Genomic DNA, 55,142 nt, shown 5'->3' with positions numbered 1-55,142 from the left:
CCGGGCAGCAGGGTCGAGACCACGCCGACACGCTTGATGACGTAAGGCGCGATCTTCAGAACGTCGCGGCCCGCGGCCTTCACCGCGGCATCACGCAAATTTCCTTCGACGCCGAACGGGATGATTTTGACGGTGCCGACCATCTCGCCCTCGACCACCGGCTTGAAGGCGGAGAGCGTGGCAAAGGTTATGGCCTCGTCGATATTGTTGATGCGGTCAACCGCGGCGCGATCGATCACCAGCACGCCGGGGCGCGCGGCGAACAAATTGGCGCGACCGGTGAAGGCGCGCTCGACATGGATGCCATCGCCGCCGACGGCAAGCGCGATGCTGGCGGCAGCGATGTCCTCGGAGACATCGCCCTCCTCCATCCGCACCACCACGACGTCCTTGATGCCGGCGCGCTCCAGCGCCTCGACCTCGGTGGGCCCGATCGTCGTGCCCTTCTTCAGCACCAGCGGACCCTGGCGCAGGGTGTGGACGGTCACCCCGCCGATCGCATCCCTGGGGCTCGCCGGGCCGAACTTCATGCGGCTTCTTCTTTTTCTTTGGGCGGCAGGCGAAGCACCGCCGTGATCTCGGCCATGATCGACACCGCGATCTCGGACGGCGAGACCGCGCCGATCGCAAGCCCGATCGGCGCGTGGATGCGCGCGATGTCAGCCTCCTTGGCGCCCTGGGCCCGCAGCCGGTCGCCGCGCTTGGCGTGCGTCTTCCGCGATCCGAGCGCGCCGACATAGAAGCAGTTACGTTCGAAGGCGTGCAGCAGCGCGGGGTCGTCGATCTTCGGATCGTGCGTCACCGCGACGAAGGCCGTGTAGGCATCGACGTTGAGCGGAGGCAGCGCCGTGTCGGGCCATTCCGCGACCAGCGGGACGTCGGGGAAGCGCTCGGGGCTCGCAAAGGCCGTGCGCGGATCGACCACGGTGACGTCGTATCCGAGCGAGCGCGCCAGCGGTGCTAGGGCCTGGCTGATATGGACGGCGCCGACGATGACGAGCTTGGCGGTCGGCGCATAGACGTTGAGGAAGAGCTTCTTGCCGCCGGCTTCGACACTGGCGCTCTTGCCCATGCGAAGCTGCTTGTCGAGTTCGGCGCGCAGGGGATCCTTACCGAAGTCCTCGGCCTTCACCAGGCGCTGCTCGCCGCTTTCGGTGTCGGTCACCAGGATCACCGGGCGGCGGGCGGCGCGTTCGGCATTGAGTTCGTGCAGGATTGCGAGCTTCACGGCTAGCCGACCTTCTCGACGAAGACGCGGATGGTGCCGCCGCAGGACAGCCCAACATTCCAGGCAGTCTCGTCGGCAACGCCAAACTCCAGCATCCTGGGCTTGCCGCTCTGGATCACATCCATGGCCTCGGTGACCACGGCGCCCTCGACGCAGCCGCCGGAGACGGACCCCAGGAACGTGCCCTCGTCGTTGATGACGAGGCTCGAGCCTGCCGGGCGCGGTGCCGAGCCCCAAGTCTCCACCACTGTGGCGAGCGCGACGCCACGGCCGGCCTTCTGCCAGTCCTCCGCCGCCTTCAGAATATCCTCGTCGCGATCGAGCATGGCTACCTCTCAGGCTGCGGAGCGGATCAAGCTGCGGTGATGCGGCGGCAGCGGCCCGGAGAGCGTGATGATCAGCTCCTGGATCGAGCTCAAATTATGTACCGGGCGGAATTCGTCAACGTGCGGGAGCATCATTTTGATGCCCTGCGCCTTGGCCTCGAAGCCGCCGAACCGCAGCAGCGGGTTGAGCCAGATCAGCCGCCGGCAGGAACGGTGCAGCCGGTCCATCTCGAAGGCGAGCTTGGAATCGGCTTCCCGCTCCAGCCCGTCGGAGATCAGCAGCACGATGGCGCCCTGGCTCAGCACGCGCCGCGCCCACAATTTGTTGAAATTGTGCAGGGAGGCCGAGATCCGGGTGCCGCCGGCCCAGTCCTCGACCGAGGCCGAGCAGCTCGCCAGCGCCTCATCAGGGTCGCGCTGGCGGAGCGCCCGGGTCACGTTGGTGAGCCGGGTGCCGAACAGGAACACCGAGACACGCTTTCGCGCGTCCCCTATGGCATGCAGGAAATGCAGGAACAGGCGGGTGTACTCACTCATCGAACCCGAGATGTCGAGCAGCGCGACGATCGGCGCCGGTTTCTCGATCCGCCCGAGGCGATGGATGTCGATGATGTCGCCGCCGGTGCGCAACGAGGCACGCAACGTGCGGCGGAGATCGAGGCGCAGGCCGCGGGAATCGGGCCGGTGCCGGCGCGTCAGAAGCTCGGCCTGCGGCAACCGCATTCGCTCCACGGCGCGGAGCGCTTCGGTGATCTCGGCCGCGCTCATCTGCGCAAAATCCTTCTTCTGAAGGATTTCCTTGTCCGAGACCGACAGGCGCAAATCCTGCTCCTGGTGCTGCGGCGTCTCCGTCATGCGCGGCTGCGACATCGCCTCCTGGACGCGGCGGGAGCCTGCCTGCGGCTTCTTCTTGGCCTGCTCCGGCAACGGCACCGAATCCAGCATGTGCTTCCACTCTTCCGAGGCGCGGAAGAACAGATTGAAGGCTTGCTTGAAGATCAGCGCATGCTCGTGGCGCTTGACGAAGATCGCCTCCAGTGTGGTGAAGACGTCGGCGCGTTTGCCGATGTCGATCACCTCAAGCGCGTTCATAGCATCGATGACCGCACCCGGCCCGACCGGCATGCCCGCCGCGCGCAGCGCGCGGGCGAAGCCGACGATGTTGTCGGCGAATTGCTCGGTTTGCTCAGGCGCAAGGTGGTTGATGGCCATGGTCTGCTGTCTCTGCCGTCATTCCGGAGCACGCGAAGCGTGAACCCGGAATCCATTTATCCACAATCCCCGCCGCACAATGGATTCGGGCTCGCGACTTCGGCGTACCCGGAATGACAAGCTAGTCGCTCGTCGCGTCCTTCAGTACCTTCTGCAAAGTGTCGCCCTGCATCCGCGTGATGTCGTCCTGGTATTTGAGCAGCGCGCCCAGCGTGTCGCCAACCACTTGCGGGGTCAGCGAGCGGGCGTCGAGCTCCGACAGCGCGGTGGCCCAATCGATGGTCTCGGCGACGCCCGGCGACTTGTAGAAATCCTGATTGCGCAGTGCCTGGACGAAGCGCACGACCTGCTGCGACAATTTTGCGGAGATGCCCGGCACGCGCGACTTGACGATCGCGAGCTCGCGATCGGCGTCGGGATAATCGACCCAGTGATAGAGACAGCGACGCTTCAGCGCGTCATGGATCTCGCGGGTGCGGTTGGAGGTGATGATGACGATCGGCGGGCTCGGCGCCTTCACGGTGCCGAATTCGGGGATCGTCACCTGGAAGTCGCTGAGGATTTCGAGCAGATACGCTTCGAACGCCTCGTCGGCGCGGTCGAGCTCGTCGATCAGCAGCACCGGCGGCCCGGCGACGTCGGGCTCCAGCGCCTGGAGCAGCGGTCGCTTGATCATGTAGCGATCGGCGAAGATGTCGGACGACAATTGATCGCGATCGGTATCTCCGGCGGCTTCGGCCATGCGGATCGCGATCATCTGCGCGGCGCTATTCCACTCGTAGACCGCCGAGGAGACGTCGAGGCCTTCGTAACATTGCAGGCGAATCAGCTTCCGCCCCAGGGCCGCCGACAGCACCTTCGCGATCTCGGTCTTGCCGACGCCGGCCTCGCCTTCCAGAAACAGCGGCCGGCCCATGCGCAGCGACAGGTAGGTCACCGTGGCCAGCGATCGCTCGGCGAGATAGCCGCGCGAGGTCAGGAGTTCGAGCATTGAATCGACCGATGCCGGCAATACAACTGAAGTATTGGCACCGGACGTATTGGCCGCTGAGGTCATGAAAAAGCCAGTCTCGCTACGCCCTCACCGGGGACAAGTTTGGGCCGATGCGTGAGGATCACTCACTCCTTGGCGTTGGCGGCGTCGAGGGCACGCCGCGTCAGCACGCCGATGAGGTGCGCGCGGTATTCGGCGCTGCCATGGATATCGCTGTTGAGGCCGTCCGCCGGCACCTCGATGCCGTCAAGCGCCTTCGCGGCGAAGCGCTTCTTCAGAGCTTCCTCGAATGCGGTGACACGGAACACGCCTTCGGAGCCGGCGCCGGTGACCGCGACCCGCACGTCGGAGGGACGCCGCGCCACGAACACGCCGACCAGCGCGTAACGCGAGGCCTGATTGCGGAACTTGATATAGGCCGCCTTCTTCGGCAGCGGGAACATCACCTTGGTGATGATCTCGTCGGCTTCGAGCGCCGTCGTGAACAGGCCCTGGAAAAACTCTTCCGCCTTGAGGCGGCGCTTGTTGGTCACGATGGTGGCGCCCAGCGCCAGCACGGCAGCCGGATAGTCCGCGGTCGGGTCGTTGTTGGCGAGCGAGCCGCCGATCGTGCCCTTGTGACGCACGGCGGGATCGCCGATCTGGCCGGCAAGGTTCGCGAGCGCCGGGATCGCCTCGCCGACGATGGCCGAGGTTGCGACCTCGGCATGCCTGGCGGTGGCACCGATCACGAGCGCGCGGCCCTTCATCTCGATCGTGTTGAGCCCATCGATATGGGAGAGGTCGACCAGATGCGGCGGGCTGGCGAGCCGCTGTTTCATGACGGGAATCAGCGTGTGGCCGCCGGCGATCACCTTGGCGTCTTCGTTCTTCACCAGGAGATTGGCAGCCTGCCGAACGGTCCCGGGGCGATGGTATTTGAAATCGTACATCTGAATGTCCTGATCGCAGAGTGCGCGCGCGGTTTACGCGAGATCGGATTTCGCCATCGCCTTGGCGCCGGCGGAGATCGAGGTGACGATGTTCTGGTAGCCGGTGCAGCGGCAGAGATTGCCTTCCAGCTCCTCGCGGATGGTGTGGTCGTCGAGCTCGTTGCCCTTGCGATGGACGATGTCGATCGCGGTCATGATCATGCCCGGCGTGCAGAAGCCGCACTGCAGGCCGTGGTGTTCGCGGAAGGCCTCTTGCATCGGGTGCAGCGGCGCGCCGTCGGCGGCCAGGCCCTCGATCGTCTTGACCTCGTGGCCGTCGGCCATCACGGCGAGCGTGGTGCAGGACTTCACGGCCTTGCCGTCCAGATGCACGACGCAGGCGCCGCACTGCGAGGTGTCGCAGCCGACATGGGTGCCGGTGAGCCGCAGATTCTCGCGCAGGAACTGCACCAGCAGGGTGCGGGGATCGACATTGGCCGTGACAGGATTGCCGTTCACGATGAGGGAGATTTTTGCCATAAGCACTCTCTATCAGCGCCCCGACGGGTCCCGTCGAAGCGGTTCTTATAATTATTCCAACCCATCATATGGGCCATTATGCCCCGGGGCAACATCACCCGGAATGCAAGGCGCCATGACAAAACGCGATATGCCGGAAGGCGCAATGCTTGAGGTATCGGCCTTCAGCCCTGTACCGCCTTGGCGAAGTTCGCGAAAAATTCGTCGGCCAGTTTCTTGGCGGCGCCGTTGATCAGGCGCTGGCCGAGCTGCGCCAACTTGCCGCCGATCTGCGCCTCGACCTCGTAGGACAAAAGCGTGCCGCCGTCCTTCTCCGCAAGCTTGACCACGGCGCCACCCTTCGCGAAGCCGGCCACCCCGCCCTCGCCTTCGCCGGAGATCTTGTAGCCGTTCGGCGGGTCGAGATCGGACAGCGTAACCTTGCCCTTGAAGCGCGCCGACACCGGGCCGACCTTCATTTTCGCCGTCGCACGAAAGCCGCCATCCTCGGTCTTCTCCAACTCCTCGCAGCCGGGGATGCAGGCCTTCAGCACCTCGGCATCGTTGAGCTTGGCCCACACGGCCTCGCGCGGCGCCGCAAGCTGGACTTCGCCGTTCATCGTCATGGCCATTGGGTGCCTCCCGGGATACCGAACTTGGATCGCAACTATAAGGCTGCTCAAGTACCGCAGGGAGGCGGCAAAAGAAAGGGTGGCCTCGGTCACGCGCAATGCATATTCGCAACTGCAAAAAGCTTGCGCCCTCGGTTTGGGATTGGCACAGGCCGGCCATGGTGGTTAGGTCCCGCACAATATGAGCACATCCCTCTCCCCCCTGCTCGCGCCGATGCTGTCGAGCGAGGCCATGCGCGCGGTCTGCGACGACCGGTCGGCCCTCCAGAACATGCTCGATTTCGAGGCAGCCCTGGCCCGAGCCGAGGCGGCCACGGGTGTGATTCCCGCGTCCGCGGTGAGCCCGATCGAAACCGCGTGCAAGGCCGATGCCTTTGATCTGGCCGCGCTGGCGGAGGCCGCCACGCGATCCGGCAATCTCGCGATCCCCCTGGTCAAGACACTGACCGCCAATGTCGGCAGGGCCGACGCCGAGGCCGCCCGCTACGTGCATTGGGGCGCGACCAGCCAGGACGTCATCGACACCGCGACCATGCTCACGCTTCGCGCCGGCATCGATGCGTTGGACGCCGATCTCAGCCGCGCCATCAAGGGCTTTGCCGCACTGGCGCGCAATCATCGCAACACCGCGATGGTGGCGCGAACCTGGCTCCAGCACGCCCTGCCGATGCCGTTCGGCCTGAAGGCCGCCGAATACGCCGCAAGCCTTGCCCGCGCCCGCTGCCGCTTGAGGCGGCTCTCCCGCGAGGGCCTCGCACTGCAATTCGGCGGTGCGGTCGGCACGCTCGCCGCGCTCGGCGACAAGGGGCTCGCGGTCGCCGAGCGATTGGCGCAGGAGCTGAACCTGCCGCTGCCCGAAGCGCCCTGGCACACCCATCGCGACCGCATCGCGGAAGCCGCATCGAGCTTTGCGATTCTCGCCGGCAGCTGCGGCAAGATCGCGCGCGACGTCTCGCTGCTGATGCAGACCGATGTCGGCGAAGCGTTCGAGCCCGCCGGGGAAGGCCGCGGCGGCTCCTCGACCATGCCGCACAAGCGCAACCCGGTGGCCGCCGCAAGTGCGCTCGGCTGCGCAACCATGGCGCCGCAGCTCGCCGCGACGATATTCGCTGCGCAGGTACAGGACCATGAGCGCAGCGCTGGCCCCTGGCACGCGGAATGGCCGACGCTGCCGCAATTGATGCTGGTCACCTCCGGTGCGCTTGCCGCCATCGTCGACATCGCGGAAGGACTGGATGTCGATGCGGCGCGCATGCGCAGCAATCTCGACGCGACCCACGGCCTGATCATGGCGGAAGCGGTCACCTTTGCGCTGGCCGAGGCGATCGGCAAGAGCGATGCGCATCGCCTCGTCGAGGCCGCGAGCAGGCGCGCGGCCGCCGAGAGGAAGCACTTGCGCGAGGTGCTCGCAGCCGATTCGCAGGTCACTGCGCATCTCTCGCCGGAAAAAATTGCGGCGTTGTTCGAGCCGATGGCCTATCAAGGCGCTTCCCAAGCCCTGATCGACCGCCTGCTCGACAGTCTCGAACGCGAATAGCAGTCCAGAGCGCAAATAAACGGAGACGCCCGCATGCCGATGATCGATGCCGACGGTTGCCTGATCAACGTCTCCGTCGAGGGCCGCGACGGCGGCCCGACGCTGATGCTCTCGAACTCACTCGGCTGCACGCTGCAGATGTGGGAGCCGCAGATGAAGGCGCTGACGCAGATATTCCGCGTCATCCGCTACGACCGCCGTGGCCATGGCAAGTCCAACGTTCCGCCCGGCCCCTATTCGATGGAGCGCTTCGGCCGCGACGTGCTCGCGATCCTCGACGACCTCAATATCGAGAAAGTGCACTGGTGCGGCCTGTCGATGGGCGGCATGGTCGGGCAATGGCTCGGCGCGAACGCGCCGGAGCGCTTCGGCAAGCTCATCCTCGCCAACACCTCCTGCTACTATGCCGAGCCGACCAAATGGCTCGAGCGCATCGAGGCCGTGAAGAAGGGCGGCATTGCCGCCGTCGCCGACGCCGTTATTGCCGGCTGGCTCACCCAGGATTTCCGCGAGCGCGCACCCGACATCACCGCCAGGATGAAGTCGATGCTGCTGGCCTCGCCGGTCGAAGGCTATCTCGCCTGCTGCGAGGCGCTGTCGACGCTCGACCAGCGCGCGCTGCTGCCGAAGATCAAGAGCCCGACGCTGGTGATCGCCGGCCGCCACGACATGGCGACGCCGATTTCGGCGGGTGAATTGATCCGCTCAAACATTCCCGGCGCGAGCATGACCATCATCGACGCCGCCCATATTTCCAATGTCGAGCAGCCACACGCGTTCACCGACGCTGTCGTGGGCTTTTTGACGCAACGCTGATTTCATAACGCCGTCATTGCGAACGCAGCGAAGCAATCCAGAATCCCTCCGCGGCCACACTCTGGATTGCTTCGCTACGCTCGCAATGACGGAGAAGAGGATAGAGCATGGACGACCAGAAACGCCGCGATGCCGGCATGAACGTGCGCCGAAAAGTGCTGGGCAATGCCTGGGTCGACAAGTCGATCGCGGGTCGCAATGCATTCAACACCGATTTCCAGGACATGATCACCCGCTACGCCTGGGGCGAGATCTGGACGCGGCCGCATTTCGACGAGCGCACGCGGCGGGTGCTGGTGATCGGCACCATGGTTGCGCTTGGCCAATGGGACGAATTCCGCCTGCATGTGCGCGCCGCCCTCGCCGAGGGCGGCTTCACGCCCGACGACATCAAGGAAATCCTGCTGCAGCAGGCGATCTATTGCGGCGTGCCGGCGACGAACCACGCCGTCAAGGAAGCCTCAGCGATTGTGCAGGAGCTCGGCCTGCTCAAGACCTAGCGGCGGGGTGGCCTCGACGGGCTGCTGAACGATCTTGGGCGCAGCCACGGGCCGTTCGATCACCACCACGATGGCGGCACCGAGCAAGATCAGGAGCTCGGTGGCGTGCAGCCGCAGCGCGGCCATCTCGCCGACCTTCGAAGCCATGATCATACTCGCAAACGAGATCAGGCTACCGATCGCAAGCGCGATGCCAAGGGCTTCGTCACTGCCGCCGTTCTTGCGGATGCGGGGGATGCAGAGCAGCGCAAGGTAGATCGCAAAGAACGCCACCACCGTCAGTCGCCCCAGTGCCAGCAGCCAGGCGGCGCGGACCGTGTCCATCCCCGCCATCTGGAGATGGTCGCTGAGGAAAAGAGCGACTGCGACGCTCGGCCGCTCATAGAGGCCATGGACCGGCGCCACCATGATGTTGAAGGCAACGAGGGTCCAGACCGGGATGAAATAGGCTGCCAGAAGTGCGCCATTGACCGAACCGATCCGCCAGTTTCCGAACATGCCGCTTCCCGCTTCGTTTGGCCCGCGCCTTCGATGGAAGGCCTTGCCGGGAGCTAACTCGCATCAGACTGTGGCGGCAATTTAAACCCTTTGTTTACCTTAACTGCCTCTCGACAGGCATCCCATTGGGCGCTGGTGGAACTGGTTCCGCCCCTTGCATGGGAACCGGAGGCCCAAATGATCTCTGTAAAAGCCTTGATGCGGAGGCGGGGCCGGTTGCAGCCGCCAGTTCCCTCCTGTTACAAAACGAGAATGCTTAAGGGCTGCCGGGGCCCGAGAAGAAACCAGCACTCTCTCTCGAAGAGCTCCCTTTGAGCCGCGTCAGATTTGGGTACGGCAGCCTATGGATTATTTCGCCCAGCAGCTCATCAACGGCCTCGTGCTCGGCTCGATCTACGGGCTGATCGCGATCGGCTACACGATGGTCTACGGCATCGTCGGCATGATCAACTTCGCCCATGGCGATGTCTTTATGATCGGCGGCTTCATCGCGCTAATCACCTTCCTTCTCCTGGTCTCGACCGGCCTGGCTGCGGTCCCGGTGATCCTTTTGATCGTGATCCTGGTCTCGATGGCGGTCACCGCCCTGTATGGCTGGACCATCGAGCGCATCGCCTACCGTCCGCTGCGCCACTCCTTCCGCCTGGCGCCGATGCTGTCGGCGATCGGCATGTCGTTCGTGCTGACCAACTATTCGCAGGTGGCGCAAGGCGCACGGGTGAAGCCAGTGCCGCCAGTGATCACCGGCGGATATACGCTGCACGAGAGCGCCGATGGCTTCGTCATCCAGCTCTCCAACATCCAGATCGTGGTGGTCATCACCACCATCGTGCTGCTGGCGATCTTCACCTGGCTGGTGTCGCGCACACGGCTCGGGCGCGACATGCGCGCCTGCGAGCAGGACCAGACCATGGCGGCGCTGCTCGGCGTCAACGTCGACCGCACCATCTCCATGACCTTCGTGATTGGCGCTGCGCTCGCCGCGGTTGCCGGGCTGATGTACCTGCTCTACTACGGCCTGGTCGATTTCTTCATGGGCTTCGTCGCCGGCATCAAGGCGTTCACGGCGGCCGTGCTCGGCGGCATCGGCTCGCTGCCCGGCGCCATGCTCGGGGGGCTCGCGATCGGGCTGATCGAGACGTTCTGGTCGGCCTATTTCTCGGTCGAGTACAAGGACGTCGCCGCGTTCTCGATCCTGATCGTCGTGCTGATCTTCATGCCGACCGGCCTGCTCGGCCGCCCCGAAGTCGAAAAAGTCTGACGGTCGCGCGCGTGAAAACTCCCTCGAGCAATACGGCCAAAGCTGCATCGGGCATCCCCGCTCTCCTGAAGACCGCCTGCGTCAACGCCCTGATCGCGCTGGTGCTGTTCTCGCTGATGGTCGGCGTCCGCACCGAGGCCGGTTCCGACGGCCAGCTCACCTATTGGACGCGCTTCGGCGAGGTCGCCTCCCTCGTCGCCGCGGTATTCGGCGGCTCGATCGTGCTCGAGCTGCTCAAGCAATGGATCGGTCCGACCGGCGCCGAGAAGCTGGTGCCCCCGGCGCTGCAGAGCGGAATGTCGTTCCTCGGCCGCTATCTCGCACCGGCGCTCCTGATCTTCACGCTCCTGGTGCCCGTGATCTTCTATGACCAGCGCTACATCCTCGATCTCGCCATCCTCGTGCTCACCTATGTGATGCTGGGCTGGGGGTTGAACGTCGTGGTTGGCCTCGCCGGCCTGCTCGATCTCGGCTACGTCGCCTTCTATGCGGTCGGCGCCTATTCCTACGCGCTGCTTGCGACCAATTTCGGCTGGTCATTCTGGATCTGCCTGCCACTGGCGGGCGTCCTCGCCGCCTTCTGGGGCGTGCTGCTCGGGTTTCCCGTGCTGCGCCTGCGCGGCGACTATCTCGCCATCGTGACGCTCGCCTTCGGCGAGATCATCCGCCTCGTCATCATCAACTGGCAGGATCTGACCGGCGGGCCCAACGGCGTCTCCAGCATTCCCCGCCCCTCCTTCTTCGGCATCCCGCTCGACAATAGCGACAACGGGCTCGCCGCCAGGCTCGGCATCGAATATTCGCCGACCCACCGCATCGTCTTCCTGTTCTACCTGATCCTGGCGCTCGCGCTGCTCACCAACTGGGTGACGATCCGGCTGCGCCGCCTGCCCATCGGCCGCGCCTGGGAAGCCCTGCGTGAGGACGAGGTCGCCTGCCGCGCGCTCGGCATCAACACCACGACCACCAAGCTCACGGCATTCGCCACCGGTGCGATGTTCGGCGGCTTTGCCGGCGCGTTCTTCGCGACCCGCCAGGGCTTCATCAGTCCGGAATCCTTCACCTTCCAGGAATCGGCGCTGGTGCTCGCCATCGTCGTGCTTGGCGGCATGGGCTCGCAGCTTGGCGTCGCGCTCGCAGCGCTCGCCATGATCGGCGGTTTCGAGCTGTTCCGCAGCCTTGAGAGCTATCGCATGCTGGTGTTCGGCATGGCCATGGTGCTGATCATGATCTGGCGGCCGCGCGGCCTGATCGGCCATCGCGCGCCGACCGTGTACCTGACCAAGGCCCACGCGATCTCATCCGACCTCGTCAAGGAGGGACACGGATGAGCCGCGACCAGATTCTCGAGGTCGACCGGCTCACCATGCGCTTCGGCGGCATCGTCGCGGTGCAGGAGCTGTCGTTTGCTGCCGAGCGGAACAAGATCACCGCGCTGATCGGACCCAACGGCGCCGGTAAGACGACGGTGTTCAACTGCATCACCGGGTTCTACAAGCCGAGCGACGGCGCCATCCGCCTCAGCCATGACGACGGCAAGGTGATCGCGCTGGAGCGGCTGAACGATTTCCGCATCGCCAAGCAGGCCAAGGTCGCCCGCACCTTCCAGAACATCCGCCTTTTTCCCGGCATGACCGCGCTGGAAAACCTGATGGTGGCGCAGCACAACGCGCTGATGCGCGCCTCCGGCTTCACCTTGCTCGGGCTCATTGGTGCGCCCGTCTACCGCGACGCCGAGAAGCGCGCGATCGATCTCGCCACCGACTGGCTCAAGCGGGTCAATTTGCTCGATCGCGCCGACGATGCCGCCGGTAATTTTGCCTATGGCGACCAGCGACGACTCGAGATCGCACGCGCGATGTGCACCGAGCCCGCGCTCTTGTGCCTGGACGAACCCGCCGCCGGCCTCAATGCGCGCGAGAGTGCCGCCCTGAGCGAGCTGCTGCTGTCGATCCGCAACGAGCTCGGGACCTCGATCCTGCTGATCGAGCACGACATGTCTGTGGTGATGGAGATCTCCGACCACATCGTGGTGATGGACCACGGGGTGAAGATCTCTGAAGGCTCCCCGCGCGAGGTTCGCGACGATCCAAAGGTGATCGCCGCCTATCTTGGCACCGATGAGGAAGAGGCGGCGGCCGTGATGGAGAGCGGGTCGTGACGTCGCCCACTGCCCTGCTCGCGATCCGCAGCCTTCGCGCCGCCTACGGCAAGATCGAGGCGCTGAAGGGCGTCGACCTCGAGATCAATGCCGGCGAGATCGTGGCGCTGATCGGCGCCAACGGTGCCGGCAAGTCGACGCTGATGATGACGATCTTCGGCAAGCCCCGCGCCCGCGCCGGCCAGATCCTGTACGAAGGCCGCGACATCACCGAAGTGCCCACCCACGAGATCGCGCATTTGCGCATCGCGCAATCGCCGGAAGGCCGCCGCATCTTCCCGCGCATGAGCGTGGCGGAAAATCTCCAGATGGGGGCGGACGCCACCGAATGCACCGACGCCGAACGCGAGGCGACGCTACAACGCGTGTTCACGCTGTTTCCGCGGCTGAAGGAACGCTACGCCCAGCGTGGCGGAACCCTGTCCGGCGGCGAGCAGCAGATGCTGGCCATCGGCCGCGCACTGATGAGCCGTCCTCGCCTGCTCCTGCTCGACGAGCCCTCGCTCGGTCTGGCGCCGCTGATCGCGCGCCAGATTTTCGATGCGATCCGCACCCTGAACCGCCAGGACGGCCTGACCGTGCTGATCGTCGAGCAGAACGCCAACCATGCGCTCAAGCTCGCCCATCGCGGCTATGTCATGGTCAATGGCCTGATCACGCTGGCCGGGACCGGCGCCGAGTTGTTGCAGCGCCCCGAGATTCGCGCCGCCTACCTGGAAGGCGGCCGGCACGGCTGAGACCCCAACGGCGAACCCATGCTGCCGAATGTGGCGAGATATCTCTGCCGATGCCCGTATTTTGCCGGTGACTTCTCCTCGAATTCATTCAAGAATGGCGCCGGTTTGAACCGGGCCTGCCCGGTAACTTCCACAGGCGACCACCCTCGAGGTATCTCATGAAATCACTGAAGCTCATCGGTCTGGCATTCGGCGCATCGATTGCGCTGTCGAGCGCGGCATTCGCGCAGGATGTCACCGTCGCAGTCGCAGGTCCGATGACCGGCGGCGAGTCCGCCTTCGGCCGCCAGATGAAGAACGGCGCCGAGATGGCCGTAGCCGACATCAACGCCGCCGGCGGCCTCAACGGCAAGAAGCTCGCGCTGTCCGTCGAGGACGACGCTTGCGATCCCAAGCAGGCGCGCTCGATCGCCGAGAAAATCGCCGGCGCGAAGATTCCCTTCGTGGCCGGGCATTATTGCTCGTCGTCGTCGATCCCGGCTTCGGAAGCCTATGCCGACGGCAACGTGCTGCAGATTACCCCCGCCTCCACCAATCCGAAGTTCACCGACAGCGGACTGTGGAACGTGGCGCGCGTCTGCGGCCGTGACGACCAGCAGGGCCTGGTCGCCGCCCAGTACATCGCCAAGAACTACAAGGGCAAGAACATCGCCATCCTCAACGACAAGACCACCTACGGCAAGGGTCTTGCGGACGAGACCAAGAAGGCGCTCAACAAGGCCGGCGTCACCGAGAAGATGTACGAGTCCTACAACAAGGGCGACAAGGACTTCAACGCGATCGTCTCGCGGCTGAAGCGCGACAACATCGATCTAGTCTATGTCGGGGGCTACCATCAGGAGAGCGGCCTGATCCTGCGCCAGATGCGCGACCAGGGCCTCAAGACCGTGCTGATGGCCGGCGACGCGCTCGCCGACAAGGAATACGCCTCGATCACCGGCCCGGCCGGCGAAGGCACGCTGTTCACCTTCGGCCCCGATCCGCGCAACAAGCCGACCGCGAAGAAGATCGTCGAGGCCTTCAAGGCCAAGAACATCGACCCCGAGGGCTACACGCTCTACACCTACGCGGCGATGCAGGTCTGGTCGCAGGCGGCCAAGAAGGCCGGCACCACCGATGCCAAGAAGGTCATGGCGGCCATCAAGGCCGGCAAGTGGGACACCGTGATCGGGCCGATCGAGTATGACGCCAAGGGCGACATCAAGCAGCTCGACTACGTCGTCTACAAATGGGACGCCAAGGGCGGCTACGCCGCGATCAGCGGCAACGGCACCTAAGCACAGTTGCCGGGGGCCTGAAGGCCTCATCCAATCATCGTCGCGCCCCGGCTTGCCCCGGGGCGTTTCTTCCCGCGTCAGGGTCAGACGGCTGCAGGCAGCGCGCCGTCCGCCGCGGCTTGGGCCTTCCGTAGGGCTTGAAGAAGATCGTTCGGCCGAAACGGCTTTTGCAGGCAGACCACGTTGGCGAGGTGGGGCGATTGTTCCATGAAGTCCAGCGCCGTCATCCCCGACACGGCAACGACCGGGAGGCTCGGTGCAAGCTCGCGCAGGGTCGTGATGACCTCGACGCCGCTGGTATCGCCGAGGAAAATGTCCACGATTGCCGCGTCGAAGCAGGCCTCGGTGAAGGCTTTCACCCCGGCTGCGCCGCTATCGGCCTCAACGACGTCGTAACGGTTGACGCGCAGCACAATCGCGACCATCGCCCGGACGTCCTTCTGGTCGTCGATGATGAGAACGCGGGGCATAGGGAACAACTCCCGGATCCTGAATTCAAAATGCCTGATTCAAACCTGGAACCCGTAGCAGCGGGAGAGCATTATGGCACCGTCCAGTAAAGCGCATCTTACCCGATCCCCCGTGCGCGTTCCCTATAAAATTAAGTAAGCTGTAACCTTCGGTTGAGTCGCGACCGGTTTTGTCATGATGCGTGCCCAGAACCCGCTACCATGGACGGAAATTGATTGGGCCAAATGAGATTGGCAAAGATGCTCAAGACGGATCTGCGAGAGCTTCACGTGTCCGCGCCGACCGATCGGAGCACATTCCTTTCGACGCTGCCGGCCACCTCGAAAGACCGCACCGCAGCATTGGCGATCGTCGGCGTCTCGTCGATCCTGTTCGCAGTGGCCGTGCCCTTCGCAGGTCTCCCGCTGCTCCCCGTGCCGGCCTTTGTCGCGAGCTATCAATCCGCCCTTGTGGTCGCGGACATCGTCACCGCGGTCCTGCTGTTGTCGCAGTTTGCGGTGCTCAGGACCAGCGCGCTGCTCGTGCTCGCGACGGGCTATCTGTTCACCGCCGCCGCGGCCGTAGTCCATGCCCTCACCTTCCCCGGACTTTTCTCGCCGACCGGGCTGCTGGGGGCCAACCAGCAGACCACGGTCTGGCTCTACATGATCTGGCACGGCGGCTTTCCGCTCTGCGTGCTGGCCTACGCCTGGCTGAAGGAGGCCGACGGCGGCGCCCGGATCGCCGGCTCGGCAAGCAAGGCGATCTACGCCAGCGTGGTCGGCGTCGTCGCGGTCATGATCGTCTTGACCTGGATCGTCACTGCCCAGCACGACCTGCTTCCGGTCCTGCTGCGCGATGGGCGTTACACGCAGATCATGATCGGGGTGGTGTCCTTTGTCTGGTCGTTGAGCTTCGCGGCGCTGGTCTCGCTGTGGTTCCGCCGTCCACATTCGGTCATCGATGTCTGGCTCATGGTTGTGATGTGCGCGTGGCTGTTCGACATCGCGCTGTCGGCGATCGTCAACGTCGCGCGCTTCGATCTCGGCTTCTACGCCGGTCGTGTCTACGGCCTCTGCGCGGCGACCTTCGTGCTTGCGGTGCTCCTGATCGAAAATGTCCGCCTCCAAGCGCATACGCTGGGCCTCGTCGGCAGGCTGCGCCAGCAGTCGGCATTGGATCGCGACTATTATGGCAAGCGCCTTGCCCTGTACGGCGCCGTTGTCGAATCCGCCAATGACGCCATCATCACGAAGACGCTCGACGGTGTCATCACGGGCTGGAACAAGGCCGCCGAACAGCTGTTCGGCTATGCCGCCGCTGAGGCCGTCGGCCAGCCGATCGACATCATCGTGCCTGAGGATCGCAAGGCCGAGGTCAGGGGTATCCTGAACCGGGTCGGCGGCAACGAAACGATCGCCCAGCACGAGACGGTCCGGATCCGAAAGGACGGCCGGCGGGTCGACGTCGTCCTCAATGTTTCTCCGCTGAAATCAGCCAACGGACAGATCATCGGCGCTTCCAAGATCGCCCACGACATCACGGAAGAGAAGCAGGCACGAGAAAAACTGCGCCGCGAGGTCGAGGAGCGGCAACGGATCTTCGAGACTTCGCAGGACCTGATCCTGGTCACCGACGGTTTCGGCAATTTCATCCAGGTCAGCCCCAGCGTGAAGACCATTCTGGGCTTGAGTCCGGACGACATGATCGGGCACAGCGCCACCGAGTTCATTCATCCCGATGACCTCCAGAAGACGCGCGACGAGATGCGCGCGGCGCGGCGTGGCGCGGTCAAGCGCAGCTTCGAGGCGCGCTACTACCACTACGACGGTCACGAGGTCACGCTGAACTGGATGGGCACCTGGTCCGAGCCGGTCAAGCGCCATTTCTTCATCGGCCGCGACCTCACCGAGAAGCAGGCCGCCGAGGCGCAGTTCAGGCACGTCCAGAAGATGGATTCCATCGGTCAATTGACCGGCGGTGTCGCGCACGACTTCAACAATGTGCTGACTGTCATCACCGGCACGATCGGAATTCTGGCGGACGCGGTCGCTGACCGTCCTGAACTCGCCGCCATTACCAAGCTGATCGACGACGCCGCCGAGCGCGGCGCGCAACTAACCAAGCATCTGCTCGCCTTCGCCCGCAAGCAGCCGCTCCAGCCGCGCGAAATCGACGTCAACGCATTGACGCTCGAGGCCGCAAAGCTCCTGCATCCTACGCTCGGCGAGCAGATCACCATCATGCCGCAGCTCACCGAGGATGCGTGGCCGGCGCTGATCGACCCGGGCCAGCTTTCCACCGCGATCCTCAATCTCGCGCTGAACGCGCGCGATGCCATGCCCGACGGCGGCACGCTGGTGCTGGAGACGCGCAACATCTTCCTCGACGACGGTTATGCCAGCATGAATCCCGACGTGGTGGCTGGCAATTACGTCATGATCGCCGTCAGCGACACCGGCTCCGGAATCCCGCCGGAGTTGATCGACCGGGTTTTCGATCCCTTCTTCACCACCAAGGAGGTCGGCAAGGGCACCGGCCTCGGGCTCAGCATGGTGTTCGGCTTCGTCAAGCAGTCCGGCGGACACATCAAGATCTACAGCGAGGAAGGCCACGGCACGAGCGTGAAGATCTACCTGCCGCGTTCGAGCGGCGTGCAGGAGACCGAATTCGAGGCGCTCCAGAACGCACCCGTCACCGGCGGCCACGAAAAAATCCTGATCGTCGAGGACGACGCGCTGGTGCGCCAATATGTCGTGACCCAGATCAAGAGCCTCGGCTATGCAGCCCTCGAAGCCGGCAACGCGGCCGAGGCCCTCATTATCATCGACGCCGACAAGGACATCGACCTGCTGTTCACGGACGTCATCATGCCGGGCAGTATGAATGGCCGCCAGCTCGCCGACGAGGCGGCTCGCCGCCGCCCCGACCTGAAGACGCTGTTCACCTCGGGCTACACCGAGAACGCCATCGTCCATCACGGGCGGCTCGATTCCGGCGTGCTGCTGCTGGCGAAGCCCTACCGCAAGTCCGAGCTCGCCAAGATGCTGAGGACCGCGCTGGCGAGTTGAGCATCGCAGCGGCTAGTCGCCCAACACGGCTCTGTGGCCCGAGTGGTATTTCAGAACCAAGAAGACTGCGCCGGCCGTCAGGGAGGCGGCGTTTGTCACGAACTTGATCCGCGTCAGTTGACAGGCGATCCAAGCCTCACCCGGAGCGATCTGGGCCTGGACGAAAAGCCGGGCGAGCATCACGTCTTCTGCCACGTCGGAAAGGCCGTACAGCACGGCACTTGTGGTAAGCGCAATGAGCAGATGGCGCGCCGCCCCCGAGGGCTCCAGCAGTCCGAGAACCCAGAGCCAAAGCGCCGCTGAGAAAATCGCCAGCGCAATCGCAAATACTATGTCGTTCCAGTAGAGGACCGGTCGAACATAGATCTCGAGCTGCGTGCGCCCATCCGCCGCGGCGGGCGACCGCAGCCGTTCGGTGATCTCTTGCAGATTGCCCGCCTTGTAGCCTTGAAGCATGCGCTCGGGGACCTGAAGCTTTCCAAGCGCGCGGTTGATGCCAGCCCGATATGGTTCGTTTCGACTGAAGACCGCGCACGCAATGATCAGCCCGGCCAGACTCATCACAAGCCACAGATGCCACATCGGCTTACCCCTGTCGCAATCGTCAGCGACCGCAAACCTTATTGACTGAGCACCGTGGAATCTTGAAGCCCGGGCGAATGATGTCCAGTCCGGTGGGTTGCGCTTCCTCGATTACCGTCAGGCCAGGGTCGGCCGCCGTTGCGTCGATACTCGGGCCGACGCAGGCATCACTAAAGAGCTTCTCGTTCAGCCCTTTTGCGCCCTTGAAGTTCGCCCGGCTCAGATCGGCCCGACAAAAATTCGCCCCCGTCAGATCCGCCTCCCGAAAATCCGCGCCAGCGACAATCGCGCCTTCGAAATTGACGTTGTTCAGATGTGCGGTGCGAAAATCCGTCGTCCAGCATCGATAGCGCTGCCACTCCGTCGGGCCGCCGTCTTTTTCCTCAAGATAAAGCTTATTCCCAATCGTCATCGTCGGGAATCCCGGCGTCTGAAAGTCTTCCAAATGTACACCGCGCATGTCGGCTCCCCTCATGTCGGCACCGTAAAACGAACTGCGGTGAAACTGGGATTGCGACAGCTGGGCGCAGGAGAAATCACGCCTGGACAGGTCCAGATTGTCGAGCGCCATGTGTTCGAGCGCCAGCGCGTTTCGGCGGACAGTAACCTGCCGAAGATCGCATTTATCAGTCGAATAATTCAACCGGCGAGCGGCGAATTCGGGGTCGCCGAGTGCCTGCATCGCGACTCTCAATGGCGACGGAGCTTCATTCCTCTTGTACTCGATTCGCTTCCCATCACCTTGCGAGTCCGGAAACTTTCCAGTCACGTCCCGGCATTCGCCTGATTCCGTCATCACATTCTTGGAATTCCCATCCGCAATGAACGCCGTCAGCACTTCGCTGGCAAGACGATGATATTGGATGGGACCATGTGAGCCCAGCAACTGTAGGCTCGTCAGACCCGCGATCTGCGTCGACGTCGACGCTTCCTTGCTGATCGTCTTGATGGCCTCAGTGTACTGCGTCAGCTGCGACTGCTCGTTCTTGAGTTCGAAATCCGCTGACCATTGCCGAGTCGTGAGCCCGAACTGCACCATCGTTGCGAGAAACGTGCCGCCCAGCCCCACCGCAGTCAGGAGTTGGTAGCTGGTCTGGCGTAGCCGATCCTGAACCTCCAGCCGCTTCAGCTCAGCCTCAGTGAAATGCGGCGGGACCTGATTGCGAGGGACCGCCCACCAGAACCAGAAAAAGACGGCAAGTCCAACAAAAACAGCAAACGCAGCCAGACTGAATAGAATAGTCATGAAGCCCTCGAATTTCAGCTGAGCTTATAATTAAGTGTTTCCAATCGAGTTCTGGCGTCGGCCGCGAAGGCTAGAGCTTCTTGGGGAGCGAGGCGCTTCCCGTCCCAGCCGACGATTCCGATACAGGAACCGGGGCCGTCGTGCTCGATCAGAGGCAGCGCAGCGATCAGGTTTCTTGGCACGTAAGGCCGGTACGAGCGCTGGAAACTGACTCGCTGGCCGAGCCGCAACAGGGCACTGAGATGGATCATCTCCCGGACGGGGTTATTGTGCCGGTCGTAGCAAACGTCTGTCTCCCACCGCCAACGCCGCGCGTTGCCGTATTGATTGCCTATGGTCCGATAAGAGAACGGTCGGGCCGAAAAAATGCTGCGCCTCGCCTCGTGATGAGGCGCCAGATATCCATTCTCAATCGCAGCCGTGGAGACATCCACGGGGAAGTCATCGTAATGCGCCAACAGGCGCTTCTTCATCCAGTCGAGCGTAATGTCGTCGAGCGCAGGCTGCGGCAACTTGTTTCGGTTACGCTCGTCGATATACCCTCCGCCGATGTCCGAGTGTGCCCCTACGAACCACACTTGCTCGGTGTTGTCCGCGCTGATCGTCTCGAATTTAGGCTGACGCCAGAGCGTCGCTTCGAATGCCTCGCGATGCTCATCTATCGCCAGCGCCTGCACGTTGACGTCGCACCACGGCGAAAGCCCGACGTCGTGAAACTCGAACAGATCTCTGTTTTCCCGCTTGAACCACGAGATCGGAACCCCCAAGGCTCCCACAGTGTCGAACACGCCTTGAAATTTAAGCGCAACGTCGCTCATCGGGTAAGCGTAGCGTCGGATCTCGGACCCTTCGGTCGGAAGACGGTCGAACGGGCTCTTGCGATAGTAATACCAGCCACGCGATTCGTTGACCTCCGAACAATTGGACGAACGCAACAGTCCGACGGTGCCGATGTATCCAACCAAAGAACGCGCAGTGTAGGAGCCGCGCGAAAACCCAAAGATAAAGATCTCGTCTCCCGGCTCATAGTTGCGCGATAGGAAGGAGTAGGCCCTGCGAACATTGCGGCTCAAGCCTGCCCCGAAAGCACCGCCCCGGATATTGTCAAGAAAGCCGCCGGTCCCGACGCCACGCTCGTAAAAGACGATGTAGGGCGTCTTCTTTCCGTCCTTCGTGTATGTACGATAACTGACAGACGTCCGAGTCGAAGATGCGGCCGACGTGGCAATCGCGGGCTTAACAGGGTCGGGGCGAGACAGGCTGCTATGTCTTCGCGCAGCCTGACGATGTTGGTGTCGGTCATGCCGACGTCGGCATCGTTCCACGTGCCGTCAAGCAGCAGGACAATACGCTTCAAAGTCATTATCCTTTAAAAAACATCTGGAGATTGTATGAGCATTTTGCTTTCGTCAAGGAGCCACCCGTCGAGGGCGTTGACGCCAACGCGGCGGACGGGATAACTCGGCGGAGCGTTCATTAAGGATCATCCAGAGATACCGATGCTCAGATCGTGAAAAATCTCTTGACCGACATCGCCGGCGTCCGCGTCGGCCATGCCGAGGATGCGAAAGTCGCCACTGGCACGACCGCGATCATCTTCGACACCCCCGCGGTCGCGGCCATCGATGTTCGCGGCGGCGGCCCCGGCACGCGCGAAGACGCGCTGCTCGACCTCGCCAGCACCGTCGATCGCGTTGACGCGATTGCGCTGTCCGGCGGCTCCGCCTTTGGAATCGACGCCGGCGGCGGCATCCAGGCCTGGCTCGCCGAACAAGGCCGCGGCTTGCGGATTCGCGAGGCGGTGATTCCGATCGTCCCCGGCGCGATCGTTTTCGACCTCCTCAACGGTGGCGACAAGGCCTGGGGACGCTTCGCGCCCTATCGCGATCTCGGCTACGCCGCAGCGTTGGCCGCCAGCGACGATTTCGCACTGGGCAGTGTCGGCGCCGGCCTCGGTGCTACCACCGCGACCTTCAAGGGGGGACTGGGGTCGGCCTCCGCGGTCCTGGCCAATGGTATCAAGGTCGCCGCGATCATGGTCGTCAACGCGGTCGGCAGCACAACCGTTGGCGAAGGGCCTTGGTTCTGGGCTGCGCCGTTCGAGGAGAACGGCGAGTTCGGCGGGCGCGGCCTGCCGTCCGCGTTCACGCCGGACATGCTGGCGATGCGCATCAAGGGCGGCCCCGCCGCGAGCGCGCGTGAGAACACCACGATCGGCCTCGTCGTCACCGACGCGATGCTGACCAAGGCCCAGGCCAAGCGGCTTGCGATGATCGCGCATACCGGGTTTGCCCGTGCGATCTATCCGGTGCATGCGCCGACCGACGGCGACGTGCTGTTCGCTGCCGCAACGGGCGAGAAGCCGATCGAGCCGCTGGTCGGCCTTACCGAGCTTGGAACAGTCGCCGCCAACGTGGTCGCACGCGCGATCGCTCGCGGCGTCTACAATGCAACGGCCCTGCCGTTTGCCGGCGCAATTCCGGCGTGGAAGGATCGGTTCGGCTAGAAACGAAACGGCGGACAGCGCGTTACCCTGGCGGAGCAAGGTGCACCGCCATGCCGTCTTCCGTGATCCGGTTTTTCCGCTATGCGCCCGAGACGCGCGAACTGAAGGTGACTTTCGTCAGCGGACGGCTCTATGTCTACGAGGACGTCCCGCCCGAGGTCGCCGCCGCATTCAAGGCCGCGCGCTCAAAGGGCACGTTCTTCAACCACGAGATCCGCGATCGGTATGTCTACCGTGACATCACTCACGAATATGCAAGCTAGCCGTGAGCAAGGTTACACGCTCATCGACGTCGATGAACCGACGGTCGCTGAGGCGCCTTGTCCCTGCCCGCCTTGCCGCTGCATCAACTGCGCGAACAGATCGTACGCCGAATTACGGGAGCTGGAGGCGCCCGGGACCGTCGTCGACATCTTGAAGCCGTCGGCATAGGTGACGGTGGTGGTGGTCGAACCGTCGGCACCGGTCGTCGAAGTCGAGGTCGAGCCGCCCTTGGCCTGGGAGGAGGAATCCGAACCGCCGCCGGAGGCATCGCCCGCACCTTGCGCGTGATGGTGGCCGACATGGCCGCTCTTCAGCGCCTTCGACATCTCATCGAGGCTGACGCTGCCGTCGGAATTCGAATCCAGCTTCGAGAGGACGTTGTCCGCCTGCGCGAGGTTGGTGCCGCCGGCGCCGAGCGCATTCTCGAATTCCGACTTGGTGATCTTGCCGTCGCCGTCGCCATCGATCTGCGAGAACAGATCCTTCAGAGCGGCGTCGCGGCGCGTCGAGGACGAGGATGTCGAACTCGACGAGGTCGAGCTTGCGGCGCTGCTGGTGCTGCCCGAGGATTGGCTCTGCGCGGCGAACAGCGCGTTCATCGTCTCCGGCGAGATCTGCGGGGTTTTGCCCGCATTGACCGACGAGGTCGCGCCGGTCGTCCTGTTGCTGCCGTTGTCGATCGCGAACGGATTCGTCGCCGGCTTTTGCGAGGACCCCGTCTTCTGCGTCGACGAGGATGATTTCGAATTCGTCAGCGACTGGATCGCGTCGAGCGCGCTCGATACGGCCCCAAGAGCGAACAACATTGCACAACTCCAACCGGTGCGGCATGCCGCGGCCAATGTTCTGTTCAGGTGAGGTCAGCAAGCGCCGTGCCAGCGCAAAAAGCTCAATGAAATCCGCTTTCACCGCACTTTGCACGGCCCGGGAACACCGGCAATTCATGCCGGTCGCGGCAGAAATTTCCGCCCACAGGAAGCACGCCGCCCCTGCATTGCCCGGCTGAGAGGCCCATGTTAGGCGAGTCCATCTTTCACGGCCGCCACGGGAAACCGCCATGACCCAAGCCTTCGCTCCCCGCCCCCTGGCAATCGCGCCCTCGATCCTGGCCTCGGATTTCTCCAGGCTCGGCGAGGAGGTGCGCGCCGTGGACGCCGCGGGAGCCGACTGGATCCATCTCGACGTCATGGACGGGCACTTCGTTCCCAACATCTCGTATGGTCCCGACGTCATCAAGGCGATGCGCCCGCACACCAAGAAGATCTTCGACGCGCATCTGATGATCTCGCCCTGCGATCCCTATCTGGAGGCCTTCGCGAAAGCCGGCTGCGACCACATCACCGTGCATGCCGAGGCCGGTCCCCATCTGCACCGCTCGCTTCAGGCGATCCGCGCACTCGGCAAGAAGGCCGGCGTTTCGCTCAATCCGGGCACGCCGATCAGCGCCCTCGAATACGTCCTGGACCTGGTCGACCTCGTGCTGGTGATGTCGGTCAATCCCGGCTTCGGCGGCCAGGCCTTCATCCCCTCCGCGATCGGCAAGATCCGCGACATCCGCGCCATGACAGCGGGCCGCCCGATCGACATCGAGGTCGATGGCGGCGTCGGCGCCGACGTCGCAGGTCCCCTGGCTGCGGCCGGGGCCAACGCCTTCGTCGCCGGCACGTCCGTGTTCAGGGGCGGCACGCAGGACGCCTACAAGACCAACATCGCCGCGATCCGCAACGCCGCCGCGGGTGCACGTGGCGAGGCGATCTGAGGGCTCGCACAGCTCCGCAGACGTGCGGCTTCTACGGGTGTTGCGGCGCGCAATGCCTAAATTTGCAACCTTGATCCGTACTCCTCCGGGCTTCCCTGATTCGCGCAAATCACCGCTAGTGATTCTTGCCTGTTTCGCGGGAGCACATCATGACGACGACCCTGGTTTGGACTGGCGTGGCGTTGTGGCTTGGTTTTTGTGCGTTTGTTGTGTTTGGTCCATCGGCCGGACCGGTGAAGGTCTCGCTACACTCGGCCCGCATCGCCCGTCGCGACTGGTATCGGGCCTGACCCCATGCAGATCGCGCTTGTGAAACGTCAGCCGAAGCGCCGGTGCCGCATCCCGCGGCGCCCGCACCCTGACCTCGATTTTTTCTTCGGTCGGCTCGAACGCACCGAAGGCGAGATGCGCGACGACACCGGGCCCGAGATGGACCTGGATCACCCGCTCCGGTCACCGCGCCGGCATTGAATTCTTTTCTGGACCAAGCTCATGAAGCCGCATTGCCCGAACTGCCTGAAGGAAATGACCAAGGCGTCCGCGTCGCGTAACCTGTTCAACTGTGAGCCCTGCCGCGAGATCATCCAGTTCTTCGGCGGCAGCGCGGATCACGGCGAGCCCGGCCCGCAATTCTCCTGGCCGATCCGCCGCAAGCGCTCCGTCCACACCGCTCACGCGGCCTGAACCTCCAGGATCCAGAGCGCGGCCCTATCCGGCCTCCTCGCCCGCATCCGCAGCCATTCGCGGCGGCCGTACCACGGTGACGGTGCAGGCCGCTTCCGAGGCCACCTTGGCCGAGACGCTGCCGAGCAGCGTGCGCCTGAACGAGCCCTGCCGCGCGCCGATGATGACGTGGTCGACGTGGTTGACCTCGCAAAATTCCAGAATGGCCGCCGCGGGGTCGACGGCTTCCAGCACGTGAGCCGACAGCCGGCTTTCATCGAGCTTGAGCGGCGTGGCCCAGTGTCTGAGCGCCACCAACCGATCGATATGCTTGTTGGAGCCCTGCTCATCCAGCGTCCTGTCAATCGCGATGCGGTTGAGCTTCAGCACGTTGAGGCAGGCGAGCCGCGCCGAGGGCAGCGTGGCGAGAATGCGTTCCGTCGTCATGCGCAAGGCCTCGTTCAACTCCGGCTCGCCTTCCGCCGTATCGAGCGCGACCGCGAGGATCGGGCTTGATGCGATCTGGGCTGCGACATCCGATTTCGCGCGCGGCTGCATGACGCCCGGGTTGAAGCGGCGCCGCCAGGCGACTCTGAGCGGATCGCGCTTCAGCCGCTCAGAGCGTGTGGTGAGCCTGACCTGGTCCGGGTGGGTGAGATCGAAGGCGAGCTGGGACGCGGTCGGATAGCGCCGCACCGGCTCGATCTCGAGGCATCGCAGCACCACCTCCTGGAGCCAGGGCGGATAGTCGGCGCGAAGCGAGCGCGGCGGGTGCGGATCGCGCCATAGCCGGCGCCGCATCGCACGCAGCGTCTCGCCCTCGCCGAACGGCCGTTCGCCGGTCGTGAAGAAATAGAGCAGCACGCCCAGCGAGAACAGATCGCTGCGCGGATCGTCGCGCACCCCTGACAACCGTTCCGGCGCCATATAGGGCGCGGTGCCGTAAGGCAGGCGGAACTCCTCCTGCAACAGGTCCGGCAGATGGTTGTGATGCGACAGGCCATAGTCGATCAGCACCGCCTCGCCGCTCTCGCGGAACATGATGCTGCTCGGCTTGATGTCGTGATGGATCACGTTCTGCCGGTGCAAATCCGCGAGCCCCGTCGCGATCCTGGCGACGAGCTGCCGCGCCTCGTCATACGGCAACGGCAGGTCGGGCAACCGCTTGTAGAGCGTGGTCCCGGAGATGCGCTCGATGACGACATAGGCCTGGTGGGCGAAATCGCCGGTGCCGAAACATGAGGGCACGTGCGGCCCGGCCAGCCGCGGCAGGATCATCATCTCCATCTCGAAGGAGACGATCGCCGCGGGGTCCTCGCCCTCCGACACTCGCGGAATCTTCATCAGCAGCGGCAGGTCGATGCCGGGATGGGTGACCGTCCAAAGCGTCGCCATGCCGCCGGCATGGACGCATTCGCCGATCGTGTAGCCGTCGATCTCTGCACCTGATTTGACGAGGGGTTTCGGCATCGGCCTCTAGCGCCCCTGCGACAGCCGGTCGGCGAGCCAATGCGGCAGGCCGTTCTCGCGGATCCGGTTCGCGGCCGTCTCGACATCGTAGGGCGCGCGGCAATAGGTGATCAGGCATGAGACGGTGTCGAACAGCACGAAAGCCGCGGATGGATCGTTATCGCGGGGCTGGCCGACCGAGCCGAGCACCGCAAGCCATTGCCGCCCGCGCAACAGCGGTACGGAGACATCGGTCTTGGGCACGAGTCCCGACATCTTCGCCGTCACCGACATTGAATAGATCGCCGGGCGGTGGATGTGGCCGCAGAAGGTGACATGAGCCGGCGTCGCGATCAGGCTTTTGGCAGCGTCCGCCGTCGATCGGACATAGTGCCAGCTCCGGGGGCTGGAGGCTTCCGAATGCACGAACAGGCGATCGCCGTCCTCCACCAGCATCGGCAATTCCGCCAGGAACCGCCGCTGCGCGGTGTCGAGCCGGCCGCGGGTCCATTCGATCGCGATTTGCGCCTCGGCATTCATGGTCTCGGCGGAGGAATTCACCGCCTGGTCATGATTGCCGCGCACGGCGACGGCGCCTTGGGCAACGAGCTCCATCGCGGTATCCACCACCCATTCCGGATCGGCGCCATAGCCGACGAAGTCGCCAAGCAGGATGAAGCGCTCGGCGCCACGTGCCCGCGCGACTTTCAGGCACGCCTCGAACGCCTGCCGGTTGCCGTGGATATCCGAGAAGACAGCGAGAAGCACGCACCCTCCACCCCTCGAACCTTATTGGGAGCCGATAAGGCCAAATTGAGGGAGGTCAAGAACATGCGCCAGCGGCGCGCGGTTTGCCAGCGCTGCCCTGTCGCGATGGTGAAGAGCCTATTGCTCGTCCTTCGGCGGCATCCGGGGCGGCGGAATCGGAGTGAACACGGCGCCCTGCGCGCCGGCCGGTGGGGCCAGGAATTCGCCGGTCGAGGAATCGCCTCCGCTCGTCTCCAGGATCGTCTTGGGCGTCACATATTCCCTGACCATGTCGATGAGGCTGCCATCGCCGCCGCCGAAATCAGCGGCCCGGCCGCCTTGCGGATGTCCCAGCGCGATCTCGTTCTCCGCCGCATGGGTCTTGTCGGCCAGCCTGTCATTGTAGGGCACACGAAAGGCGCGCGGTATGCCGCTCGGGCGATTGTCCTCGTCGAGCTGCTCGACCCAGAGATAGATCGAGCCGGGATCGCCTTCCAGCGAATGCGGCTCGACGATGCGGGCCTTCAGCAGCTTGAAGGAGGCCGGCAGCCGGTCGGCGCTGGCCCAGCCGAGCAGCCCGCGCATTTCCGTGAAGCTGACGACATAGAAGGCGCTGGTCACGACCACCGCAACGGCCTTGATCGACCAGTGCAGCCGCGCATAGACCAACACGACCAGCAGCAGCGCGCCGATGACGGCGTAAGCTATCGATAGTGTGAGGATGACCGTCTGCAGGCTAGTCACGGCGCACCCTCACAGCATTCCTGCTCACGCCGGTGTTCGGGTCGAGATCGGCGCCGTTGCGCCAGCCGCTGCGGAACGTCTCCAGCAGCGATTTCGGCCGCTGGTCTACATTGACGACCTTGCCTTCGGCGTCGAGCCGGAACCGCACCGCGGTCTTCTCGTCGCCGGTGTGATCGACCGTGAACTTGTTGTCGAAGATCACCTGCGCCGTCGGATTGAGTTTTTGCACCTTCACATTGGCCGTCACAGGCTCGCCGGTCGTAGCCACGAAATGTGAGACATTGACGGTATATTCGCCGGGAACGATGCCGCGCACCGTGACGATCTCCTCGCGGATCGGCGAGGCAATTTTCTTGCCGTTGACCACGATGAAGTCGTTGGCTCCGCCGCGGTCGTCGCGGTCGAGCGTGAGGAAACCGGCCTCGCGGTGACGATACCAGGCGATGTTGCCCACGGGATCCTGCACGAACAGGTCGAGATCGTCGGGATGGCTATCGGGCCAGTCCAGCGTGATCATGAACTCGGCCTTGGAATCGATCTTGCCGTCCTTGGCGTCCGGCGAGACCGCGAGCAGCGCGAGGAAGAACAGGAAAGCGATCACCTGGAGCGCCTTGAACAGCATCACGCCCAGGGGATCGAACGGCTCCTCGCGCGGATAGAGACCGAAATCATCCATCATGGCGCGATTCCAGAACCCTTGCGCTCCAGCACCGGCGTCACATAGGTCTCGGTCAGCACCACCGCATCCGAGAACACCTTCTGGGTCGCGGCATCCAGCATGTAATACTGGATGCGGACCAGGATCGAACCGACCAGGCCCGCCAGAGTCGTGTACATCGCGACCGCCATGCCGTCGCTCATCAGCCCCATCGAGGATCGCATCGCGACCTTGTCGGCGGCATCCAGCCCCGCGATCGGCGCCAGCATGATGATGAAGCCGACGATGGTGCCGAGCAGGCCGAGCTTCATCAGCGTGTCCGAGACGAAGGCGCCGAAGCCGTTGGAACCGCGCAGGCGGTCGGCGAGCGTTCGCAGCAACAGCGTCTGGTCGACAGGGCGGTAGTCCTGCGCCGCGGCCTTGGTCACGAGGCTCTCGATGTGGTCCCGCACCAGCCCGCGTGGCAGCTCGGCTGCGCCGGCGTCGAGCGCCCTGCCGCCCTCGGGCGCCGCAAGCACCGCGCGGCAGCGCCGGGCCGCCGCGCCCTCGCGGGCAATGGCCCGCGTGCGCAGGAAGCAATGACCGCAGGTGAGGACATAGAGCAGCGCGATCAGGCTGGAAATGTAGGTCCGGTCGGAGGTCAGCATCAGACGGATCAGGCCGAACCGCCACAGCAGCACGACCGCGAAGATCGAAAGCCCGGTGAAGATCATCCAGAACAGGAGCGCGCTACGCTCGGATGGGTCGGCAGCAGGCCCCGCGATCGGCCCAATCGTCATCGAACTCATGCTGCACCGCTCCTGGCCGTGAATTCCGCCCATTAGATCAAAGCCGCCGCGCCCGGTCCAAAGAGCCATGCCCAATCCGGCTTGGGAAATTTGCCCGAGATTCAATCTTGCCGTGCCTCGCAATTGGCAAGGCGCGGCGGCGTTGTTAGGCTGACCTTACCAAACTTTGGGGTGATCGCATGCGCCTTGTGCTTCAGCTTGTCGCCCGTCTGTTTCTCATCGTCGCCCTCTGCCTTGGCGCGGCGACCATCTGGGCCACGTTCGACGCCTATCGCAGCGTCGATCGGGCGACTGCGGCCTCGGCGCAGCGGGTCGCCCAAGCGCTTCAGGCCCTGTACTGGCACGAATTCTTGTTGCGTAGCAGCAGAACACGCGAGCAGCTTCTGCCGGTTCCGGAGTGGCGCACGCTGGAGACGATGAAGCTGATCTCACCCGGCGTCTGCGTCGAATTCCAACCGGCCATCGCATTCGAAAAGCCGCTGTGCGGCCAGAGCGAGGGGCTGGGCAAGACGCCGCCGCGCTGGTTCGCGTCGATCGTGCCGACCTTCCTCGGCAGCCATGCCGAAGTGATACGGCCGGTCAGTCCCCGCGCGGCGACCGCCGGAGCGGTGGTTGCGACGCCGGATGAAGCGGCCGCCATCTCGCTCGCCTGGGAATACATCCTCAACGTGATCGACGTCGCGCTTTTGATGGCGGCAGCGATCGCGCTCCTGGCCTCGCTCGCGATTGCGCATGCGCTGGCGCCGGCACGCACGATCGTGACCGCCCTGCAGCGCATGGCGCGCGGTCAGTATCGCACGAAACTACCGCGCTTCCGCTCGATGGAGCTGGCGATGATCGGCAGCGCCGTCGGCGAGCTCGGCGGGCGGCTGGAGGAGGCGACCGAACAGCGCGCGGCGCTGACGCGGCGCCTGATCGAGATCCGCGACGACGAACGCCGCGCGCTCGCCCGCGAGCTGCACGACGAGTTCGGACAAAATCTCTCGGCCATCCTCGCCTTCGCCAACACCATCGAGACGGCGAGCACGAAGGCAGACAAGCACAGCGACATCGTGCAGGACGCGCGGATGATCTCGCAGGCCACGCATCATCTGATGGCCTCGCTGCGCGACGCGCTGAAGCGCCTGCGCAATCCCCTGCCCGCCGAGCTTGGGCTGGAGGCGAGCCTCGTGAATTTGGTGGATAGCTGGCGCTCGCAGAGCGCGGCGCGGCCGACGATCCAGCTCGATCTCAAGGGCGACCTCACCGACATCAGCGGCCCGGCCGCGACCACCGCCTATCGCGTCGCGCAGGAGTGCCTGACCAACGCGTTGCGCCACGGCACGGCACGCGAGATTTCTCTGCACGTCGAGCGGCGCACGGGCGACGACGATGCACTGCTGATCCGTGTCGACGACGATGGCGGCGGCGACGCGGCACGCGTTGCGCAGTCGGCGGGCTTCGGCCTCACCGGCATCCGCGAGCGCGTCGCAGGGGCCGGCGGATCATTGTCGATCCTGCCCGCCCGCGGCGGACTTAGCGTCGCCGCCACCATCCCGCTCGCCGCGTGAGGCCGGGATGAACGAGATTACGGCAACAGGCATCTCCGTGCTGCTGGTCGACGACCATCCGATCGTGCGGCAGGGCTATCGGCGCGTGCTGGAAAGCCAGGGCGATCTGCATGTCGTGGCGGAAGCCGACAACGCCGCGGATGCCTACAGCGCCTTCAAGGCGCACGATCCCGACGTGGTCCTGCTGGATATCTCGATGCCCGGCGCGAGCGGGCTGGAAGCCATCCGCAACATCCGCGCGCGCAGCCCGCGGGCGCGGATCCTCGTTTTCACCATGCACAACGAGGCCGTGCTGGTGAAGGCAGCCTTCAGTGCGGGGGCCAGCGGCTTCGTCACCAAGAGCAGCGAGCCGTCCGCGGTCGTGTCGGCGATCCGCAGCGTTGCGCGCGGCGAACGCGCCATGAGCGACGACATCGCGCACATCCTGGCCGAGGACAGCCTGTCGGCGGGCTCGGCGCTGGATCAACTGGGCGAACGCGAGATCGAGATCCTGCGCCAGTTCGCCGGCGGCGCCACCACCGAACAGATCGCGGCGCACCTCAATCTCAGCGTCAAGACCGTGCAGAACTATCACTATTTGATCAAGACCAAGACCGGCGCGCGCACAGATGCGCAGCTTGTGCGGTTGGCGGCAACTTGCGGGCTGACCAAGATCTAGAGCCTGACGGCGAGCCCTTTGCTGCGACCAGAATAACTGGTTCCCGACTGGCCACCCCCAACGAAGGTCTCCAAGTCTCTCTCGGGTTGTGCTAGGATCCACCACAGGCACCGCATCCAGCACCAAGCGGCCAATGGATGTGTGTCCGGCCCCGATCTTTCGTCGAGAGCCAATTCGGACGGCTCTCGAGAGCCGCCCTCGTTCCCGTTGTATGTCTTGCACGACAACAGGAGACGCTTTCATGAACATCAGGGACAGTCTTCTTGCAGCACTGATCGCCTTCAGCGTTTTCGCGGCCGGGCTCACCGAAAGCGCGGCAGCTGAGGCGAAAAACCAGATCACGATTCTCTATGACGCCTTCGGCACAGATGAGGCGATGACAAAGGACTGGGGTTTCTCTGCCCTTGTCGAAATCGCGGGAAAACGCATCCTGTTCGATACGGGTAACGATCCCGAAATCTTCGCGGCGAACGTGAAGGCCAAGGGAGTTGATCTCTCGGACCTCGACTTTGTCGTTCTTTCGCACCGCCACTCCGATCACATGGCGGGCTTGTCCTACCTCCTGAGCATCAATCCGACCGTCAAGATCTACGCGCCAAAGGAAGGATTTGGCATCTACGGCTCGTCTCTGCCGTCCGGCTTCTACCGCAAGGACGAGGCCTTGCCGCCGGAGATGCGGTACTATGCAGGCAAGCCGCCGGCGGTAATGAAGTTCGGCACGGCATGGGCCCACGCGAACTTCGAACTGATCGATCAGACCACCGAGATCGCTCCCGGTATCACACTTATCTCGCTGATTTCCGACGCACCGGGCACGAGAGAACTCAAAGAGCTGTCCTTGGCTGTCAACACGGCCGACGGCATGGTCCTTCTGGTCGGTTGCTCGCACCCCGGGATCGAGCGCATCGTCGAAGCGGCGACGGGTATCAATCCCAGGATTCATCTCGTCGCGGGAGGATTTCATCTGGTCGTCGCACCTGACGAAGCTATCGCGAAAGTCGTTACCGCCCTCAAGGACAGGTTCAAGGTGGACAGCGTAGCCCCGGGACATTGCACCGGTGAGCCGACTTTTGCCGCGCTCAAGAAGGCTTTCGGCGACAACTATCTCTACGCAGGCCTCGGCACGTCGATTCCGGTTGCGACGGTTGCGGGCGCGAATGTCAGACGCGGGGAAGGTCCGACGCTTGACGACCTTGCGACCTATCGCAAACTCGCGGGGCGCGAAGACCCGTTCGGCATATTGCGCTTGCGCAGCTCGCGGTTGACACCCGCGCTTTAGGGCGCTGGCGCGCGGCTCGCACTTTTAGATAGATCATACTGTGGCCGGGTAGGATTGGAACTGATGCCGTCGCGCCGTGGTTAGTAGCGGAGCGAGGGAGTTGCGCCATGAGTAAGGCTATCCGCGAAGCCATCCATCATCCCCCGATCATCACTGTCGGCGAGCTCATCGATGAACTCTGCCGTCTGCCAGACACAGCGACGATCCAATTCCACTGCCCCGTTCTCGAACAGGAACTTGCGTTCTACCGCCTTCGAAAGCGGTCAAAGGACGTCGTCGAAATTGAAGTCAATACCTATCCGGAAAGCCCGTCGGTCGTGCCATCGGCCAACGCCGCCTTACGTGCGCGAAAAAAGCCCCATCATCCGCGCTCGCTCGGCAATGGCAGCGTTGCCCATAAGGTCTGAGATAGAACCGCGACAGGTCACGTCAGGTGTGACGGCTTTGGAACGCGTGAAGGAAGTTGGCTTACGCCTTCAGCCCGCGTAGCGCAGGCGTCGCATTGACACGCGCCGAGAGATCGGCGTCCTTCTCGTCAGCGTGGGCCGGATGGTGGTAGCGGACGGTCGCATCGAAGATGGCGCGCGCGGTAGACTTGACGTCGGTCGAGTTCCGTACCCGCGCCGAAGTTCCTCCGGCCGCAATGAAATCCAACCCGAAGCAAATCTCCGCCATCAACTCCGAGCAGATTCAACGTCAAGCGCGGCCACAGCGCGTCTCGCAAAGACCTCCGCTGCTTTCAGGCCCCGCGACTGAAATGAAATCGGAGTGAAGCGACATGCACCAACTGCCAAACGACACTATCGCAGTCACCCTGCCGGACTTCGGTCAATCCATGACCGTGCTCGGAGATCCCGGGTTGGCAGCCGACGACTGGGGCGGAAACGATGCGCTGACGGCAGCCATATCGAGTCTCAACTCGAACGTGACCCTCGTTGGGGAAGACCTGGCGGCCATGCATGGCAATTCGCACGGAGGGAACGACAGCCTCGTGGTGAGCGTGGATGGCGGCTGGGATAGTGCCGTTGCCGTTGGCGATGCCCAATCCATGGCGGACAACACCCAAGGCGGTAACGACACCCTCAATGTCGATGCCCACAACTCGCTCTACACCAATGTTTATCTCTATGGCGATGTCCAAGGCGACATGTCGGGCAACGCGGGAGGCGGAAATGACACGCTGACGGCGGCGACCGGATGGAGATCGTTCGGGTCGCTCAGCGGGGACGCTGGTGGAGCCATGAGCGGCAATGCGCATGGCGGGAATGATACGCTGAGCGCGACGGACTATGGGATAAATGGCGGCGGCGACGCACTCAGCGGCGATGCCACTGGCGCCATGACCGACAACGCGGTCGGCGGAAACGACATCCTGACCTTTGCGGCGAGCAGCGACGCCCAGCTCGGAGGAGGAAGCCTGTCGGGCGATTCCGGAACGTCCATGTCCGACAATGCCCAGGGCGGGAACGATATCCTCACCGCCGTCGTCGATGGCGAGCGAGCTGCTTTCAGCACGACGTTGTACGGCGACGCTCCCACAATGTCGGGCAATGCTCACGGCGGGAACGACATTCTCACCGGCGGATCGAGCCCCGATCGCCTGGCGGGCGATGCGATGAGCTACGCTCCTTCCTCACCCGGCTCGATCACCGGAGGCACGGATACCCTCAACGGTGGCAGCGGCGATGATCTCCTGTGGGGCGGGCCGAACAACGACACGTTCGTCTTCAACACGGGCTCCGGCCAGGACGTCATCAACGACTTCAATCAAGGCAACCAGGCTGTCGGCAGCACCACCAGCGAACACGACGTGATCAACCTGCATGACTACGGCTTCGCAGACTGGGCAGCCGTCTCCAGCCTCATCGGCGACAATAGCGCCGGCGATGCCGTGATCCACCTCACCGCCGACGATACGATCACGTTGGACGGCGTGCACACGGCGGCCCTGCATCCAACGGACTTCGTCATCTGACGGCTCACAGCCAAGCAGGATGATGGGATGGTGGTCACGAGAGAATCGTCGAGGCCGAGCCTGTCATCCTGCCAAAGGCATGAGCAGGAGCGGATCAAGGCCCAAGCTGCGATACGCGTTGGCTTCGCAACCTCACGCCGCCTTCAGCCCGCGCAATACCAGCGCGAGCGTCGCATCGACGCGCGCCGAGAGATCGGCATCCTTCCATTCGTCGGCGTGGGCCGGATGGTGGAAGCGGACGGTGGCATCGAAGATCGCGCGCGCGGTGGCTTTGACGTCGCCCACCTCGAACACGCCCTGCTTCACGCCGTCGGTCAGGATCGCCGCGATCTGGTCGATCATGGTGTCCTTGTGACACTTGACGGCTGCACAGGCCTCGCGCGCCAGGGTCAGATAAGTCTCGAACATCTCGGGATCGTCGAGCACGCGCGAACGCTTGGCGGCGAACAGGGTGCGCAGCCAGCGATCGAGCCGCGCCGGAGCCGGGCCCTGCTCTTCGGCGAGCTGGCGTAAGGGCGCGTCGATGCGGTCCAGCCACCGTTTGGCGACGGCCTCGCGCAGCGAAGCCTTGCTCGGGAAATGGCGGTAGACGCTGCCGTGGCTCACATCGAGCGCACGGGCCACGTCGACCACGGTGGCTTTGGCGAGTCCGTAACGCCGCAGCACGTCCTCGGTGACTTCGAGGATCCGCTCCGGCGTCAAGATAACGGCTTCGTTCATGCCAGCACCATGTTCCCGTTGAGGGCTCAGTTACCCGGCGACGGAGCTGCTTCCGAAGCGCCCGTGCCGGTCGTTTCGGAAAGCTCTCGCCTTAATGAGGCAGTTTTGCAGCCTGCGCCGCGATCTGGCGCGCCACCAGTAAATTGAGCCAGTGCCCAATCGTCCCGGTCAAATTGATGATTTCGGTCGTCATTGTCGTAAGTCTCCAATCAATTGGCGGTCCCGATTGTTCAATGCGACCCTCAATCCCCCATTTGTTTGGGACGTCGGGCTCCCGGGATGCCGCCAGACGCCCAACCGGAGCGTCTGAGAACGGATATACATGTCCCGCTGACAGATTTCAATATCTGTCAGTCAATGATCCGTGATTGACAGTTAATATCTGCGAGCTTCCCCCCTGAGGCCGGCCGCCGATCGCCGCGGCCAGGCCGATGACCCCGCCAGCCCAATCATCCCCCGCTACCTTGCCGGCGCCGTTTGTTTCGCCCTCCCCGCTCTGCTAGATCACGGCGTAAAAAACATTTTGGCAGGTCGCCCCTCCTGGGTCGCCCGCCCACCTTCCTGGAGCAGTCCAATGATCCCCCGCTATACCCGCCCGGAAATGGCCTCGATCTGGGAGCCGCAGACCCGGTTCAAGATCTGGTTCGAGATCGAGGCGCATGCGGCGGACGCCCTTGCCGAGCTCGGCACGATTCCCAAGGAGGCCGCCAAAACGGTCTGGGCCAAGGCCAAGGACGCCACTTTCGACGTCGCCCGCATCGACGAGATCGAGCGCGAGACCAAGCACGACGTCATCGCCTTCCTCACCCACCTCGCCGAGATCGTTGGCCCCGAAGCGCGCTTCGTGCATCAGGGCATGACGTCCTCCGACGTGCTCGACACCTGCCTCAACGTCCAGCTCACCCGCGCCGCCGACCTGCTGCTCGCCGACCTCGACAAGGTGCTGGCGGCGCTGAAGAAGCGCGCCCTCGAGCACAAGATGACGCCGACCATCGGCCGCAGCCACGGCATCCACGCCGAACCTGTGACCTTCGGCCTCAAGCTCGCTTATGCCTATGCGGAGTTCTCGCGCGCTAGGGAGCGCCTGATCGCGGCGCGGAAGGAAGTCGCGACCTGCGCCATCTCCGGCGCGGTCGGCACTTTTGCCCAGATCGATCCGCGTGTCGAACAGCATGTTGCCAAGGCCATGGGCCTCGTCCCCGAGCCGATCTCGACGCAGGTCATCCCCCGCGACCGCCACGCGATGTATTTCTCGACGCTCGGCGTGATCGCGTCCTCGGTCGAGCGTTTCGCGGTCGAAATCCGCCACATGCAGCGCACCGAAGTGCTGGAAGCCGAGGAGTTCTTCTCCGAAGGGCAGAAGGGTTCGTCCGCGATGCCGCACAAGCGTAATCCGGTGCTCTCGGAAAACCTCACCGGGCTGTCGCGCATGGTGCGCGCCTATGTGACGCCGGCGCTGGAGAACGTCGTACTCTGGCACGAGCGCGACATCTCGCACTCCTCCGCCGAGCGCATGATGGGCCCGGACGCGACGGTGACGCTCGACTTCGCGCTGGTGCGCCTCGCCGGCCTGATCGACAAGCTGCTGGTGTACCCCGCCAACATGCAGAAGAACCTCGACCGCCTCGGCGGCCTCGTGCATTCGCAGCGCGTGCTGCTGGCGCTGACGCAGAAGGGCGCAAGCCGCGAGGACGCCTACAAGCTCGTGCAGCGCAACGCCATGCCGGTCTGGCGCGGCGAAGGCGACTTCCTCCAGCTCCTGAAGAAGGACGCTGAAGTGAAGAAGTATCTGACCGACGCCGAGATCGAGGAGCAATTCGACCTCGGCTATCATTTCAAGCACGTCGATACGATCTTCAAGCGCGTGTTCGGCGAAAGCTGAACGTCATTCGTAGCCCGGGTGAGCGCAGCGACACCCGGGACTTCCCTCACAAAGATCCCCGATGTCGCTTCGCTCATCCGGGCTACAAATCAAGGCGGATCCTCCCCATGCCCATCGTCAACCGCGTCGCCGCCCTCTCCGACGAAATGGCCGCCTGGCGCCATGACTTCCATGAGAACCCGGAGCTGCAATACGACGTCCACCGCACCGCCGGCATCGTCGCCGATCGCTTGCGGGAGTTCGGCTGCGACGAGGTGGTGACGGGCATCGGCCGCACCGGCGTCGTCGGTGTGATCCGCGGCCGCAAATCCGCCTCGGGCAAAACCATTGGCCTGCGCGCCGACATGGACGCGCTGCCGATCATGGAGACGTCGGGCGTCGCCTACGCCTCCAAGGTCCCCGGCAAGATGCACGCCTGCGGTCATGACGGCCACACGGCCATGCTGCTCGGCGCCGCCAAATATCTCGCCGAGACGCGCAATTTCGACGGCACGGCCGTCGTGATCTTCCAGCCCGCGGAAGAAGGCGGCGGCGGCGGCAAGGCGATGGTCGAGGACGGGCTGATGACGCGCTGGAACATCCAGGAGGTCTATGGCATGCACAATATGCCGGGCCTGCCCGAAGGACATTTCGCGACCACGCCCGGCGCGATGCTCGCCTCCTCCGACAACATCCAGATCACGGTCCACGGCAAGGGCGGCCACGCCGGCGCGGGTCCGCACAAGTCCATCGACAGCGTGCTGATCGGCGCCCAGATCGTCAACGCGCTGCAATCGATCGTCGCGCGCAACGTCGATCCGCTGAAGTCCGCCGTCATCTCGATCACGCAATTCCATTCCGGCACGGCCTTCAACATCATCCCGGAGATCGCCGAGCTCGGCGGCACCGTGCGCACGCTCGACCCTGAAGTGCGCGATCTCGTCGAGCGCCGCATCGGCGAAGTCGCCGACAGCGTCGCCCGCGCCTATGGCGGCTCGGCGGAGACGAAGTACACGCGCATGTACCCGGTGACGATGAACCATGCGCGCGAGGCCGGCCTTGCCGCCGACGTCGCCCGCGACATCGTCGGTGCCGAGCGCGTCAACGACAAGTTCATTCCCATGATGGGCGCCGAGGACTTCTCCTTCATGCTGGAAGCCCGCCCCGGCGCGATGATCCTGGTCGGCATGGGCGACGGCAACGAGTGCCACCACCCGGCCTACGTCTTCAACGACAACATCCTAGGCCACGGCGCGTCTTATTGGGCGCGACTCGTCGAAACGCGGATGCCGGCGGGTTAGCGCAGGTCTCGTACGGTGGGCAAAGCGAAAGCGTGCCCACCACAGCCTTCTTCGCTGCGAATGGTGGGCACGGCGACACCGCTCATCCCTGATATTGCAGCACGTGCATGCCGGCGTTCCAGTCGGAGACGAACATCAGTCCGTCCGGCCGGACATAGGCGTCCGCAGGTCTTGGCCGCGAGCGCGACGTTCGGGCGCGGGTCGATGAGCTTTTTCGGTGTCGGCGGCACCCAATACGCGATCTCCTTCGGTGCGAAGGCGTCCCTGATGTCGAACACCCTGACGCCGGCATTGTTGTAGGTCGCAAAGATCGTCTCATCGCTCTGGAACGAGCCCGGGCGGTTCTCGTGCAGATTATGCGGCCCGAAGGTGCCGTTCGTGCAGAAATCGCGGTCGCGCGGGGTCGGCAGGGTTGCGATCGGCACCGGGTTTCCAGGCGCGCGCACGTCGAGAACGAACGTATGGAACAGGCCCTTGGCGCAATTGTCCGCATTGGCTTCGTCCGCGACGATTGCGAGCTGTCGCTTGGGCAGCGGCAGCGGCGTATGCGTGCCGCCGGCGAAGGGTGGTGACCAGTTGATGTGGGACAGCAGCTTTGGATTCGTGGGATCGCTGATGTCATGAATGGTGAAGCCGCCATCGCGCCAGGCGGCATAGCCGCGATCACCCGCCGTGATCATGTGATGGAGCGCAAAGCGCTTGCCCTTTGGCGTCGCCGGCTCGCCCGCCGCGCGGTTCATGCCCGGCAGCCACCATTTCGCGACGATCTCCGGTTTCGTGATGGTCTTGAGATCGACCACGCAAAGGATATGGTCGGTGAACCCGTCGAGATGCGCCGACACATAGGCGTAGCGGCCGCCCGGCCACCACAGACGGTTGATGCCGAAGCCCGGCATTTCGAGGAACGCGATCTCGCGCATCTCGTTCGGTTTCGATATGTCGTGGATCGAGAGGCCGCAGCGGAATTTCTTGGCTTTGGTGATGCTGTCGACCAGCGTGTTCTCGAAATAGCCGCGCATGTTGTCGTAGGACTGCATCGCGACGATATTGGCGCCGTTCGCAAGCAGCAGCAGGTCTTCCGCCACCTGCAAATGGTGGGTGCGGGTGTATTGTCCTGCGGTGAAGAAATTGACCGGCTTCACCGCACGCGGATCGGATGCGTCCAGGATTGTCACGCCGTCGCTGAACATGTGCCCGACATAGACGTGCTGCCGGTTGAACATCACTTGCACGCTGTCGGGCCGTCCGCCGATGTCGCTATAGGAGATGTGCTTGATGCCCTTGCCGATGCCCTCGGGAGGAATGTCTACCTCCGAAGCCGATGCGGACCTCGACCACCCGAAAAGCGCTGCGGATCCGAACACGGCCGACAATTGCTGAAGGTGGCCGCGGCGAGAGAATTGTGGCATCGGTTTCCCCCATTTTCTTGGGATGATGCTCGCTCGCGGCAAGGCATGCAAGCTGAGAAGTTCGCGCCCCTGATGAGCGCCGAGGGCATCAGTGCATGCTCACCTTCCCGGCGCGCATTGAATGCGCCGGATGGTCCAAGCACTCGAGCAATCCGCAAGAGCTCGAGACGAGGATGCTGTGCTCAGCGATGGACGACTAATTGCACACTTCCGCTTGTGACATGCCCGCGCTACCCGGCCTCGGATCTCGCACAATGCGACACCCTTTCGCCACCGGCCTGCATCCAGCACTCGTGCAGATTATCTGTCCTGAGGCTTGCGATTTTGGGGCAGCAGATTCCGCTTCTCTCCTATCCGTGTCCCGCCGCTTCGAATCCTCGCGCGTCGCGACCGGCTTCTTCTCTGGCAGTTTCTCGCATTCGTTGTCGTCGCCGACATGATAGCCGGCCCGGCAGGTGATCTTCGCGCATTGATCGCCATCGGCTTTGAAGCCGAAATTGCACACCAGCGGACAGACCCGGCCCGGCTTTGCCTTCAGCGCATCAAGCGCGTCGACACTCGCAAGCTTCGCGTCGAACTGGGTGCCTGCATATTTGTTGAACAGCGTTAGCGAGCGCTGCGACGCGGCGTTCCAGTCGCCGTCGGCGGTAGACGAAAGGCAGCCGACGCGGCGCAGTTCGCTCTGCAAGGATTTCGCGAGATCGCCGGGCGGCGGAGCACTGGGCGGCGGCGCCAGCGCGGCGACCTTCCTGCTCTCGGCGTCAGCCGCCTGCTTGTCCGCTGCCTGCTTCGCTGCCGCCTCAGCTGCCGCCTTCTCCATCGCCCGCTTCTCCGCGAGCGACTTGGCCGCGGCAGCTTCGGCCGCCTTGCGATCTCGTTCGGCCGCCTCCGCCTTGGCCTGCTCGACCTGCTTGGCTTTCTCGGCCGCGATCCGCGCCTCTTCCGCGGCTTTCGCAGCAGCGGCCGCTTTCTCCTGCTCGGCCTTCTGGGCTCGTTCGGTCGCGAGCCTCGTCTTCTCCTGTTCGGCCAGACGCGCCTTCTCCGTCGCCGCCGTGCGATCCTCCTCGGCGGCAATCTTCTTCAACTGCACGCGGGCGAGGTTGGCGTAAAAGCCGTCCGGATAGGTCTGGAGGAATGCTTCCCAGGCCTCGCGCAGCCCGGCCTGAAGGGCAAGCTCGTAGTCTTTGCGCACACTGTCCTGCGGATTTGCCTGCGGACCGGCTGCGGCGGCCGGCCTTGCCGGCACCAGCGGCACATCGCTGCCACCCAGAGAGCCATAGACATACGGCTCCTGCTTGTTGCCGGTTTTCTTCAAGACGTCGTCACGGACAAACCCGAACGCCTTGCGCAAATCGAGCCCAGGCTTCGGCAGATGATCGGTCAACGCGACTGCGAACGGGCTATTGCGGGAGTCGCCATCGGACGCTGTCGATCCCGCCTTGGCCGCAAACGCGATCATCGTGTTCGGACTGGTTGGCTCAACCTTGGCAAGTCCGCCACCAATCGCGCGCGAGGCCAGGGTGCGCTTCATCGTCTTGGCAAAAGGATTGTCACGACATGCATCGAGGATGACGAGACGGAGTTGTTTGGCCGGTTCGACCGCATACAGCGCGCGATCCAGCGCGACGGTCTCGTCGAGGACGTCGCCGTCGGTTTCCAGCATGGCATCGGTTGGAACGAGGTAGTTGTTGCCGTCCAGCTCGATGCCGTGGCCCGCATAGTAGATCACCGCCATGTCGGCATCGCGCGTCCTGGCCGCGAACTCGCGTAGCGATCGCCGCATTTCGCTGGCATTGAGGTCCAGCCTGATCTCGACCGAATCGAAACCCGCATTCCTGAACATGCCGCCGACCAGCCCGGCGTCGTTCACCGGGTTCGCGAGCCGCGGCGCGTTCTTGTAGGCAGAATTGCCGATGACGAGCGCAACGCGCTTGTCGGCGAGGGCCGGGCTGCAGCTCGCCAGAACAAGAAGAACAAGAACTTTGAGCCCGAGGGCGCAATCTCGGAAGGCAGGGATCGCCATCAGTTACACACCTCACCGGTGATCTTGACGCTGGCGTTGCTAGGATGGGGAACCAACGCGAGCCGACATCCCTTAGCAATCGGCCTGCATCCTGCGTTGTTGCAGATCATCTGCCCGGACGCTTGCGATTTCGGTGCCGCAGATTCTGCGTCCTTCCGGTCTTGGTCGCGCCTTCTCGGCTCGTCGCGGGCGGTAGGCGCTGGCTTCTTCTCCTGAATCTTCTCGCATTCGTTGTCGTCACCGACGCGATAGCCGGCGCGGCATGTAATTTTTACGCATTGATCCCCGTCGGCCTTGGAGCCGAAATTGCAAATGAGCGGGCAGACCCGTCCGGGCTTCGCTTTCAGTGCATCGAGCGCGTCGACGCTTGCCAGCTTGGCGTCGAATTGGGTGCCGGCATATTTGTTGAACAGGGCCAGAGAACGCTGCGATGCGGCGCTCCAGTCGCCGTCGGCGGTGGCGGACAGACAGCCGACGCGGCGCAATTCACTCTGCACGGATTTTGTCAGATCAGCCGCCGACAATGTGGATGCCGGCGCTGGCGCAAGGGCTGCAACTTTCTGCTCGGCCTCAGGCATCTGCCGATCGGCCACAGGCTTGGCGGCCCGCTCCGCCTTCTCGGCGGCCTGCCTGGCAACAAGCTCGGCCTTGGCCTGCTCCGCCGCCTGCTTTTCCGCCTGTGCTTTTGCCGCGGCAGCTTCGGCCAGCTTGCGCTGGTGCTCCGCTGCCTCCGTCCTCGCCTGCTCGATCTGCTTCTGTTTCTCCGCCGCGATCCGGGCCTCTTCGGCCGCCTTCGCCGCCGCGGCCGCCTTGTCCTGCTCGGCCTTCTGGGCGCGTTCGGCAATAAGCCTTGCCTTCTGCTGCTCGGCCGCATTCGCTTTTTGCTCGGCCGACGCGCGCGTCTCTTCGGCGGCGATCTTGTTCATCTGGCCCTTGGCCAGATTGGCATAAAAACCTTCGGGATATTGCGCCAGGAAGGCTTCCCAACCGTCGCGCGTGGCAAGCTGCAGCGCGAGCTCGTAATCCCTGCGAATAGAATCCTGCGGGTTGGCCTGCGGCCCGGTCGCTGCCGGCTTGGTCGCGACCAGCGGCACATCGTCGCCTCCGAGCGAGCCATAGACATAGGGCTCCTGCTTGTAGCCGGTGCTCTTGAGCACGTCATCGCGCACGAAGCCGAACGCCTTGCGCAAATCGAGGCCTGGCTTGGGCAGGTGCTCGACCAAAGCGACGGCAAACGGGCTGTTCCTGGAGTCGCCGTCGGACGCTGTCGAACCGGCCTTTGCCGCGAACGCAATCATGGTGTTGGGGCTGGTCGGCTCGACCTTGGCGAGGCCGCGTCCGATCGCGCGCGAGGCCAGCGTCCGCTTCATAGTCTTGGAAAACGGATTGTCACGGCACGCGTCCAGGATGATCAGGCGCAGCTGCTTGGCCGGCTCCACCGCAAACAGCGCACGCTCGACCGGGATGGTTTCGTCGAGCACGTCGCCATCGGTCTCCAGCGTCGCGTCAATCGGAATGAGATAGTTGGTGCCTTCCAGCTCGATGCCGTGGCCGGCGTAATAGATCACCGCCATATCGGCATCGCGGGTCCTGCCGGCGAACTCACGCAACATGCGCCGCATCTCGCTCGCACTGAGATCCAGCCTGACGTCGACGGAATCAAATCCCGCCTTCTTGAACATGCCGCCGACCAGAGTGGCATCGTTGACGGGGTTGCCGAGCTTGGGCGCGCTCTTGTAGGCGGAATTGCCGATGACAAGCGCAACCCGCCGGTCCGCATGGGCCGGTCCGCAGGCGAGGCCAATGGCCAAAATCAACAAAGCAAATATCCGAAACGGAATCACTTGCGTCCCCCCGGATGCAATTCCACGAGACTATTCGGACCATCGCTCAATTACCAATTCTTCCTATGTGATATTTGTCACATAAGAGGCTCTCTCAGGGGTATGGATAATGCGACGAAGCGTCGCCCTGCTTTCGAGCTGACGCCAAAGCCATCTGTTGAGTCCGTTACATTTGCACCACTTCGTGGCGCATCACGAACGGTGCAAGCAGTGCGTGCACCTCGCTTGCAACCGCCTCGCGCTGGGCCGCCGGCAGCCCGGCCAGCGTCACGGTGGCGATCGAACCGTGGCTGCCGTGAGCGCCGACCCTGACGTTGCAGTCGATGCCGCGCTCGGCAAGCGGTGTCAGCACCTTCGTGAAGACGCGCTCGGCTGCGTCCCAGCGCAGCTGCGGCTTGAACACTTTGCCGACGCCCGTCACCGGCATCGGATCTATCGGGATGACCTGCACCGGGACAGCCGCGCGCTCCGGCGTACGCTCGCGCACCCACGTCTCCAGCTCGCCGGGTTCGACGGTCGCGCCCGGCTTCAGTTGCACATACCCCACCGGCAGCTCGCCGGCATAGGCGTCGGGCTGGCCGACCACCGCGGCGAAGCCGACGGCGGGATGGCGGAACATGATCTCCTCGATCGGCGCCGGATCGATGTTGTGGCCGCCGCGGATCACGAGATCCTTGGCGCGGCCGGTGATCCAGAGATAACCGTCGGCATCGAGCCGGCCAAGATCGCCGGAATTGACCCAGACTTCGTCGACGAAGGCACCCTTGTTGTGCTCGTCGTTGAGATAGCCGCCGAACACACCGGGCCCGGCCATGATGACGACGCCGATCTCGTCCGGCGCGCAGTCGCGGATCAGCTTGCCCTCGCCATCGAGCTGAACGATGCGGACCCGCGCGTAAGGCATGGGAAGGCCGACCGAACCGAGCCGGATCGGCCGCGACCGGTAGGCCAGCGTGTGCACGCTCGAGGTCTCGGTCATGCCGTAGACCTCGACGACCGGCAGCTTGAGCTTGTCCTGGATCGCAGACCCGACCGCGACCGGGATCGCGGAGCCGCCACCGGCTGCATATTTCAGGCTGGAGATGTCGGCGCTGCCAGGCGGCACCGCGAGCGTCGCGGCGAGTACAGTCGGCACGCTCGACAGCGCCTCCGGCTTGAAGCGCTCGACCAGTTGCCAGATGTTCTTCACCGCATTCGGATTGCGCCATCCGCTCGGCGACAGCACGACCAGCGAACCGCCTGCCGACAGCGTCGTCAGCACCTGCGTCAACGAGCCCCCGACGTGAAACAGCGGCATGCCAAACAGCATGTTGGCGCCCGGCTTCGACTTCAGCAGCAGATTGAGTGCCCAGGCCTGATAGACTTGGTTGGCATGCGTGTGCCGCACCAGCTTTGGCGTGCCGGTGGTGCCGCCGGTGTGGAAATAGGCGGCGATGTCGCGGCCCAAAATCTTTCGCCCACTGATCAGGCGGTCCGAAGGCTGCTGCTTGATCAGGTCGCTGAAGGCATAGATGCCGTTCGCCGGATCGCCACCGCCGAACACCTGCACGATCGCCTTGAGGTGCTTGAGTTGCGGCCTGATCTGCTCGACTTTCTGCCAGATGTCGGTGCCCGGCATCGGCCCGAGCGCCACCAGGATTTTCGTATTCGCGGCCTCGAGGATCTCCGCGATCTGGTGCGGCTCCAGCAGCGGATTGACGGGATTGGCGATGCCGGCGGCCTCCGCGCCGAACAGCGTTACAAAGGCGTCCGGCACCAGCGGCAGCATGAAGCTGACGACGTCGCCCTTCTCGACGTCAAGCGCGTGAAACATGTTGGCGGCCTGCGTGACGCGCGCGATGAAGTCGCGGTACGTGACCACGACCGGCGTGTCGGCCGGATCGGCATTTTGCAGGAACTGGATCGCCGGGCCGTCGGGGTTGCGGACCGCACCCAGCCTGATGGCGTCGTAGGTGCTCTCGGCCGCGACGCGATCGGCGTAAGGGACCTGCTCGAAGGCTCGAACCTCGGCGTCCGTCGCCAAGTCCGGATAGTCGCTGCCGATGAGCCGATCGAGCGCATGGATGCCCGCCATGGAACTCCGTCCTCCCTCAGATGCATTTCCCCGCGCCCTGTCTTTTTGACTTTTGGGGTCGGCGAGGCCTCGACCGATTGGCCGGCCGAGCACGGGCAGAATGATGGATGATTTGGCGTTCGTCCATGACCTAACGTCGGCGACAATGGGCTCTGGCACAGGCCTTTGAACCTGCGCGCCCGATCCGGGGACCAAGAACTGGCATCGGACTCACATTGCAGCGCCCTTGCCAGCGCCCTGCCGCAAGACTCGAGGTGATCATGACTACGCCCCCGCGGGATTGCGCCACCCGGCTGTTCATCGCCTTCGCCGTGACAGCGGAAATCATGACATCGGTGATCGCCCTGCCCCGCGCGGCACTCGCCGAGGACGGCCAGCTCGACAAGATGCGCGCCAAGATCTCGGCCTTCATCAGCGACAAGATGGAGAAGCTCGGCGGGTCACGCATCGTCTACAGGGTAGACACCGATGGCCTGCGTGAGAGCGTCGTCACGGATTTGCGCGACGACGTCTACAAGAACCTGCGCGATGGCAAGATCGCCTTCTCCGGTCTTGCGATCCGCGACGGCGGCGTCGAGTTGAAGATTGCCGACGTCAAGGGCCGCGAGCAACTCGCACGCAAGCTCGCGTCGGCCGCAGAAGGATTGCCGTCGCATGCACTCGCCGTGACCGACGGCAGCGACGGACTGGTCAGGCTCGCGCCGACCAATGCGGCATCCGCCGCGCGGTTGCACGAACTCGTCGAAGATGCCATCGCCATGATCGAGCAGCGTCTGAAGGAGGCCGGCGTCCAGCTCGCCAGCGTCCAGCCCGATGGCACCGACCGCATCCGAATCTTCCTGCCCGGTGTGATGGAGCCCGAGCGCGTCACCGCGGTCTTCGCCCGAAGGGTCAAGGTCGGCTTCCGCCTGATCGACCTCTCCATGCCGCCTGAGCAGGCGCAATCCGGCACGCCCCCGGCAGGCACGGAAGTCCTGCCCGGCTTCAAGGACAAGAGCCTTTATCTGGTCGCCAAGGACAGCGTGCTCGACGGCGACGACATCAGCTATGCGGGCCCGGGGTTTGCGAGCGCCACGAAAGAGCCGATCGCCTCGTTCCGCTTCAACGGCCGCGGCACGCGGCGCTTTGCCCACATCACCGAGGAGAATATCGCAAAGCCCTTCGCCATCGTGCTCGACGGCAAGGTGATCTCCGCCCCCATAATCCGCGAGCCCATCACCGGCGGCTCTGGCCAGATCTCCGGCAATTTCACCCTGGAGGAAGCAAACAGCGTCGCCATGCTGCTGCGCGCCGGTTCGCTGCCGGGGCACCTCGGCCTGGTCGAGCAGCAGGTCGTGCCGCCCGCCAAGCCCTGAGGCGGGGGATCGCCCACGCCCACGCCTGGTCCCGCCCCACCCCGTCGGCCGCCGAGGTCCACCACGCCGAGGCTCGGACCCGTTAGCCCCCGAATCGCGGGCGCGCCACGGCCATACGCACCGCCAAACAGGCAATTGCCGAAACGCCCGATCAGGCTAAAATTTGCCCCTTGCGGCACGGCGGCCGAAAGCTTCATTCAAGCGGTCGTCGTTCGATTTCGGCTATGGTGTCGAGAATACGACCGTGACTGAAGGCCTTACGCGGGGATAGTACCATGCCGTCCGGCAGCGCAGACATTTCGTCGATCCTCGACCGCATTCTCGAGGCGGCGACGGATAACCTCAGGATCGCGAAGATCCTGGTCCAGATGGGCCTCGATCCGAACAACGTCACCTATGACTCGATCTTCAATCGGATGCTGGAGATCTTCGTCCAGAACATCACGCTGGCTAATATGTTCGCCGCGGTCGGGGCCGGCTTCTTCGTCGCAACTCTTCTGATGCGGACCATGGTGCCGTTGCGCGTCGCCAACATGGTCGGCTGCGCGTTCTTCGCCGTCTTCGGCGCGCTCTCCGCCAACGTCTCGACCTTCCTGCTCTATCTCCTGCTGCTACCGATCAACGCCCTGCGCCTGCGGCAGATGCTCAAGCTGGTCAAGAAGGCGCGCCATGCGGCCGAAGGCGACATGTCGATCGAATGGCTCAAGCCGTTCATGACCGAACGCAAATATCGCCGCGGCGACACGCTGTTCAAGCTGCGCGATCCGGCCAACGAGATGTTCCTCACCGTCACCGGCAAGTTCCTGGTCAAAGAGATCAACATCGAGATCCTGCCCGGAACGCTCATGGGCGAGCTCGGCTTCCTCACGCCGGACAACCGGCGCACCGGAACGGTCGAGTGCATCGAGGACGGCCAGGTGCTGACGATCACCTACGACCGGCTGCTCGAGATCTACTTCCAGGATCCGCAGTTCGGCTATTACTTCCTGGTGCTGACCAGCCAGCGCCTGCTGCAAAACATCGAGCGCCTGCAGAAGCAGCTGGCAACAGAAAGGGCCGCCACCACGAACAGGATCGCGTGATCGATCGCCTCACCACTCAGTTCAAGAGCAGCGCCATGCCCGGGTCGCCCTTCTCCATCGCACGCCGATAGCCCGCCCGCGCGCCGATGCGGCCGAGATATTTGACCACGTTGGGACAGCGCGACACGTCATAGGGCTGGAAGTAGCGCATGGTGGTGAGCGAGAAAACTGTCATGATGTCGGCGGTCGTGAAGGCACTGCCCGCAAGGTATTCGGCCTCGCGAAGCCTTGCGTCGAGAAGATCGTAAGCCCGATCGAGACGCCCCTTCATCGCGAGCAGGGTCGGATTGTCCTTGGCGAGATCGAGCCGGCTCAGGATCATCATCCGCCCCATGCCGGGTTGCAGGGTGCCATTGGCGAAATGAAGCCAATACAGAAACTGCGCGAAGGCGGGATCAGTGGGACCGAGCACGAGTCGGCCGTTGCCATATTTCGCAAGGATGTAGTCGACGACGGCGGCGGATTCCGCGAGCACCAGCTCGCCGTCGGTGATCACAGGGGCCGTGCCAGCCGGATGCAGCGCCTTGTACTCGGACGGAGCCAGCATGGTGACAGGATCACGCGTATAGCGCTTCAGCTCGTAGGGAATCCCCAACTCCTCGCACAGCCAGACGATTCGCTCGGACTGCGACTTGCCGAGATGATGGACGGTGAACATGAGGCCTCCTGAAGACATGAAGCAGAACGTGGGATGCGCCACGAGAACGCATGGGTGTGCTTGCGACTAGGCCTCGTCCGTCACCATCCGCGCCACGACGCGGTCGCGGCGGATGAAATGGTGCCACAGGGCGGCGATCACGTGAATCGCGATCAACGCGAGCAGCACATAGGCAAAGAGGATGTGGCGGTCTTCATAGGCGCCCGCCGCCGCGCGGTCGGAAGCGGTGAATTGCGGCACGTGAAACAGGCCGAAGAAGTCCGAATAATCAGGTGCGTGCGCACCGGAATGCGCCCAGCCGAGCATGGCGACGATGATGACGGCGAGATAGAGCGCGCCGTGACTGACATGGGCCGCGACCTTATGCCAGCGCGAGGTCTCGGCCGGCATGGTCGGCGTCGGGTTGGCGAGGCGCCAGACCAGGCGCAGCACCGTGAGCAGCAGGATCACATAGCCGATATCGGCGTGGATCGAGCGGTAGAAGAAGCGGTCGGGACGCGCCGGGATGTGGTTCATCCACCACCCGAAGCCGATCATGCCGATGATGGTCAGCGCCAGAATCCAGTGCAACCATCGGGAAATGCTGCCCCAGCCGTTGCTGGTATTTCTGATCATGTCGGCTCTCCGGAGTTTTGCGGGCCTGTCCCTCCCCGCACCGCAGTACGGCAGCTGATACCGGGACCATGCGGCAATCGCGAAATTGAATCCATCCAAATTGGCCCTCAACGCCCCTGCCGCAAAACCGCCTCAAAAACCGAATGGTAACCACGTCGGGATAGAGTGTTCACGTGACCAATTCTCCGACGATTCTGGTGTTCGATTCCGGCCTTGGCGGGCTCACGGTTCTGCGTGAGGTCGTGGCTGCGCGCTCCGACGCGCATTACGTCTACGTCGCGGACGACGCCTTCTTCCCCTACGGCCACCACAGCGAGGACGCGATCATCGCCCGCGTGGTGCCGCTGATGGGGGAATTGGTCGGCACGCACGATCCTGACCTCGTCGTCATCGCCTGCAACACGGCGTCCACCCTGGTCCTATCGCATCTGCGCGCCGCTTATTCCCTGCCCTTCGTCGGCACGGTGCCGGCGATCAAGCCGGCCTGCGCGCAGTCGAGGAGCCGGCGGGTGTCGGTGCTCGGCACCAAGGGCACGGTGAAGCGCGAATACACCAAGGCGCTGATCCGCGATTTCGCGCAAGGCTGCGAGGTGACACTGGTCGGCTCGCCCGAGCTGGCCGCGCTGGCTGAAGCCGAGCTCAGCGGCTCTCCCGTCAGCGACGACTCCATCCTCGCCGAGCTCGCCCCGTGTTTCGTCGGCGATGCCGGGGACGCAGGCGCACGCACCGACACGGTGGTGCTCGCCTGCACGCATTATCCGCTGCTGCTCGACCGGCTGAAAAAGCTCGCGCCCTGGCCGGTCGACTGGATCGATCCGGCGCCCGCGATCGCCCGCCGCGTCTCGGAGCTGCTCGGCCCGCACACCGGTGGCATCGCGCAATCCGGTGCCGAGATGATCTTCACCTCGAACCGCGTGCATGACCTTTCGGCCATGCTGACGCCGTTCTTCGGCGGCCGCATTCCGGCCTGACCTTGCGCCTCGATGGCGCGCTGCTAGGCTCCGCCGTCGTCGTTATCGCCAAGATGATCGCAAGGCTCTCCATGTCGCTCCCCGCAACGCCGCTCAATCGTCTCCGCCAGCTCTGGCGCGAGGGTCGTCCCGCCTTCGGCGCGATCGCGACGATCCCGAGCGTGCAGACCGTGCAGATCATGGCGCGCTCCCTCGACTGGATCATCGTCGATCTCGAGCACGGGCCGATTGGACTGACCGAAGCACATGCGATGATCGCGGCCACCACCGGCACACCATGTACACCGCTGGTGCGGATCGCAGCGAACGAGCCATGGCTTGCGAAGGCACCGATGGACATCGGCGCCTTCGGCATCAATTTCCCGATGATCACCAATTGCACTGAAGCCGAGAAAGCGGTGCGCAGCGTGCGCTATCCGCCGCGCGGCGATCGGCTCTGGGGTCCGTTCCATGCACCATTCCGCTGGGGCCAGTCGATGCCGGACTACATGGCCAGCGCCGACGACGAGATGATCTGCATGATCACCATCGAGCACGTCGACGCCGTCAATCGCATCGACGAGATCATGGCCACGCCCGGCATCGACGTCGCCGTAATCGGCCCCGGCGATCTCGCCACCTCCATCAACAAGCGCGGCCAGATGGACGATCCGGAATTGCTGGAGCTGGTGGCGCGGGCCGAGGCCGGCATCCTCAGAAGCGGCGTGCCGATCGGCGGCGTGGCGCGGACCGCAGACCAGGCCAACGCCCTGGTCGACCGCGGCTACCGCGCGATCGCGCTCGGCTTCGACTGGTCGCTCTTCCAGCGCGGCATCATGGCGGCGTTCGATGGGATCAGGCGCTGAACAGGCCGATTGCCACCTTGCCGGGATAAGCGGCGCTGCTAGGCTCAGTCGTTCCAGGGAGGAAAAAACCATGCTCAAAAAGACTTTGCTCGCTTTCGCCTTCACCGGCCTCGCTGTTGCGGCCTTCGCCCAGCAGCCCGGCATCAAACGCACCCCGCTCCAGAAGGTCGAATTTCCCGATGGCTACAACACCATCACGGCCATTGCGGAGGTTCCGGCGGGCGGCGCGGCCGGTCGCCATACCCATCCGGGCATCGAGACCGGCTACGTGCTCGAAGGCGAGCTCAATCTCCTCATCGACGGGCAGCCGGAAAAGACGCTGAAAGCCGGCGATTCCTACCAGATCCCGGCAGGCGTCGTGCACGACGCCAAAGCCCACGGCGATAAGGCTATGAAAGTGCTTGGAGTTTACATCGTCGACAAGACCAAGCCGCTGGCCTCGCCGGCACCCTGATGCGGCGAACCGACCGGCCCCACGCGGGTTGGTTCGTGCTAGAGCAGGCGGCGAGCGGGAACCCCGTTCGCTGCACAAACTTTAATCAGGGGAAACCAAAGAGCGATGCGCGGGACGCCCAAGACCATTTCGCTGCCGCGTCGCCTGATCATCGACCTCATGCACGCCTCGATGGGCGTGCCTTTCGTGTCCCTTTCCCGATCGCTCGATATTGGCCCCCTGCTGGAGGCCCGCGCGGGCACGATCGCGCCAGGCGGCTGGGCGGCCATGTTCGTCAAGGCTTTTGCCCTGGTCGCCAGGGACGAGCCGGTCCTGCGTACCGTGCATGTCAAATGGCCCTGGCCATCGCTCTACGAGCTGCCGAAGAGCGTGGCGTCGGTGGCCATTGCCCGGGTCGAGGGCGGCGAGGAATGCGTGATCCCGCAGCGAATCGTTGCTCCCGAGGCCATGACGCTGGCCGCGGTCGATGCCGAGATCCGGCGCGCCAAGACCGCCCCGATCGACGAAATTCCCATGTTCCGCAAGATCATGCGGGTGACCCGCCTGCCGCTGCCACTGCGGCGGCTGTCCTGGGCGATCGGGCTGAATTTCGGCCGGCAGCGCGGCAATTGGTTCGGCAGCTTCGCGGTGAGCTCGGTGGCCGCCTATGGTGGCGGCGAGCTTCACCCCATCACGCCCGGCCCCTTCATCGTCAGCTATGGGGTGGTCGGGCCCGACCAGACCATCCATGTCGTGATCCGCTGGGATCATCGGGTCACCGACGCCGCCCCGATCGCCCGGGTCCTGACCCGGCTGGAACAGGTCCTGAACACTGAAATCGCTGCCGAATTACGTGCGGCCGGGTCGAAGCCGATCCGAGCGGTCGGGACGTGAGTCCGGGCCATTCGCATTGACAGCGAGCCCCAAATCCTCCTAAAAGCCGCTTGCTCGCGGGCCGATTTCGGCCCGCGAAGCGTTTCGCGACCCGTGGTCCTGTCCCTTAAGCTTTGGGATCGGACCTGTCAGTGCCGGGCTAGCCCGTCACACAGGAGGGCGCGTTTCCTCAAACCATGTACCTGAAGAGGACGCGATGACTAAGCGCAGTGAGGCGAAGTACAAGCTCGATCGCCGTATGGGCCAGAACATCTGGGGCCGCCCGAAGAGCCCCGTGAACCGCCGCGAATACGGCCCCGGCCAGCACGGCCAGCGCCGCAAGGGCAAGCTCTCCGACTTCGGCGTGCAGCTGCGCGCCAAGCAGAAGCTGAAGGGTTACTACGCCAACATCTCCGAGCGTCAGTTCCACAGCATCTATGTCGAGGCCAGCCGCCTCAAGGGTGACACCGGCGAGAACCTGATCGGCCTGCTCGAGCGCCGTCTCGACGCGGTCGTGTACCGTGCCAAGTTCGTCTCGACGATCTTCGCCGCGCGCCAGTTCATCAACCACGGCCACGTCAAGGTGAACGGCCGCAAGGTCAACATCTCGAGCTATCTGGTCAAGCTCGGCGATGTGATCGAGGTCAAGGAATCCTCCAAGCAGCTCGCTCACGTCCTCGAAGCCAGCCAGCTCTCCGAGCGTGACACCCCCGACTATCTCGAAGTCGACCATGGCAAGATGACCGCGAAATACATTCGCATCCCGCACCTCTCCGACGTGCCGTTCCCGGTGCAGATGGAGCCGCATCTGGTCGTCGAATTCTATTCGCGCTAAGATCTGAATATCGAAAGGCCCCGGTTCGCCGGGGCCTTTTTGCTTAAAGAGCCACACTTCAGTGGCCGTTTACTTTCAGGAGGCGTCGCATGCTCTACACCCCTCCCCCGATCGATCCCAAAGCGCCGCCAGTGCGCATCAATCTGCTCTCGGACACGCAGACCAAGCCGACACCCGCGATGCGCGAGGCGATGGCGCGGGCGGAGGTCGGCGACGAGCAGGTCGGCGACGATCCGACCGTGAACGCGCTGTGCGAGCGCGTCGCCGAGCTGCTCGGCAAGGAAGCCGCGGTGTACATGCCGTCAGGCACGATGTGCAACGTCACCGCGACGCTGGTGCATTGCCGCCCCGGCGACGAGATCCTCGCGCATGAAAGCGCGCACATCATCGCGCGCGAAGGCGGGGCGCATGCCGCAATCGGCGGCTTTCAGGTCACGCAATTGAAGGGGCCCGACGGCCAGTTCACGCCGGAGACCTTTCGCAGAGCGCTGCATCCGCGCACCCGCTACCAGCCGCCGCAGACGGTGGTCAGCGTCGAGCAGACCGCCAATATCGGCGGCGGCACGATCTGGAAGAAAGCCGCGCTCGACGAGATCGTCGCGATCGCGAAACAACATGGCCTCGTCACCCACATGGACGGCGCACGCCTGCTCAACGCCACTGTCGCGAGCGGCATCTCCCCGCGCGACATGACCGCGGGGTGGGATTCGGCCTGGATCGACTTCTCGAAGGGCTTGGGCGCGCCGATCGGCGGCGTGCTGGCGGGCTCGCGCGCCTTCATCGATGCGGTCTGGCAGTGGAAGCAGCGACTCGGCGGCTCGATGCGACAGGCCGGAATCTGCGCGGCGGCTTGCATCTACGCGCTCGACCATCATGTCGAGCGGCTCGCCGACGATCACGCCAATGCGCGCGCGCTCGCTCGCGGACTGTCGCAGATCGCAGGCGTCGAGGTGCAGGAGCCCGAGACCAATCTGGTGTTCTTCAAGCCCGATGGTGCCGGCATTCCCGGCGACAAGATGGTCGCGGCGCTGCGCCAGCGCGGTGTGACGCTTGCGATGATGGACGGCCGCATCCGCGCCTGCACCCATCTCGACGTCAATGCGAGCCAGGTCGAGGAGACGATCGGATATATCCGCGAGATCGTGCGCGGAGCGTAAGTCCTGTAGCCCCGTAGATGGGGTAACGGGTCGGCCTCCGCGGCCAAGCCGCGCTAGCTACGGCGCTATGTGATGCGCGCGTCGCGCG

The 55,142-nt window shown here is 64.1% G+C and carries 56 protein-coding genes and 1 pseudogene (1 of these 57 running past the window's edge); 30 read left to right on the top strand and 27 right to left on the bottom strand.

Annotated features, from left to right (window positions below; all coding sequences use genetic code 11):
* The 8 genes from AC0L3S_RS15190 to AC0L3S_RS15155 all read right to left on the bottom strand — a co-directional run.
* Nucleotides 1-530, bottom strand: the start of a protein-coding gene (locus AC0L3S_RS15190) for an NTP transferase domain-containing protein (protein ID WP_473258978.1). It extends 1,075 nt beyond the left edge of the window; the window shows 530 of its 1,605 coding nt (coding positions 1-530); its start codon is at nt 528-530; its stop codon lies off the left edge, out of view.
* Nucleotides 527-1,228, bottom strand: a complete 702-nt coding sequence (locus AC0L3S_RS15185; RefSeq protein WP_473258980.1) for an XdhC family protein — start codon at nt 1,226-1,228, stop codon at nt 527-529. The genes AC0L3S_RS15190 and AC0L3S_RS15185 overlap by 4 nt, the downstream gene beginning before the upstream one ends.
* A 2-nt stretch (nt 1,229-1,230) precedes the next feature.
* Nucleotides 1,231-1,554 (bottom strand): XdhC family protein, encoded by a 324-nt coding sequence (locus tag AC0L3S_RS15180; RefSeq protein ID WP_007602422.1) that lies wholly within the window; start codon nt 1,552-1,554, stop codon nt 1,231-1,233.
* A 9-nt stretch (nt 1,555-1,563) separates the two neighbouring features.
* Nucleotides 1,564-2,766, bottom strand: a complete 1,203-nt coding sequence (locus tag AC0L3S_RS15175; protein ID WP_473258983.1) for a vWA domain-containing protein — start codon at nt 2,764-2,766, stop codon at nt 1,564-1,566.
* A 121-nt stretch (nt 2,767-2,887) separates the two neighbouring features.
* Complete coding sequence (locus tag AC0L3S_RS15170) at nt 2,888-3,823, bottom strand: AAA family ATPase (RefSeq protein ID WP_247287225.1); 936 nt, start codon at nt 3,821-3,823, stop codon at nt 2,888-2,890.
* A gap of 62 nt (nt 3,824-3,885) precedes the next feature.
* Complete coding sequence (locus tag AC0L3S_RS15165; RefSeq protein WP_473279606.1) at nt 3,886-4,692, bottom strand: FAD binding domain-containing protein; 807 nt, start codon at nt 4,690-4,692, stop codon at nt 3,886-3,888.
* 33 nt (nt 4,693-4,725) lie between these two features.
* Entirely contained in the window at nt 4,726-5,211 is a 486-nt protein-coding gene (locus AC0L3S_RS15160) for a (2Fe-2S)-binding protein (RefSeq protein ID WP_007602418.1), read from the bottom strand.
* Nucleotides 5,212-5,375: 164 nt separating this feature from the next.
* On the bottom strand, nt 5,376-5,822 hold the full coding sequence (locus tag AC0L3S_RS15155) for an SRPBCC family protein (RefSeq protein WP_007602417.1): 447 nt from the start codon (nt 5,820-5,822) through the stop codon (nt 5,376-5,378).
* Between the two features lie 181 nt (nt 5,823-6,003).
* Here AC0L3S_RS15155 and AC0L3S_RS15150 point away from each other — a divergent pair, with 181 nt between their 5' ends.
* The 3 genes from AC0L3S_RS15150 to AC0L3S_RS15140 all read left to right on the top strand — a co-directional run bounded on the left by AC0L3S_RS15150 (nt 6,004) and on the right by AC0L3S_RS15140 (nt 8,675).
* Nucleotides 6,004-7,359, top strand: a complete 1,356-nt coding sequence (locus tag AC0L3S_RS15150) for a 3-carboxy-cis,cis-muconate cycloisomerase (RefSeq protein WP_473279605.1) — start codon at nt 6,004-6,006, stop codon at nt 7,357-7,359.
* Between the two features lie 33 nt (nt 7,360-7,392).
* Nucleotides 7,393-8,175, top strand: a complete 783-nt coding sequence (gene pcaD / locus AC0L3S_RS15145) for a 3-oxoadipate enol-lactonase (RefSeq protein ID WP_473279604.1) — start codon at nt 7,393-7,395, stop codon at nt 8,173-8,175.
* A gap of 107 nt (nt 8,176-8,282) precedes the next feature.
* Nucleotides 8,283-8,675: a carboxymuconolactone decarboxylase family protein gene (locus AC0L3S_RS15140; protein ID WP_247444501.1), complete on the top strand. Its 393-nt coding sequence runs from the start codon at nt 8,283-8,285 to the stop codon at nt 8,673-8,675.
* Here the strand turns inward: AC0L3S_RS15140 and AC0L3S_RS15135 are convergent.
* Complete coding sequence (locus AC0L3S_RS15135) at nt 8,637-9,173, bottom strand: hypothetical protein (protein ID WP_473279603.1); 537 nt, start codon at nt 9,171-9,173, stop codon at nt 8,637-8,639. The genes AC0L3S_RS15140 and AC0L3S_RS15135 overlap by 39 nt on opposite strands.
* Before the next feature lie 343 nt (nt 9,174-9,516).
* Here AC0L3S_RS15135 and AC0L3S_RS15130 point away from each other — a divergent pair, with 343 nt between their 5' ends.
* The 5 genes from AC0L3S_RS15130 to AC0L3S_RS15110 all read left to right on the top strand — a co-directional run bounded on the left by AC0L3S_RS15130 (nt 9,517) and on the right by AC0L3S_RS15110 (nt 14,609).
* Entirely contained in the window at nt 9,517-10,434 is a 918-nt protein-coding gene (locus AC0L3S_RS15130; RefSeq protein ID WP_473279602.1) for an ABC transporter permease subunit, read from the top strand.
* Between the two features lie 11 nt (nt 10,435-10,445).
* Nucleotides 10,446-11,765, top strand: a complete 1,320-nt coding sequence (gene livM / locus AC0L3S_RS15125) for a high-affinity branched-chain amino acid ABC transporter permease LivM (RefSeq protein WP_473279601.1) — start codon at nt 10,446-10,448, stop codon at nt 11,763-11,765.
* Nucleotides 11,762-12,595, top strand: coding sequence for an ABC transporter ATP-binding protein (locus tag AC0L3S_RS15120; protein ID WP_473279600.1), 834 nt, complete (start codon nt 11,762-11,764; stop codon nt 12,593-12,595). Before livM ends, AC0L3S_RS15120 begins: the two co-directional genes overlap by 4 nt.
* Entirely contained in the window at nt 12,592-13,332 is a 741-nt protein-coding gene (locus AC0L3S_RS15115) for an ABC transporter ATP-binding protein (protein WP_473279599.1), read from the top strand. Before AC0L3S_RS15120 ends, AC0L3S_RS15115 begins: the two co-directional genes overlap by 4 nt.
* Before the next feature lie 158 nt (nt 13,333-13,490).
* The gene (locus tag AC0L3S_RS15110; RefSeq protein ID WP_007602405.1) at nt 13,491-14,609 is read left to right on the top strand and encodes a branched-chain amino acid ABC transporter substrate-binding protein; all 1,119 of its coding nucleotides are present in this window, start codon (nt 13,491-13,493) and stop codon (nt 14,607-14,609) included.
* 83 nt (nt 14,610-14,692) lie between these two features.
* On the opposite strand, the gene AC0L3S_RS15105 is transcribed toward AC0L3S_RS15110, so the two are convergent.
* Complete coding sequence (locus tag AC0L3S_RS15105; RefSeq protein ID WP_473259004.1) at nt 14,693-15,079, bottom strand: response regulator; 387 nt, start codon at nt 15,077-15,079, stop codon at nt 14,693-14,695.
* 240 nt (nt 15,080-15,319) lie between these two features.
* Here AC0L3S_RS15105 and AC0L3S_RS15100 point away from each other — a divergent pair, with 240 nt between their 5' ends.
* A complete protein-coding gene (locus AC0L3S_RS15100) occupies nt 15,320-18,130 on the top strand; it encodes a PAS domain S-box protein (protein WP_473279598.1) in 2,811 nt (936 codons plus the stop codon).
* A 12-nt stretch (nt 18,131-18,142) separates the two neighbouring features.
* Here the strand turns inward: AC0L3S_RS15100 and AC0L3S_RS15095 are convergent, their stop codons facing one another.
* Genes AC0L3S_RS15095 through AC0L3S_RS15085 form a run of 3 tightly spaced genes read right to left on the bottom strand, consistent with a single transcriptional unit; the run spans nt 18,143 to nt 21,283 of the window.
* Nucleotides 18,143-18,712: a hypothetical protein gene (locus AC0L3S_RS15095; RefSeq protein ID WP_473279597.1), complete on the bottom strand. Its 570-nt coding sequence runs from the start codon at nt 18,710-18,712 to the stop codon at nt 18,143-18,145.
* 22 nt (nt 18,713-18,734) lie between these two features.
* The gene (locus AC0L3S_RS15090; RefSeq protein ID WP_473279596.1) at nt 18,735-19,958 is read right to left on the bottom strand and encodes a pentapeptide repeat-containing protein; all 1,224 of its coding nucleotides are present in this window, start codon (nt 19,956-19,958) and stop codon (nt 18,735-18,737) included.
* A 14-nt stretch (nt 19,959-19,972) separates the two neighbouring features.
* Entirely contained in the window at nt 19,973-21,283 is a 1,311-nt protein-coding gene (locus AC0L3S_RS15085) for a DUF2235 domain-containing protein (RefSeq protein WP_473279595.1), read from the bottom strand.
* A gap of 185 nt (nt 21,284-21,468) precedes the next feature.
* On the opposite strand from AC0L3S_RS15085, the gene AC0L3S_RS15080 reads away from it, so the two are divergent.
* Both AC0L3S_RS15080 and AC0L3S_RS15075 read left to right on the top strand, forming a co-directional pair.
* A complete protein-coding gene (locus tag AC0L3S_RS15080; protein ID WP_473279594.1) occupies nt 21,469-22,464 on the top strand; it encodes a P1 family peptidase in 996 nt (331 codons plus the stop codon).
* Nucleotides 22,465-22,514: 50 nt separating this feature from the next.
* Nucleotides 22,515-22,727, top strand: a complete 213-nt coding sequence (locus AC0L3S_RS15075) for a KTSC domain-containing protein (RefSeq protein ID WP_473259010.1) — start codon at nt 22,515-22,517, stop codon at nt 22,725-22,727.
* A 12-nt stretch (nt 22,728-22,739) separates the two neighbouring features.
* Here the strand turns inward: AC0L3S_RS15075 and AC0L3S_RS15070 are convergent, their stop codons facing one another.
* Complete coding sequence (locus AC0L3S_RS15070; RefSeq protein WP_473279593.1) at nt 22,740-23,534, bottom strand: EF-hand domain-containing protein; 795 nt, start codon at nt 23,532-23,534, stop codon at nt 22,740-22,742.
* A 251-nt stretch (nt 23,535-23,785) separates the two neighbouring features.
* Here AC0L3S_RS15070 and rpe point away from each other — a divergent pair, with 251 nt between their 5' ends.
* The 4 genes from rpe (at nt 23,786) to AC0L3S_RS15050 (ending at nt 25,171) form a co-directional block, all read left to right on the top strand.
* Nucleotides 23,786-24,487 carry a ribulose-phosphate 3-epimerase gene (gene rpe, locus AC0L3S_RS15065; protein ID WP_354128092.1) on the top strand — a complete coding sequence of 234 codons (702 nt, stop codon included), beginning with the start codon at nt 23,786-23,788 and terminating at the stop codon, nt 24,485-24,487.
* Between the two features lie 149 nt (nt 24,488-24,636).
* Nucleotides 24,637-24,777, top strand: coding sequence for a hypothetical protein (locus tag AC0L3S_RS15060; protein ID WP_473279592.1), 141 nt, complete (start codon nt 24,637-24,639; stop codon nt 24,775-24,777).
* Nucleotides 24,778-24,781: 4 nt separating this feature from the next.
* Nucleotides 24,782-24,958 carry a hypothetical protein gene (locus tag AC0L3S_RS15055; protein ID WP_162847283.1) on the top strand — a complete coding sequence of 59 codons (177 nt, stop codon included), beginning with the start codon at nt 24,782-24,784 and terminating at the stop codon, nt 24,956-24,958.
* A gap of 21 nt (nt 24,959-24,979) precedes the next feature.
* Entirely contained in the window at nt 24,980-25,171 is a 192-nt protein-coding gene (locus AC0L3S_RS15050; protein WP_007602380.1) for a hypothetical protein, read from the top strand.
* A 24-nt stretch (nt 25,172-25,195) separates the two neighbouring features.
* On the opposite strand, the gene AC0L3S_RS15045 is transcribed toward AC0L3S_RS15050, so the two are convergent.
* The 5 genes from AC0L3S_RS15045 to AC0L3S_RS15025 form a co-directional block, all read right to left on the bottom strand.
* On the bottom strand, nt 25,196-26,620 hold the full coding sequence (locus tag AC0L3S_RS15045) for a protein kinase domain-containing protein (RefSeq protein WP_473279591.1): 1,425 nt from the start codon (nt 26,618-26,620) through the stop codon (nt 25,196-25,198).
* A 6-nt stretch (nt 26,621-26,626) separates the two neighbouring features.
* On the bottom strand, nt 26,627-27,367 hold the full coding sequence (locus tag AC0L3S_RS15040; RefSeq protein ID WP_473259018.1) for a metallophosphoesterase family protein: 741 nt from the start codon (nt 27,365-27,367) through the stop codon (nt 26,627-26,629).
* A 117-nt stretch (nt 27,368-27,484) separates the two neighbouring features.
* Nucleotides 27,485-28,090, bottom strand: a complete 606-nt coding sequence (locus AC0L3S_RS15035) for a hypothetical protein (RefSeq protein WP_027567695.1) — start codon at nt 28,088-28,090, stop codon at nt 27,485-27,487.
* A complete protein-coding gene (locus tag AC0L3S_RS15030; RefSeq protein ID WP_007612052.1) occupies nt 28,083-28,769 on the bottom strand; it encodes a hypothetical protein in 687 nt (228 codons plus the stop codon). Before AC0L3S_RS15030 ends, AC0L3S_RS15035 begins: the two co-directional genes overlap by 8 nt.
* The gene (locus AC0L3S_RS15025; RefSeq protein WP_473279590.1) at nt 28,766-29,536 is read right to left on the bottom strand and encodes a MotA/TolQ/ExbB proton channel family protein; all 771 of its coding nucleotides are present in this window, start codon (nt 29,534-29,536) and stop codon (nt 28,766-28,768) included. Before AC0L3S_RS15025 ends, AC0L3S_RS15030 begins: the two co-directional genes overlap by 4 nt.
* Before the next feature lie 179 nt (nt 29,537-29,715).
* Between AC0L3S_RS15025 and AC0L3S_RS15020 the strand changes: the two genes are divergently transcribed.
* The 4 genes from AC0L3S_RS15020 (at nt 29,716) to AC0L3S_RS15005 (ending at nt 33,430) form a co-directional block, all read left to right on the top strand.
* Nucleotides 29,716-31,086, top strand: a complete 1,371-nt coding sequence (locus AC0L3S_RS15020; RefSeq protein ID WP_473279589.1) for a sensor histidine kinase — start codon at nt 29,716-29,718, stop codon at nt 31,084-31,086.
* A 7-nt stretch (nt 31,087-31,093) separates the two neighbouring features.
* The gene (locus AC0L3S_RS15015; RefSeq protein ID WP_473279588.1) at nt 31,094-31,744 is read left to right on the top strand and encodes a response regulator; all 651 of its coding nucleotides are present in this window, start codon (nt 31,094-31,096) and stop codon (nt 31,742-31,744) included.
* A 241-nt stretch (nt 31,745-31,985) separates the two neighbouring features.
* Nucleotides 31,986-33,023 carry an MBL fold metallo-hydrolase gene (locus AC0L3S_RS15010; RefSeq protein ID WP_473279689.1) on the top strand — a complete coding sequence of 346 codons (1,038 nt, stop codon included), beginning with the start codon at nt 31,986-31,988 and terminating at the stop codon, nt 33,021-33,023.
* Nucleotides 33,024-33,130: 107 nt separating this feature from the next.
* Nucleotides 33,131-33,430 (top strand): hypothetical protein, encoded by a 300-nt coding sequence (locus AC0L3S_RS15005; RefSeq protein ID WP_473259030.1) that lies wholly within the window; start codon nt 33,131-33,133, stop codon nt 33,428-33,430.
* A gap of 61 nt (nt 33,431-33,491) precedes the next feature.
* On the opposite strand, the gene AC0L3S_RS15000 is transcribed toward AC0L3S_RS15005, so the two are convergent.
* Nucleotides 33,492-33,698: a hypothetical protein gene (locus tag AC0L3S_RS15000; protein ID WP_473279587.1), complete on the bottom strand. Its 207-nt coding sequence runs from the start codon at nt 33,696-33,698 to the stop codon at nt 33,492-33,494.
* A 103-nt stretch (nt 33,699-33,801) separates the two neighbouring features.
* Here AC0L3S_RS15000 and AC0L3S_RS14995 point away from each other — a divergent pair, with 103 nt between their 5' ends.
* A complete protein-coding gene (locus AC0L3S_RS14995; RefSeq protein ID WP_473279586.1) occupies nt 33,802-34,998 on the top strand; it encodes a calcium-binding protein in 1,197 nt (398 codons plus the stop codon).
* Between the two features lie 132 nt (nt 34,999-35,130).
* Here AC0L3S_RS14995 and AC0L3S_RS14990 read toward each other — a convergent pair whose 3' ends face one another.
* A complete protein-coding gene (locus AC0L3S_RS14990) occupies nt 35,131-35,718 on the bottom strand; it encodes a TetR/AcrR family transcriptional regulator (protein WP_007602348.1) in 588 nt (195 codons plus the stop codon).
* Between the two features lie 574 nt (nt 35,719-36,292).
* Here AC0L3S_RS14990 and purB point away from each other — a divergent pair.
* The gene (purB, locus tag AC0L3S_RS14985) at nt 36,293-37,600 is read left to right on the top strand and encodes an adenylosuccinate lyase (protein WP_473248598.1); all 1,308 of its coding nucleotides are present in this window, start codon (nt 36,293-36,295) and stop codon (nt 37,598-37,600) included.
* Nucleotides 37,601-37,707: 107 nt separating this feature from the next.
* Nucleotides 37,708-38,880 carry a M20 aminoacylase family protein gene (locus tag AC0L3S_RS14980; protein WP_007612084.1) on the top strand — a complete coding sequence of 391 codons (1,173 nt, stop codon included), beginning with the start codon at nt 37,708-37,710 and terminating at the stop codon, nt 38,878-38,880.
* 82 nt (nt 38,881-38,962) lie between these two features.
* Here the strand turns inward: AC0L3S_RS14980 and AC0L3S_RS14975 are convergent.
* The 4 genes and pseudogenes from AC0L3S_RS14975 to AC0L3S_RS14960 form a co-directional block, all read right to left on the bottom strand.
* A pseudogene (locus AC0L3S_RS14975) lies at nt 38,963-40,289 on the bottom strand (LVIVD repeat-containing protein).
* Between the two features lie 196 nt (nt 40,290-40,485).
* Entirely contained in the window at nt 40,486-42,312 is a 1,827-nt protein-coding gene (locus tag AC0L3S_RS14970) for a caspase family protein (RefSeq protein WP_473279585.1), read from the bottom strand.
* On the bottom strand, nt 42,312-44,156 hold the full coding sequence (locus tag AC0L3S_RS14965) for a caspase family protein (protein WP_473279584.1): 1,845 nt from the start codon (nt 44,154-44,156) through the stop codon (nt 42,312-42,314). The genes AC0L3S_RS14970 and AC0L3S_RS14965 overlap by 1 nt, the downstream gene beginning before the upstream one ends.
* A 166-nt stretch (nt 44,157-44,322) precedes the next feature.
* Nucleotides 44,323-46,230, bottom strand: a complete 1,908-nt coding sequence (locus AC0L3S_RS14960) for an acyl-CoA synthetase (protein ID WP_473279583.1) — start codon at nt 46,228-46,230, stop codon at nt 44,323-44,325.
* A 260-nt stretch (nt 46,231-46,490) separates the two neighbouring features.
* On the opposite strand from AC0L3S_RS14960, the gene AC0L3S_RS14955 reads away from it, so the two are divergent.
* The gene (locus AC0L3S_RS14955) at nt 46,491-47,585 is read left to right on the top strand and encodes a SecDF P1 head subdomain-containing protein (protein WP_473279582.1); all 1,095 of its coding nucleotides are present in this window, start codon (nt 46,491-46,493) and stop codon (nt 47,583-47,585) included.
* Between the two features lie 275 nt (nt 47,586-47,860).
* On the top strand, nt 47,861-48,667 hold the full coding sequence (locus AC0L3S_RS14950; RefSeq protein WP_027518831.1) for a Crp/Fnr family transcriptional regulator: 807 nt from the start codon (nt 47,861-47,863) through the stop codon (nt 48,665-48,667).
* A gap of 16 nt (nt 48,668-48,683) precedes the next feature.
* On the opposite strand, the gene AC0L3S_RS14945 is transcribed toward AC0L3S_RS14950, so the two are convergent.
* On the bottom strand, nt 48,684-49,325 hold the full coding sequence (locus tag AC0L3S_RS14945) for a glutathione S-transferase family protein (RefSeq protein ID WP_473259061.1): 642 nt from the start codon (nt 49,323-49,325) through the stop codon (nt 48,684-48,686).
* Between the two features lie 66 nt (nt 49,326-49,391).
* Nucleotides 49,392-49,940, bottom strand: coding sequence for a cytochrome b (locus AC0L3S_RS14940; RefSeq protein WP_473279581.1), 549 nt, complete (start codon nt 49,938-49,940; stop codon nt 49,392-49,394).
* Between the two features lie 173 nt (nt 49,941-50,113).
* Here AC0L3S_RS14940 and murI point away from each other — a divergent pair, with 173 nt between their 5' ends.
* The 6 genes from murI (at nt 50,114) to AC0L3S_RS14910 (ending at nt 55,054) form a co-directional block, all read left to right on the top strand.
* Entirely contained in the window at nt 50,114-50,911 is a 798-nt protein-coding gene (gene murI, locus AC0L3S_RS14935; protein WP_473259065.1) for a glutamate racemase, read from the top strand.
* A gap of 71 nt (nt 50,912-50,982) precedes the next feature.
* Complete coding sequence (locus AC0L3S_RS14930; protein WP_473259068.1) at nt 50,983-51,756, top strand: HpcH/HpaI aldolase family protein; 774 nt, start codon at nt 50,983-50,985, stop codon at nt 51,754-51,756.
* A gap of 70 nt (nt 51,757-51,826) precedes the next feature.
* Nucleotides 51,827-52,210 (top strand): cupin domain-containing protein, encoded by a 384-nt coding sequence (locus tag AC0L3S_RS14925; protein WP_473279580.1) that lies wholly within the window; start codon nt 51,827-51,829, stop codon nt 52,208-52,210.
* Nucleotides 52,211-52,315: 105 nt separating this feature from the next.
* Nucleotides 52,316-53,083, top strand: coding sequence for an acyltransferase (locus AC0L3S_RS14920; RefSeq protein ID WP_473279579.1), 768 nt, complete (start codon nt 52,316-52,318; stop codon nt 53,081-53,083).
* Between the two features lie 196 nt (nt 53,084-53,279).
* Entirely contained in the window at nt 53,280-53,897 is a 618-nt protein-coding gene (gene rpsD / locus AC0L3S_RS14915; protein WP_007602315.1) for a 30S ribosomal protein S4, read from the top strand.
* A gap of 89 nt (nt 53,898-53,986) precedes the next feature.
* The gene (locus AC0L3S_RS14910) at nt 53,987-55,054 is read left to right on the top strand and encodes a threonine aldolase family protein (RefSeq protein WP_473279578.1); all 1,068 of its coding nucleotides are present in this window, start codon (nt 53,987-53,989) and stop codon (nt 55,052-55,054) included.
* The last annotated feature ends 88 nt before the right edge of the window (nt 55,055-55,142 follow it).

Source organism: Bradyrhizobium sp. Ken01, assembly GCF_055807355.1.
Note: the sequence above shows the minus strand (reverse complement) of the source record. Positions and strands in the feature narration are given on the sequence as shown.

Bases quoted from the DNA above. Each gene is read 5' to 3' on its own strand.
- AC0L3S_RS15010 (WP_473279689.1), top strand. From the start codon at position 31,986: ATGAACATCAGGGACAGTCTTCTTGCAGCACTGATCGCCTTCAGCGTT.
- AC0L3S_RS15110 (WP_007602405.1), top strand. From the start codon at position 13,491: ATGAAATCACTGAAGCTCATCGGTCTGGCATTCGGCGCATCGATTGCG.
- AC0L3S_RS15165 (WP_473279606.1), bottom strand. From the start codon at position 4,692: ATGTACGATTTCAAATACCATCGCCCCGGGACCGTTCGGCAGGCTGCC.
- AC0L3S_RS15005 (WP_473259030.1), top strand. From the start codon at position 33,131: ATGAGTAAGGCTATCCGCGAAGCCATCCATCATCCCCCGATCATCACT.
- AC0L3S_RS15050 (WP_007602380.1), top strand. From the start codon at position 24,980: ATGAAGCCGCATTGCCCGAACTGCCTGAAGGAAATGACCAAGGCGTCC.
- AC0L3S_RS15135 (WP_473279603.1), bottom strand. From the start codon at position 9,173: ATGTTCGGAAACTGGCGGATCGGTTCGGTCAATGGCGCACTTCTGGCA.
- AC0L3S_RS15095 (WP_473279597.1), bottom strand. From the start codon at position 18,712: ATGTGGCATCTGTGGCTTGTGATGAGTCTGGCCGGGCTGATCATTGCG.
- AC0L3S_RS15105 (WP_473259004.1), bottom strand. From the start codon at position 15,079: ATGCCCCGCGTTCTCATCATCGACGACCAGAAGGACGTCCGGGCGATG.
- AC0L3S_RS14950 (WP_027518831.1), top strand. From the start codon at position 47,861: ATGCCGTCCGGCAGCGCAGACATTTCGTCGATCCTCGACCGCATTCTC.
- AC0L3S_RS14920 (WP_473279579.1), top strand. From the start codon at position 52,316: ATGCGCGGGACGCCCAAGACCATTTCGCTGCCGCGTCGCCTGATCATC.
- AC0L3S_RS15155 (WP_007602417.1), bottom strand. From the start codon at position 5,822: ATGGCCATGACGATGAACGGCGAAGTCCAGCTTGCGGCGCCGCGCGAG.
- AC0L3S_RS14955 (WP_473279582.1), top strand. From the start codon at position 46,491: ATGACTACGCCCCCGCGGGATTGCGCCACCCGGCTGTTCATCGCCTTC.
- AC0L3S_RS15055 (WP_162847283.1), top strand. From the start codon at position 24,782: ATGCAGATCGCGCTTGTGAAACGTCAGCCGAAGCGCCGGTGCCGCATC.
- AC0L3S_RS15175 (WP_473258983.1), bottom strand. From the start codon at position 2,766: ATGGCCATCAACCACCTTGCGCCTGAGCAAACCGAGCAATTCGCCGAC.
- AC0L3S_RS15140 (WP_247444501.1), top strand. From the start codon at position 8,283: ATGGACGACCAGAAACGCCGCGATGCCGGCATGAACGTGCGCCGAAAA.
- AC0L3S_RS15100 (WP_473279598.1), top strand. From the start codon at position 15,320: ATGCTCAAGACGGATCTGCGAGAGCTTCACGTGTCCGCGCCGACCGAT.
- rpe (WP_354128092.1), top strand. From the start codon at position 23,786: ATGACCCAAGCCTTCGCTCCCCGCCCCCTGGCAATCGCGCCCTCGATC.
- AC0L3S_RS15015 (WP_473279588.1), top strand. From the start codon at position 31,094: ATGAACGAGATTACGGCAACAGGCATCTCCGTGCTGCTGGTCGACGAC.
- AC0L3S_RS15130 (WP_473279602.1), top strand. From the start codon at position 9,517: ATGGATTATTTCGCCCAGCAGCTCATCAACGGCCTCGTGCTCGGCTCG.
- AC0L3S_RS15170 (WP_247287225.1), bottom strand. From the start codon at position 3,823: ATGACCTCAGCGGCCAATACGTCCGGTGCCAATACTTCAGTTGTATTG.
- AC0L3S_RS14925 (WP_473279580.1), top strand. From the start codon at position 51,827: ATGCTCAAAAAGACTTTGCTCGCTTTCGCCTTCACCGGCCTCGCTGTT.
- AC0L3S_RS14960 (WP_473279583.1), bottom strand. From the start codon at position 46,230: ATGGCGGGCATCCATGCGCTCGATCGGCTCATCGGCAGCGACTATCCG.
- AC0L3S_RS14940 (WP_473279581.1), bottom strand. From the start codon at position 49,940: ATGATCAGAAATACCAGCAACGGCTGGGGCAGCATTTCCCGATGGTTG.
- AC0L3S_RS15020 (WP_473279589.1), top strand. From the start codon at position 29,716: ATGCGCCTTGTGCTTCAGCTTGTCGCCCGTCTGTTTCTCATCGTCGCC.
- AC0L3S_RS14980 (WP_007612084.1), top strand. From the start codon at position 37,708: ATGCCCATCGTCAACCGCGTCGCCGCCCTCTCCGACGAAATGGCCGCC.
- AC0L3S_RS15030 (WP_007612052.1), bottom strand. From the start codon at position 28,769: ATGATGGATGATTTCGGTCTCTATCCGCGCGAGGAGCCGTTCGATCCC.
- AC0L3S_RS14910 (WP_473279578.1), top strand. From the start codon at position 53,987: ATGCTCTACACCCCTCCCCCGATCGATCCCAAAGCGCCGCCAGTGCGC.
- AC0L3S_RS15075 (WP_473259010.1), top strand. From the start codon at position 22,515: ATGCCGTCTTCCGTGATCCGGTTTTTCCGCTATGCGCCCGAGACGCGC.
- pcaD (WP_473279604.1), top strand. From the start codon at position 7,393: ATGCCGATGATCGATGCCGACGGTTGCCTGATCAACGTCTCCGTCGAG.
- rpsD (WP_007602315.1), top strand. From the start codon at position 53,280: ATGACTAAGCGCAGTGAGGCGAAGTACAAGCTCGATCGCCGTATGGGC.
- AC0L3S_RS14930 (WP_473259068.1), top strand. From the start codon at position 50,983: ATGTCGCTCCCCGCAACGCCGCTCAATCGTCTCCGCCAGCTCTGGCGC.
- AC0L3S_RS15180 (WP_007602422.1), bottom strand. From the start codon at position 1,554: ATGCTCGATCGCGACGAGGATATTCTGAAGGCGGCGGAGGACTGGCAG.
- AC0L3S_RS15150 (WP_473279605.1), top strand. From the start codon at position 6,004: ATGAGCACATCCCTCTCCCCCCTGCTCGCGCCGATGCTGTCGAGCGAG.
- purB (WP_473248598.1), top strand. From the start codon at position 36,293: ATGATCCCCCGCTATACCCGCCCGGAAATGGCCTCGATCTGGGAGCCG.
- AC0L3S_RS15045 (WP_473279591.1), bottom strand. From the start codon at position 26,620: ATGCCGAAACCCCTCGTCAAATCAGGTGCAGAGATCGACGGCTACACG.
- AC0L3S_RS15160 (WP_007602418.1), bottom strand. From the start codon at position 5,211: ATGGCAAAAATCTCCCTCATCGTGAACGGCAATCCTGTCACGGCCAAT.
- AC0L3S_RS15070 (WP_473279593.1), bottom strand. From the start codon at position 23,534: ATGTTGTTCGCTCTTGGGGCCGTATCGAGCGCGCTCGACGCGATCCAG.
- AC0L3S_RS14990 (WP_007602348.1), bottom strand. From the start codon at position 35,718: ATGAACGAAGCCGTTATCTTGACGCCGGAGCGGATCCTCGAAGTCACC.
- AC0L3S_RS15120 (WP_473279600.1), top strand. From the start codon at position 11,762: ATGAGCCGCGACCAGATTCTCGAGGTCGACCGGCTCACCATGCGCTTC.
- AC0L3S_RS14945 (WP_473259061.1), bottom strand. From the start codon at position 49,325: ATGTTCACCGTCCATCATCTCGGCAAGTCGCAGTCCGAGCGAATCGTC.
- AC0L3S_RS14995 (WP_473279586.1), top strand. From the start codon at position 33,802: ATGCACCAACTGCCAAACGACACTATCGCAGTCACCCTGCCGGACTTC.
- AC0L3S_RS15060 (WP_473279592.1), top strand. From the start codon at position 24,637: ATGACGACGACCCTGGTTTGGACTGGCGTGGCGTTGTGGCTTGGTTTT.
- AC0L3S_RS15000 (WP_473279587.1), bottom strand. From the start codon at position 33,698: ATGGCGGAGATTTGCTTCGGGTTGGATTTCATTGCGGCCGGAGGAACT.
- AC0L3S_RS15025 (WP_473279590.1), bottom strand. From the start codon at position 29,536: ATGAGTTCGATGACGATTGGGCCGATCGCGGGGCCTGCTGCCGACCCA.
- AC0L3S_RS14970 (WP_473279585.1), bottom strand. From the start codon at position 42,312: ATGGCGATCCCTGCCTTCCGAGATTGCGCCCTCGGGCTCAAAGTTCTT.
- AC0L3S_RS15090 (WP_473279596.1), bottom strand. From the start codon at position 19,958: ATGACTATTCTATTCAGTCTGGCTGCGTTTGCTGTTTTTGTTGGACTT.